The organism is Nocardiopsis sp. iso_186 (assembly GCF_056173365.1).
In genome coordinates, this window is sequence record NZ_CM149670.1 from 1,607,947 (window position 1) to 1,665,617 (window position 57,671).

Annotated in this window: 50 protein-coding genes (2 of these 50 only partly in view); 38 read left to right on the plus strand and 12 right to left on the minus strand. The window is 69.4% G+C overall.

Annotation, left to right across the window (positions count from 1 at the left end; translation table 11 throughout):
• On the minus strand, positions 1–237 hold the 5' portion of the coding sequence (locus AC0VYP_RS07280; protein WP_285760881.1) for an SCP2 sterol-binding domain-containing protein. Its footprint begins 114 nt before the window's first position; 237 of the gene's 351 nt are visible here — the first part of the coding sequence; its start codon is at positions 235–237; its stop codon lies beyond the left edge, outside the window.
• A gap of 237 nt (positions 238–474) precedes the next feature.
• Between AC0VYP_RS07280 and AC0VYP_RS07285 the strand changes: the two genes are divergently transcribed.
• The 14 genes from AC0VYP_RS07285 to AC0VYP_RS07350 all read left to right on the plus strand — a co-directional run bounded on the left by AC0VYP_RS07285 (position 475) and on the right by AC0VYP_RS07350 (position 17,012).
• On the plus strand, positions 475–1,212 hold the full coding sequence (locus tag AC0VYP_RS07285; protein WP_475473121.1) for a coiled-coil domain-containing protein: 738 nt from the start codon (positions 475–477) through the stop codon (positions 1,210–1,212).
• A gap of 21 nt (positions 1,213–1,233) precedes the next feature.
• Positions 1,234–1,449 (plus strand): hypothetical protein, encoded by a 216-nt coding sequence (locus AC0VYP_RS07290; RefSeq protein WP_285760885.1) that lies wholly within the window; start codon positions 1,234–1,236, stop codon positions 1,447–1,449.
• Positions 1,450–1,528: 79 nt separating this feature from the next.
• The gene (locus AC0VYP_RS07295; RefSeq protein WP_285760887.1) at positions 1,529–2,329 is read left to right on the plus strand and encodes a TlyA family RNA methyltransferase; all 801 of its coding nucleotides are present in this window, start codon (positions 1,529–1,531) and stop codon (positions 2,327–2,329) included.
• Positions 2,330–2,556: 227 nt separating this feature from the next.
• Entirely contained in the window at positions 2,557–3,546 is a 990-nt protein-coding gene (locus AC0VYP_RS07300) for an NAD kinase (RefSeq protein WP_285760889.1), read from the plus strand.
• A 75-nt stretch (positions 3,547–3,621) separates the two neighbouring features.
• Positions 3,622–5,319 carry a DNA repair protein RecN gene (gene recN, locus AC0VYP_RS07305; protein WP_475473123.1) on the plus strand — a complete coding sequence of 566 codons (1,698 nt, stop codon included), beginning with the start codon at positions 3,622–3,624 and terminating at the stop codon, positions 5,317–5,319.
• Positions 5,320–5,447: 128 nt separating this feature from the next.
• Positions 5,448–6,653, plus strand: a complete 1,206-nt coding sequence (gene steA / locus AC0VYP_RS07310) for a putative cytokinetic ring protein SteA (protein WP_475473125.1) — start codon at positions 5,448–5,450, stop codon at positions 6,651–6,653.
• Positions 6,650–7,681, plus strand: coding sequence for a copper transporter (locus AC0VYP_RS07315; protein WP_475473126.1), 1,032 nt, complete (start codon positions 6,650–6,652; stop codon positions 7,679–7,681). The genes steA and AC0VYP_RS07315 overlap by 4 nt, the downstream gene beginning before the upstream one ends.
• A gap of 24 nt (positions 7,682–7,705) precedes the next feature.
• Positions 7,706–8,629: a hypothetical protein gene (locus AC0VYP_RS07320; RefSeq protein ID WP_285760896.1), complete on the plus strand. Its 924-nt coding sequence runs from the start codon at positions 7,706–7,708 to the stop codon at positions 8,627–8,629.
• Positions 8,630–8,735: 106 nt separating this feature from the next.
• Positions 8,736–10,367, plus strand: coding sequence for a murein biosynthesis integral membrane protein MurJ (gene murJ / locus AC0VYP_RS07325; RefSeq protein WP_285760898.1), 1,632 nt, complete (start codon positions 8,736–8,738; stop codon positions 10,365–10,367).
• Positions 10,364–11,467 (plus strand): glycosyltransferase family 4 protein, encoded by a 1,104-nt coding sequence (locus tag AC0VYP_RS07330; RefSeq protein ID WP_285760900.1) that lies wholly within the window; start codon positions 10,364–10,366, stop codon positions 11,465–11,467. Before murJ ends, AC0VYP_RS07330 begins: the two co-directional genes overlap by 4 nt.
• 311 nt (positions 11,468–11,778) lie before the next feature.
• Positions 11,779–12,804 carry a TerC family protein gene (locus tag AC0VYP_RS07335; RefSeq protein ID WP_475473129.1) on the plus strand — a complete coding sequence of 342 codons (1,026 nt, stop codon included), beginning with the start codon at positions 11,779–11,781 and terminating at the stop codon, positions 12,802–12,804.
• A gap of 133 nt (positions 12,805–12,937) precedes the next feature.
• A complete protein-coding gene (uvrA, locus tag AC0VYP_RS07340; protein WP_475473131.1) occupies positions 12,938–15,775 on the plus strand; it encodes an excinuclease ABC subunit UvrA in 2,838 nt (945 codons plus the stop codon).
• 202 nt (positions 15,776–15,977) lie between these two features.
• Positions 15,978–16,490, plus strand: a complete 513-nt coding sequence (locus AC0VYP_RS07345; RefSeq protein WP_285760904.1) for an RDD family protein — start codon at positions 15,978–15,980, stop codon at positions 16,488–16,490.
• A 96-nt stretch (positions 16,491–16,586) separates the two neighbouring features.
• Positions 16,587–17,012 (plus strand): Rieske (2Fe-2S) protein, encoded by a 426-nt coding sequence (locus AC0VYP_RS07350; RefSeq protein WP_285760905.1) that lies wholly within the window; start codon positions 16,587–16,589, stop codon positions 17,010–17,012.
• 162 nt (positions 17,013–17,174) lie between these two features.
• Here AC0VYP_RS07350 and AC0VYP_RS07355 read toward each other — a convergent pair whose 3' ends face one another.
• Complete coding sequence (locus tag AC0VYP_RS07355) at positions 17,175–18,323, minus strand: mechanosensitive ion channel family protein (protein WP_475473133.1); 1,149 nt, start codon at positions 18,321–18,323, stop codon at positions 17,175–17,177.
• 166 nt (positions 18,324–18,489) lie between these two features.
• Between AC0VYP_RS07355 and uvrC the strand changes: the two genes are divergently transcribed.
• The 9 genes from uvrC (at position 18,490) to AC0VYP_RS07400 (ending at position 28,292) form a co-directional block, all read left to right on the plus strand.
• Positions 18,490–20,517, plus strand: coding sequence for an excinuclease ABC subunit UvrC (uvrC, locus tag AC0VYP_RS07360; protein WP_475473135.1), 2,028 nt, complete (start codon positions 18,490–18,492; stop codon positions 20,515–20,517).
• Between the two features lie 4 nt (positions 20,518–20,521).
• On the plus strand, positions 20,522–21,406 hold the full coding sequence (rapZ, locus tag AC0VYP_RS07365; RefSeq protein WP_285760911.1) for an RNase adapter RapZ: 885 nt from the start codon (positions 20,522–20,524) through the stop codon (positions 21,404–21,406).
• Positions 21,407–21,538: 132 nt separating this feature from the next.
• The gene (locus AC0VYP_RS07370) at positions 21,539–22,525 is read left to right on the plus strand and encodes a gluconeogenesis factor YvcK family protein (RefSeq protein WP_475473137.1); all 987 of its coding nucleotides are present in this window, start codon (positions 21,539–21,541) and stop codon (positions 22,523–22,525) included.
• A 224-nt stretch (positions 22,526–22,749) separates the two neighbouring features.
• Positions 22,750–23,730 (plus strand): DNA-binding protein WhiA, encoded by a 981-nt coding sequence (gene whiA / locus AC0VYP_RS07375; RefSeq protein WP_475473139.1) that lies wholly within the window; start codon positions 22,750–22,752, stop codon positions 23,728–23,730.
• A 431-nt stretch (positions 23,731–24,161) separates the two neighbouring features.
• Entirely contained in the window at positions 24,162–25,169 is a 1,008-nt protein-coding gene (gene gap, locus AC0VYP_RS07380; protein WP_285760917.1) for a type I glyceraldehyde-3-phosphate dehydrogenase, read from the plus strand.
• 101 nt (positions 25,170–25,270) lie between these two features.
• Positions 25,271–26,458, plus strand: a complete 1,188-nt coding sequence (locus AC0VYP_RS07385; RefSeq protein ID WP_475473141.1) for a phosphoglycerate kinase — start codon at positions 25,271–25,273, stop codon at positions 26,456–26,458.
• A 5-nt stretch (positions 26,459–26,463) separates the two neighbouring features.
• The gene (tpiA, locus tag AC0VYP_RS07390; RefSeq protein ID WP_285760921.1) at positions 26,464–27,252 is read left to right on the plus strand and encodes a triose-phosphate isomerase; all 789 of its coding nucleotides are present in this window, start codon (positions 26,464–26,466) and stop codon (positions 27,250–27,252) included.
• A 319-nt stretch (positions 27,253–27,571) separates the two neighbouring features.
• A complete protein-coding gene (gene secG / locus AC0VYP_RS07395; protein ID WP_475473143.1) occupies positions 27,572–27,805 on the plus strand; it encodes a preprotein translocase subunit SecG in 234 nt (77 codons plus the stop codon).
• A 115-nt stretch (positions 27,806–27,920) separates the two neighbouring features.
• On the plus strand, positions 27,921–28,292 hold the full coding sequence (locus AC0VYP_RS07400; RefSeq protein WP_285760925.1) for an RNA polymerase-binding protein RbpA: 372 nt from the start codon (positions 27,921–27,923) through the stop codon (positions 28,290–28,292).
• 60 nt (positions 28,293–28,352) lie between these two features.
• Here AC0VYP_RS07400 and AC0VYP_RS07405 read toward each other — a convergent pair whose 3' ends face one another.
• Complete coding sequence (locus tag AC0VYP_RS07405; RefSeq protein WP_475473146.1) at positions 28,353–29,114, minus strand: IclR family transcriptional regulator; 762 nt, start codon at positions 29,112–29,114, stop codon at positions 28,353–28,355.
• Between the two features lie 214 nt (positions 29,115–29,328).
• Here AC0VYP_RS07405 and AC0VYP_RS07410 point away from each other — a divergent pair, with 214 nt between their 5' ends.
• The 9 genes from AC0VYP_RS07410 to AC0VYP_RS07450 all read left to right on the plus strand — a co-directional run bounded on the left by AC0VYP_RS07410 (position 29,329) and on the right by AC0VYP_RS07450 (position 40,728).
• Positions 29,329–30,279, plus strand: coding sequence for a ring-cleaving dioxygenase (locus AC0VYP_RS07410; protein ID WP_475473148.1), 951 nt, complete (start codon positions 29,329–29,331; stop codon positions 30,277–30,279).
• Positions 30,276–30,914, plus strand: coding sequence for an alpha/beta hydrolase (locus tag AC0VYP_RS07415; RefSeq protein WP_475473150.1), 639 nt, complete (start codon positions 30,276–30,278; stop codon positions 30,912–30,914). The genes AC0VYP_RS07410 and AC0VYP_RS07415 overlap by 4 nt, the downstream gene beginning before the upstream one ends.
• 770 nt (positions 30,915–31,684) lie before the next feature.
• On the plus strand, positions 31,685–33,229 hold the full coding sequence (hutH, locus tag AC0VYP_RS07420; RefSeq protein ID WP_475473152.1) for a histidine ammonia-lyase: 1,545 nt from the start codon (positions 31,685–31,687) through the stop codon (positions 33,227–33,229).
• A gap of 39 nt (positions 33,230–33,268) precedes the next feature.
• Positions 33,269–34,930 carry a urocanate hydratase gene (gene hutU / locus AC0VYP_RS07425; protein WP_285760930.1) on the plus strand — a complete coding sequence of 554 codons (1,662 nt, stop codon included), beginning with the start codon at positions 33,269–33,271 and terminating at the stop codon, positions 34,928–34,930.
• A gap of 117 nt (positions 34,931–35,047) precedes the next feature.
• On the plus strand, positions 35,048–36,265 hold the full coding sequence (locus AC0VYP_RS07430; RefSeq protein ID WP_475473153.1) for an allantoate amidohydrolase: 1,218 nt from the start codon (positions 35,048–35,050) through the stop codon (positions 36,263–36,265).
• Positions 36,266–36,296: 31 nt separating this feature from the next.
• Complete coding sequence (locus AC0VYP_RS07435; RefSeq protein WP_285760932.1) at positions 36,297–37,670, plus strand: formimidoylglutamate deiminase; 1,374 nt, start codon at positions 36,297–36,299, stop codon at positions 37,668–37,670.
• A gap of 5 nt (positions 37,671–37,675) precedes the next feature.
• The gene (hutI, locus tag AC0VYP_RS07440) at positions 37,676–38,887 is read left to right on the plus strand and encodes an imidazolonepropionase (protein WP_475473155.1); all 1,212 of its coding nucleotides are present in this window, start codon (positions 37,676–37,678) and stop codon (positions 38,885–38,887) included.
• A 79-nt stretch (positions 38,888–38,966) separates the two neighbouring features.
• Positions 38,967–39,515: a hypothetical protein gene (locus AC0VYP_RS07445; RefSeq protein ID WP_475473157.1), complete on the plus strand. Its 549-nt coding sequence runs from the start codon at positions 38,967–38,969 to the stop codon at positions 39,513–39,515.
• A gap of 115 nt (positions 39,516–39,630) precedes the next feature.
• A complete protein-coding gene (locus tag AC0VYP_RS07450; RefSeq protein ID WP_285760935.1) occupies positions 39,631–40,728 on the plus strand; it encodes a GNAT family N-acetyltransferase in 1,098 nt (365 codons plus the stop codon).
• A 14-nt stretch (positions 40,729–40,742) separates the two neighbouring features.
• Here the strand turns inward: AC0VYP_RS07450 and AC0VYP_RS07455 are convergent, their stop codons facing one another.
• Positions 40,743–42,227 (minus strand): amino acid permease, encoded by a 1,485-nt coding sequence (locus tag AC0VYP_RS07455; protein WP_475473159.1) that lies wholly within the window; start codon positions 42,225–42,227, stop codon positions 40,743–40,745.
• Positions 42,228–42,633: 406 nt separating this feature from the next.
• Between AC0VYP_RS07455 and AC0VYP_RS07460 the strand changes: the two genes are divergently transcribed.
• Entirely contained in the window at positions 42,634–43,545 is a 912-nt protein-coding gene (locus AC0VYP_RS07460) for a MerR family transcriptional regulator (RefSeq protein WP_475473160.1), read from the plus strand.
• Positions 43,546–43,665: 120 nt separating this feature from the next.
• Here the strand turns inward: AC0VYP_RS07460 and AC0VYP_RS07465 are convergent, their stop codons facing one another.
• Positions 43,666–43,917 carry a hypothetical protein gene (locus tag AC0VYP_RS07465; RefSeq protein WP_475473162.1) on the minus strand — a complete coding sequence of 84 codons (252 nt, stop codon included), beginning with the start codon at positions 43,915–43,917 and terminating at the stop codon, positions 43,666–43,668.
• 343 nt (positions 43,918–44,260) lie between these two features.
• On the opposite strand from AC0VYP_RS07465, the gene AC0VYP_RS07470 reads away from it, so the two are divergent.
• Together AC0VYP_RS07470 and AC0VYP_RS07475 are read left to right on the plus strand one after the other, a co-directional pair.
• Positions 44,261–44,713: a DoxX family protein gene (locus AC0VYP_RS07470; protein WP_285760941.1), complete on the plus strand. Its 453-nt coding sequence runs from the start codon at positions 44,261–44,263 to the stop codon at positions 44,711–44,713.
• A 227-nt stretch (positions 44,714–44,940) separates the two neighbouring features.
• Entirely contained in the window at positions 44,941–45,402 is a 462-nt protein-coding gene (locus AC0VYP_RS07475) for a DoxX family protein (RefSeq protein WP_285760942.1), read from the plus strand.
• A gap of 96 nt (positions 45,403–45,498) precedes the next feature.
• Here AC0VYP_RS07475 and AC0VYP_RS07480 read toward each other — a convergent pair whose 3' ends face one another.
• Positions 45,499–45,789 (minus strand): TFIIB-type zinc ribbon-containing protein, encoded by a 291-nt coding sequence (locus AC0VYP_RS07480; RefSeq protein WP_285760944.1) that lies wholly within the window; start codon positions 45,787–45,789, stop codon positions 45,499–45,501.
• Positions 45,790–46,124: 335 nt separating this feature from the next.
• Here AC0VYP_RS07480 and AC0VYP_RS07485 point away from each other — a divergent pair, with 335 nt between their 5' ends.
• The 3 genes from AC0VYP_RS07485 (at position 46,125) to AC0VYP_RS07495 (ending at position 50,475) form a co-directional block, all read left to right on the plus strand.
• On the plus strand, positions 46,125–46,562 hold the full coding sequence (locus AC0VYP_RS07485) for a DUF485 domain-containing protein (protein ID WP_285760946.1): 438 nt from the start codon (positions 46,125–46,127) through the stop codon (positions 46,560–46,562).
• Complete coding sequence (locus AC0VYP_RS07490; RefSeq protein WP_475473165.1) at positions 46,559–48,220, plus strand: solute symporter family protein; 1,662 nt, start codon at positions 46,559–46,561, stop codon at positions 48,218–48,220. Before AC0VYP_RS07485 ends, AC0VYP_RS07490 begins: the two co-directional genes overlap by 4 nt.
• Positions 48,221–48,564: 344 nt before the next feature.
• Entirely contained in the window at positions 48,565–50,475 is a 1,911-nt protein-coding gene (locus AC0VYP_RS07495) for a rhamnogalacturonan lyase (RefSeq protein ID WP_475473166.1), read from the plus strand.
• Positions 50,476–50,662: 187 nt separating this feature from the next.
• Here AC0VYP_RS07495 and AC0VYP_RS07500 read toward each other — a convergent pair whose 3' ends face one another.
• From AC0VYP_RS07500 to tal, 6 genes are all read right to left on the minus strand, one after another.
• Positions 50,663–51,544 (minus strand): sulfurtransferase, encoded by an 882-nt coding sequence (locus AC0VYP_RS07500; RefSeq protein ID WP_475473168.1) that lies wholly within the window; start codon positions 51,542–51,544, stop codon positions 50,663–50,665.
• 121 nt (positions 51,545–51,665) lie between these two features.
• Entirely contained in the window at positions 51,666–52,454 is a 789-nt protein-coding gene (pgl, locus tag AC0VYP_RS07505; RefSeq protein WP_285760976.1) for a 6-phosphogluconolactonase, read from the minus strand.
• Positions 52,451–53,377 carry a glucose-6-phosphate dehydrogenase assembly protein OpcA gene (locus AC0VYP_RS07510; protein WP_285760979.1) on the minus strand — a complete coding sequence of 309 codons (927 nt, stop codon included), beginning with the start codon at positions 53,375–53,377 and terminating at the stop codon, positions 52,451–52,453. Before AC0VYP_RS07510 ends, pgl begins: the two co-directional genes overlap by 4 nt.
• 57 nt (positions 53,378–53,434) lie before the next feature.
• Positions 53,435–54,964, minus strand: coding sequence for a glucose-6-phosphate dehydrogenase (zwf, locus tag AC0VYP_RS07515; RefSeq protein WP_285761101.1), 1,530 nt, complete (start codon positions 54,962–54,964; stop codon positions 53,435–53,437).
• A gap of 84 nt (positions 54,965–55,048) precedes the next feature.
• Positions 55,049–56,683, minus strand: a complete 1,635-nt coding sequence (locus AC0VYP_RS07520) for a glucose-6-phosphate isomerase (RefSeq protein ID WP_475473170.1) — start codon at positions 56,681–56,683, stop codon at positions 55,049–55,051.
• A gap of 197 nt (positions 56,684–56,880) precedes the next feature.
• Positions 56,881–57,671: the 3' portion of a transaldolase gene (gene tal, locus AC0VYP_RS07525; RefSeq protein ID WP_475473172.1), read on the minus strand. 316 nt of this gene lie beyond the right edge of the window; the window shows 791 of its 1,107 coding nt (coding positions 317–1,107); its start codon lies off the right edge, out of view; its stop codon occupies positions 56,881–56,883.

Here is a 57,671-nt window from a genome sequence, read left to right on the forward strand (position 1 = left end):
GTCGCTGGAAACGGTGATCCGGACCTGGGCCCGTTTTGCCGCTGGATCGACGGGGCGGTCGGTGATCCCGACCAGTCCTGCCATGTCCAAACGCATATCGAAGACGGTCGCCAGGTCACTGACGGTAACGCTGACCGTGCGGTCCATGATGTGCTTGCGTCGGCGGCTCTCGTCCACCTGACTGATCCGGTCCGACACTTTGCCGATTGCGGCGCGGCATTCCTCAACACTGGCCATGGCCCCATCATGCCCTAAAACGCCACGGGGAAGGCCCCGCCGGCGTGGGCCACCACGCTCACAGCCGCGGCTGCCGCCCGACCGGGCCGTGTCGGCCCGGCCCCGTCAACGGGCAAGCGGTACACCGCACACCCCTTGAGTTGCCCACTGGGTAACATCGCCGCATCGATACAGGTAGTTTTCTTCAAGGGTCCCGATCCCGCCGATCACACCTGTGACCTTCGAGGAGTGCATGAAATGGTCGTTGACGCGGTACGCACGTATCTGGAGGCCGCCAGCGGCTTCACCGAGTTGACGCGCAAACGCGCGGTCACCGCGGCCAAGACGCTGCTCAAGGAGAGCGACGAGCGTTCTGGTGGTGCGATCACCAAAGCCACCGACACCGCCAAGAACACCATGGACAACGTCGAGAGCTCGGTGCGCGGAACCCGGGTCGGTCACAGCATCCAGGCGTTGGCCTCCGACCTGATCGAGACCAGCAAGACCAACCGGGCCGCGATCAGCAATCTGGTCGAGGGCGAGGTCGAACGCCTCCTCGACCGCCTCGACCTGGTGCGTCGGGACGAGCACGACCGGGTGGTGCGCCGCGTCGCCGAACTGGAGCGACGGATGGCCTCCCGTACGGCTGCACAGCGGCGCCGTACCACCGCTGTTCCCGAGCACACCGAGCACACGGCTCCTCCCGAGACCACGACAGTGCGCCCCGAACTCGCGGTCGTCGCCGAGCCGGCAGCGCCCGAGGCGCCCGCGCCAGAGCCCGTGGCCGAGCCGACCCCCGCTCCCGCGCCGCTTCCGGTCGAGGAGTCTGCCCCGCAGAGCGACCCCGCCCCGCAGAGCGACCCCGCCCCGGAGAAGCCCGCGCCGCGGGCAGCCAAGCCCAAGGCCACGGGTACCCGTCCCCGTGGCGCAGGCAAGGGCCAGACCAAGCGCACCGGTCCCCGGAAGAACACCGGTGGTTCCTCCAGTGGCAAGTAACCGTCGCGCCAGGAGCCGCTGATGAGCCAGGACACCCACGGGGCCGACACGGTGTCCGCCGTTCCCGTGCCGCCCGGTACGGGAGAGGCGGCGCTCGCCGAACGTACGGTGAGGGGAGTGCGCGCCCGGCTGGACACCCTCGACGCCCTGCCCACCTTCGAACACGTCGCGGTGTTCGAGGCGGTGCATCGGGAACTGTCGGAGGTTCTGACCGCTCTCGACGCCGCTCGCGGCTGATCCGGATCGTGGACCCGCGTCGGCGCGCGGGATGATGGGGGCACCTGCAAGCCCACGATCAAGATAGGCATCGCACACCATGGCCAAACGCAGCCGCCTGGACGCCGAGTTGGTCCGGCGCGGGCACGCCCGCTCACGCGGGCACGCCGCCGAACTGATCGACGCCGGACAGGTCAGGGTGGCCGGAGCAGCCGCCACCAAGCCGGCAACCCAGGTGGGGACCGACCAGGCCATCGTGGTGACGGCCGCTACCACAGAGCCCGCCTATGTGTCCCGGGGCGCGCACAAACTGATCGGTGCGCTCGACGCCTTCTCCATCGGCGTCACGGGTCGCCGTTGCCTGGACGCCGGCGCCTCCACCGGGGGATTCACCGACGTGCTGTTGCGGCGCGGTGCTGCCGGGGTGGTGGCCGTGGACGTGGGGTACGGCCAGCTCGCCTGGTCGCTGCGCAGCGATGACCGGGTCACGGTCCTGGAACGCCAGAACGTTCGCGAGCTCACCCCCGAACACGTCGGCGAGCCGTTGCCCGACCTGGTGGTGGGAGACCTCTCCTTCATCTCTCTGAACCTGGTCCTGGCGCCGCTCGCCGAGTGTGCTGCCGCAGACGCCGACTTCACGATGATGGTCAAGCCGCAGTTCGAGGTCGGCCGGGAGCGGGTGGGCGCCGGTGGCGTGGTGCGCGAGCCCGAACTGCGCGCCGACGCGGTGCGCGGTGTGGCTGCGCGCGCGCTGGCCGTGGGCCTGGGGGTCGCCGGCGTGGCGGCCAGCCCGTTGCCCGGCCCCTCCGGCAACGTCGAGTACTTCCTGTGGCTGCGCCGCGACGCCCGTCCCTTGGAGGAGGAGCAGCTGAGCAGGGCGATCGAGGAGGGGCCGCAGTGAGCGGTCGCAGCCGAGAAGGTCAGGACCCTCGGCAAGGGATCGACGGGCTGCTGTGCGCGTGTGCGGACCTGATGCGCCTCCTCGACGAGGAATGCGTCCGGATCGTTGCGTCTTGGACACGGCGCACAAAGCCCGTCAGACGCTTCGGGTAGCGTGGCCCGGCCGGGGCGGACCCGGCGGGCGGTGCTGTGCGCGGTGGACGGGCATGGCGATGAGGAGGGCGTTGGATGACCGGCTCCACCAGGGGCGAAGGCGTGGCCGCCGCAACTGCGGAGGGGGCCGGGCGCACTGTGCTCCTTCTGGCGCATACGGGGCGCACCGCTGCGATCCGCAGCGCTCAGCTGGTCCATGAGAGCCTCACCCGCGCCGGTATCTCGGTGCGGATGTTCGCTTCCGAGGCCGACGACATCAAACAGACCGGTGCGCGACTGTACCCGTTGGAGATCGTCCGTTCCGACGATGCCGACGCCGCTGCCGGAGCCGAGTTGATCATGGTGCTGGGCGGGGACGGCACGCTGCTGCGTGCCGCCGAGATCGCCCGCCCCGCAGGGGTGCCGTTGCTCGGCGTCAATCTTGGCCACGTCGGCTTCCTGGCCGAGGCCGAGCGGGAGAACCTCTCCGACACCGTGCGCGCGGTGGTCGACCGCGACTACCAGGTCGAGGAACGGATGACGTTGGACATCGCCGTCTACGACCGGGCCGGCGCGGCCTCGACGGTCCCGGAGCGGACGTGGGCCCTCAACGAGGCCACGGCCGAGAAGGCCAGTGCCCGCAGCATGCTGGAACTGGTTTTGGAGATCGACGGTCGGCCATTGTCCCGCTGGGGGTGCGACGGGGTGGTCTGTGCCACCCCCACCGGTTCCACGGCGCACGCGTTCTCCGCGGGAGGCCCCATTGTCTGGCCCGACGTGGAGGCCCTGCTGGTGGTACCGATCAGCGCGCACGCCCTGTTCGCCAGGCCCATGGTGGTGTCCCCCGACGCCGTTGTGGCCCTTGAGGTGCTCCCCGACACCACCGACGGGGTGCTCTGGTGCGATGGACGTCGTATGGTCGAATTGCCGGCCGGTGCGCGGATCGAGATTTCGCGTTCGGCCACACCGGTCCGGCTGGCCCGTTTGCAGCGGGCTCCGTTCACCGATCGGCTGGTGGCCAAGTTCGGCCTTCCCGTGGCCGGATGGCGGGGGCGGGCCGAGCTCGCCGACCCCGACGGAACATGAACGGGTCCGCACCGTCCGGGGCGGTGCGGACAATGCGCGAAACGTTTTTTCACGGTGGTTTCAGGAGAGGGTCCGGTGCTCGAAGAAGTCCGAATTCAAGGACTCGGCGTGATCGATGACGCCGTCTTGGAGTTGTCGCCGGGATTCACCGTTGTCACGGGTGAGACCGGCGCCGGCAAGACGATGGTGGTCACCGGTCTCGGCCTGCTCTTCGGCGGTCGAGCCGATCCCCAGCGGGTCAGACCTGGTGCGGACCGCGCGGCGGTGGAGGGCAGGCTGACGGTCGCTCCTGACGGCAGGGTGGCCGAGCGGGTCGCCGATGCCGGTGGCGAACTCGACGGTGACGTCCTCATCGTGGCGCGCAGCGTGTCGGCCGAGGGGCGTTCCAGGGGGACCCTCGGGGGCCGGTCTGTTCCGGTCAGCCTGCTGGCCTACCTCGCGGACGACCTCGTAGCCGTGCACGGTCAGTCCGACCAACAGCGGCTGCTGCGCACCGACCGTCAGCGCGCCGCGCTCGACCGTTACGCGGGGGAGTCCCTGGCCAAGGTCCTCAGCACCTACAGCGCCGCCTATCGGCGTCATCGTGAGGTCGCGGAGGAACTCGCCGAGCTGACCACCCAGGCCAGGGAGCGGGCCCAGGAGGCCGACATCCTCCGGTTCGGGGTGGAGGAGGTCACGGCCGCCCAGCCGCGTCAGGGAGAGGACGTCGAGCTTCTGGCGGAGGAGACCCGCCTGGCCCACGCCGATTCGCTGCGCCTGGCGGCCACCACCGCGCACGAGGCACTGGCCGGTGACCCCGCCGGCGACATCGAGGTCAACGTCGCCGCCCTGCTCGCCACCGCACGCCAGGCGCTCACCGCGGTCCGCGAACACGACGCCGAGCTCGCGGCGGTCGCCGACCGGTTGGACGAGGCCAGTTACCTACTCAGCGACGCAGCCACCGAGCTCGCCTCCTACTTCGAGTCGGTCAACGCCGATCCTGCGCGTCTTGCCGCTGTCCAGGAACGGCGTTCGGTGCTCACCCAGCTGTCGCGTAAGTACGGCGAGACGGCCGACGACGTGCTGGCCTGGGCGGAGAACGCCGTCAAGCGGCTCGCCGACCTCGACGGCGACGACGAGCACATCGAGGAGCTACGGCGTGAGGAAGACGAGCTGCGCGAACGAATGACCGGGCTCGCGGACCAGCTCACCGCGATTCGCACCGACGCCGCCGAGCGGTTCGGCGCTGCCGTCACCGAGGAACTCACCGCGCTGGCCATGCCGCATGCGCGGGTCGTCGTCCGGGTGAGCACCGGAGCGGAGTTCGGTCCGCAGGGCTGCGACGACATCGAACTTCTTCTGGCCGCCCACCCCAGTGCGCCGCCGCTGGCCCTGAACAAAGGGGCCTCCGGCGGTGAGCTGTCGCGGGTGATGCTGGCCATCGAAGTGGTCTTCGCCGGTGCCGACCCCGTGCCGACCTTCGTCTTCGACGAGGTCAACGCCGGAGTGGGCGGGAAAGCCGCTGTCGAGATCGGCCGCCGCCTTGCCCGTCTGGCCCGTCGCTCGCAGGTCATCGTGGTGACGCACCTGCCTCAGGTCGCGGCGTTCGCTGACGCGCACCTGGTGGTGGAGAAGTCCAACGACGGCATCGTCACCGAAAGCGGGGTGACCAGACTGGACCGTTCCGGGCGCGTGCGGGAACTCTCCCGTATGCTGGCGGGACTTGAGGACTCCGAGCTTGGCCGCGCCCACGCCGAGGAGCTGTTGACGATCGCGGCCGCTGATCGCGACTAGCGGCCGCCGGATCGGCCGCCGGGAAGGGTGGCCACGATTCACCCCGTTCCAGATCCGTACCAGCCCCAACACGCCGCCTGTGCACGCATTGTGACCCAAGCGCTGCGCCCTCTGGCAGGATGCAAGCGATGAAGGTCTCCAGCGTGTTCTCCTCGCGGTTTCCGCGACTCCGTCGAAGCAGGGCCGACGGTGTCCGCGGCGTGACCGCTCCGGTGCGAGCGGACCGCCGCACCAAGAACCTCACCAAACGCCTCAGACCTGGTGACATCGCCGTCATCGACCACGTCAACATCGACAAGGTGAGTGCCGAAGCCCTGGTCAGTTGCGGGGTCGCCGCGGTTCTCAACGTTGCGTCCAGCATCAGCGGCCGTTACCCCAATCTCGGCCCCCAGCTCATCCTGCAGGCGGGGATCCCGCTGGTCAACGACGTCGATCCGGAGGTGTTCTCCCGGATCGAGGAGGGCGAGCGGCTGCGGGTGGAGGACGGGGCCCTGCTGCGCGGCGACGACGTCGTGGCCAAGGGGGTCGAACAGGACACGGCCTCCATCGAGGCCGCCATGACCGAGGCGCGTGCCGGGTTGTCGGTGCAGTTGGAGGCGTTCGCCGCCAACACGATGGAGTACCTCAAACGTGAGCGCGCGCTGTTGCTGGACGGGGTCGGCGTCCCCGACATCGCCACACGGATCGAGGGCAAACACGTCCTGATCGTGGTCCGCGGTTACCACTACCGCGAGGACCTCGCCGCGCTGCGCTCCTACATCCGCGAGTACCGGCCGGTCATCATCGGTGTGGACGGCGGTGCCGACGCACTGCTGGAGGCGGGCTACCGGTCCGACATCATCGTCGGCGATTTCGACTCGGTCTCCGACGAGGCGCTGAACTGCGGTGCCGAACTCGTCGTGCACGCCTACCGGGACGGGCGTGCGCCGGGGCTGGAACGGGTGGCCGATCTCGGCCACGACGCAGTGGTGTTCCCGGCCACCGGTACCAGCGAGGATGTGGCGATGATGCTCGCCGACGATGCCGGCGCCGTCCTCATCGTCGCTGTGGGGACGCATGCCACCCTCGAAGAGTTCCTGGACAAGGGGCGTGCCGGCATGGCCAGCACCTTCCTCACCCGGTTGCGCGTGGGCGGAAAGCTCGTCAACGCCAAGGGCGTCAGTCGTCTCTACCGCAGTCGGATCTCGCCGTGGACGGTGCTGGCCCTCGTCGCGGCATCCTTGCTCACCATCGTCGTCGCGGCCTACAGCTCTCCGGCGGGTCAGGTCTACATGACCTTCCTCGCCGCGCGCTGGGACGCTTTCCTCTACTGGTTCACGGGGCTCTTCACGTGATCGATTTCCGCTATCACCTGGTCTCGATCGTCGCGGTCTTCCTGGCCCTGACCGTCGGTATCGTCCTGGGCACGACCATGCTCCAGGACCCGCTGCTCAACACCCTCAAAGCCGAGACCACCCAGTTGCGCGAGCAGAGCGAGCAGCTGCGCACCGAGAAGGACCTCGCCGACCAGCTCAACACCGGCAGTGACGCCTTGGTTGCCGCCTACGCCGACGACATGTTGGCGGACCGGCTGGCCGATCGTCGTGTGCTGGTCGTGGAGGCGCCGGGAGTCGAGCCCGAGTTGCGCGACGCCCTCATCGAGGAGATCAAACGTGCCGACGGCACGGTCAGCGGCCAACTCGCCTTCACCGCCCAGTACCTGGAGCCCGGTCAGGCCACGTTCGTCAACGAGCTCACCGATCAGCTCTCGGACGGGCTCGAACTGCCCCGTGGCAATCCCTATGAGCGGGCCGGGGCCGAACTTGCCCAGGCCGTGGTCAACGGCGACAAGGACGTGCCCGACGGTGTGGCCGTGCGTACCGGCGACTCCTTCGACGGCGAAGCGGTGCTGGCGGGGTTCACCGAGGCCGGCCTGCTCTCCGTCCAGGGGTCTCCGGCCTCTCCCGCCGATCTCGTGCTGGTGATCGCCCCCACAGAGCCGTTCCCCCTGGCCGAGGGGCAGGAGGACGACGGCGAGGCCGTCACTCCGCCGGGCAACGCCGCGATGCTCGCGCTTGCCCGTGCGTTTAGCCAGGCCGGAGGCGGTGTGGTGCTGGCCGGTCCGCCTAGTGCGGACGGACCGGACGGGATGGTGCAGCAGGCCCGGGCGGAGGACGTCCGTTTCTCCACCGTTGACAACGCCGGAGCGGCCACGGGCAACGTCGTGGCCGTGCTGGCCCTTGCGGCCGAGGCCGAGGGGCGCCGCGGCCACTACGGGGTCGGAGCGGCGAGTGACGGCTACCTCCCCGACCCGCTGCCCGAGGCGCAGCCCGAGGCAGCTCCTTCCCCCAGCCCGAGTCCCGCAGACAGAGCCGATTCCTAAGAGGTTCGAGAACCGGAGCCCCCGATGCCCCTGATCCCGTCAACCCGCGCCGCCCGCCTGATCACCGCTGTCGCCGGTGTTGCGCTGGGCGCTGTCGCAGCCCGAGGTACCTACGCGACGCTGACCAGCGCATGGGGGCCGGGCCCCGATAGCAAAACGCCGGGTCCGGCCGCGCGCTGGAACCGCACCAATTTCCGCGGCGACCGGGTCACGCTCCTGGAAGGGCCCGCGCTGGCGGTGGGGGTCTGCGCGGGGGCGGTGCTGGCCCCGGGCCTTTCACCACGCCTGCGCACGGCCACTGTCGTCGCGGGGGGAGGCGCGGGGGCGTTCGGGGCGTACGACGACCTCTCGGGGTCGGCGGGCGCGCGTGGTTTCAAGGGTCATCTGGGCGCGTTGGCGCGCGGTGAGGTGACCACCGGTGCGGTCAAAATCCTGGGGATCGGGGCCAGCGGCCTGGCCGCCGCGCTCGTCGTGAACCGCAACCCGGTGGACGTAGTGGTCAACGGTGCGTTGATCGCCGGCAGCGCCAACCTGCTCAACCTCTTCGATCTGCGCCCGGGGCGGGCAGCCAAGGTGGGGATGCTCGCGGGCCTGCCCGCCCTGGCCCATCCCGTGGCGGGACCGGTGGTCGCCCCCGCCCTGGGGGCGGCGGCCGCGCTGTTGCCGGAGGACCTGGGGGAGCGGGCAATGCTCGGCGACGCCGGGGCCAACGCCCTCGGAGCGGTGCTCGGGGTATCGGCTGCGGCGGGCCTGTCGCGTCGGGCCAGGTTGGGTCTGCTCGCCGGAGTGGTCGGGCTGACCGCGGCAAGCGAGTTCGTGAGCTTCACCAAGGTCATCGCCTCCACTCCACCGCTGCGCCATCTGGACGAGCTGGGGCGCCGGCCGGTGCAGGCAGCCGCGCACCGCCCCCTGCCCGCTGATCTGCTGGCCGCGCCCAGCGCGGAGTAGCGGTGCGCGCCCTGGGGAGGCGCGCACACCAGGACACCCCGGATCCAGGACGTCGATAGCCTCGACAACCCGAGTGGGGACAAGTCGAGGAGGGGGCGACCCGAACGTGGTCTGGGAGCGTATCCGGCGGGCCAGCGCCAGTCTTGCCGGAGCGGCGGTACTGATCGGGGTGGTCACCGCCTTCGCCCGGGTCGCCGGGTTCGGGAGGACCTTCGTGTTCGCCCAGACAGTTGGCGACCGCTGCCTGGGAACCGCCTATGTCACCGCCAACCAACTGCCCACCGTCCTGTTCGAGATCCTGATCGGCGGTGCACTGGCCGGCATGGTCGTTCCCGTGCTGGCCACCGCCGCCCGCAACGGGGACACCGAGCACGTCCGACGCACCGCTTCGGCACTCATCACCTGGGTGGTCCTGGCCGCGGTTCCGCTCAGCCTGTTGTTGGCCGTCGTGTCGGTCCCCATCACGCGGCTCCTGCTGGTGGACGCCCACGGGTGTCCACCCGACCAGCTCCTGGCCCTGACCGCCAGGTTCCTCGTGGTGTTCGCCCCGCAGATCCTGTTCTACGGCTTGGCAGCCGTTCTCTACGGGCTGCTCCAGGCGCATCGTCGGTTTCTCGCCCCTGCTCTGGCCCCGTTGCTGTCCAGCCTCGTGGTTATCTGCGCCTACCTGGCCTTCGTCCCGGTGAGCGGGTCGGGGGCCGACGACATCGCCGTTCTCCCGGTCGCCGCCGAGCTGACCCTGTCGTTGGGGACCACCCTGGGGGTGGTCGCGCTCTTCGTCACCGCTCTGCTGCCCGCGGCCAGGCTGCGCCTGAGACTGCGGCCGACGCTCCGTTTCCCGCCCGGCATCGCCCGTCGGGTACGTTCCCTGGCCGTGGCGGCGCTCCTGCCGCTCGTGGCGATGCAGCTCACCCTCCTGGTGTCCATGTGGCTCGCCAACAACGGCGGCGGGCAGGGGGCCGGGGTGCTCTACAGCTACGCGTGGGCGCTGTTCACCCTGCCCTACGGGGTGGTGGCGGTGCCGATCGCCACCAGCGCCTTCACCACCCTTTCCGTGCATCACGGCGAGAAGGACGGGGCGGCCTACGATCGGGTGCTGTCCATGAGCACCCGCGCCGTCCTGGCCACCACCGCGGCGGTCGCGGCGGCACTGGCCGCGGCAGCCGGCCCCCTGGCCGCTGTCTTCGCCACCGATTCCACCGGACCCCTGGCCGCGGCGCTGCCCGCCTACGCTCCGGGAGTGGTCGCCTTCGGGATGATCGCGTTGCTCAGCAAGGCGCTGTACGCCGCCCATCGGGGCCGATCCGCCGCAGCTGCCCAGATCGTCGGTTGGCTGACGGTGATGGCGGTCTCCGTCGCAGGGGTGGCGCTGGCCCCGTCGGATCGTGCCGTAGCCGCACTGGGTACCGCCATGTCCGCGGGGTTGACCGTGGGTGCGCTCCTGCTGGGCGCCGCCGTACTGCGGGCCCGGGGCACATCTGCCTTCGCCGGTCTGCCGCGTGCCCTGGTCGCGTCGGCCCTGGGGGCGGGCCTGGGCTACGCCGGTGGCGCAGCACTGGCCGGGGTGCTCCCCACTGCTCAAACACCGGTCGCCATCGGATCGGCCCTGGTCTCCGGCACCGTTGCGATCGTGGTGGCCGGAGCGGTCGTCGCCGCGATCGACGCCAAGGCGTTGCGGGCCGCGCTCACCCGACGGGTCCGCCCAGCGCGCCCCACCGACGAAGGGACGAAACCATGAACGGGCTGCGCATCGCGCTGACCCTGGCCACCAGCGGCGGGGGAGTGGGCAACCACGTCCGCTCACTGTGCTCCGGCCTCATCGACCGCGGCCACCGGGTCGCCGTTATCGGCCCGCCCAGTACCGAGGAGCGGTTCTCCTTCACCTCCACGGGTGCTCGCTTCGCGCCCTTGGAGGTGGGCGCGCTGCCCCGACCCGCCACTGATCTGGCCGCGCTGTCGCGGTTGCGGGGCCTGCTCGCCGGGGCCGACGTCGTCCACGCCCACGGGGTGCGCGCCGGTGCCCTGGCCGCGCTGGCCCGCCCCCGTGTTCCCCTCGCCGTCACTCTGCACAACGCACCTCCCGCCGGAAAGGGGTCCGGTCCGTTGGTGTTCGGGGTCCTTGAGAGCCTCGTCGCGCGCCGTGCCGACCTCGTCCTCGGCGTCTCGGGGGACCTGGTGCAGCGGATGCGCGATCGCCGTGCGCGCCGTGTGGACCGCGCCCTCGTTCCGGCACCGGCGATGACCGCCACCGGTATCGGGCCCGAGGAGGTGCGTGCGGCGCTCGGTGTGGAACCCGGACGCCCACTGCTGCTCACCGTGGCCAGGCTGGCCGGACAGAAGGGCTTGCCGGTCCTGTTGGACGCGGCCGCGCGCCTGGGGCGGCGGGATCACCGTCCGCTCCTGGCGGTCGCCGGGGACGGTCCGTTGGAGGCCGAGCTGGCCGCGCGGGTGGCAGCCGAAGGGCTGCCGGTCCAGTTGCTGGGCCGGCGCTCCGACATCGCCGACCTGTTGGCGGCAGCGGACATGTTCGTGTTGTCCAGCCTCTGGGAGGGCCAGCCTCTTGTGGTGCAGGAGGCGCTGCGCGCGGGGTTGCCCATCGTGGCGACCGACGTCGGAGGGGTTCCCGACCTGGTGGGCCCGGCCGCGGAGCTGGTACCCGCGGGCGATGCCGCAGCGCTCGCCGAGGCGGTGGCGCGAGTCCTGGACGACACCGCCCTGGCTGCCCGGATGCGGGCCGATTCCCGTGCCGCCGCGGACGCTCTCGCCGTTCCCGGAGACGACGCGGACCAGGTGATCGGCTTCTATCGGGAGCTGGTGGGCGTGCGCGGACCGGCGTGAGCTGCAAGGAGAGGGATATCACCTGCAAGAGGGGGAAGTGAGGCGGCGGGGCGGTTTGCAACCTGCCTGATCAGTGGCATCATAGAGCCGGATGCAGTTGCCGGTCGGGGTTTCCCGCGGCCGGTTTTTGTTTCCAATCAACGGTAGGGGAGTATCCCTTCGCAGCAGTGCCGTCATCACGGAGCGCAACGGCGCGTTCCCGGTGCTGTTGGTCAACCTGAATCTTCATGGTTGGCGGGAGAGACCTCCGGTTAGCAGTCGTGTCCGCAAAACGTAAGCGGACATCGTAACCGGAGGAGAAACCTCAAACCATGGACGTTCCCCTGTGGCTCTGGCTCGCCACCATCTTCGGCATCCTCGCCATCCTCGCCATCGACCTCGCGATCGTCGATCACCCGTGGAGCAAGAAGACCGCGCCCAAGGAATTCTCGATGAAGGCCGCCAGCTGGTGGTCGGCGTTCTACATCCTCATCGCGATCATCTTCGGTTTCGGGATCTGGTATTTCGCCGGTTCGGCCCGGGCGGGTGAGTACTTCGCCGGTTACGTCACCGAGAAAAGCCTGAGTGTCGACAACCTCTTCGTCTTCTACCTGATCCTCACCTCTTTCGCGGTCCCCAAGAAGTACCAGCACGAGGTGCTGCTGGTCGGTATCGTCATAGCGCTGGTCATGCGCGGCGCCTTCATCGCGATCGGCGCCCAGGCCATCAACGCCTGGAGCGAGGTCTTCTACCTCTTCGGCGCGTTCCTGATCTACACCGCCATCAAGATCGTCCGCGACCACCTCAAGGGCAGCGACGAAGAGGACGCCGACTACACCAACAGCTTCGCCGTGCGCATGGTGCGCAAGGTCTGGCCGGTCACCGACAAGTACCACGGTTCGCACCTGACGGTGAAGCTGGACGGACGTCGCCACGTCACCCCGATGCTCCTCGTCATCATCGCCATCGGCGTCACCGACCTGGTCTTCGCGGTCAACTCCATCCCCGCGATCTTCGGTCTCACCCAGGACGCCTACATCGTCTTCACCGCCAACGCCTTCGCGCTCCTGGGCCTGCGGGTGCTGTACTTCCTGCTCGCCGGCCTGATGGACAAGCTGGAGTACATCAGCTGGGGCCTGGCCGCCATCATGGTCTTCATCGGCATCAAGATGCTGCTGCACGCGTTGCACGAGAACGGTGTGCACGTCTTCGAGATCAGCACCAACCTCTCCCTGATCGTCATCCTCGGCGTGATGACCGTCACCGTCGTGGCCAGTGTGGTCAAGGCGCGGATCGACGGAAAGATCGGCAAGGGCGCCAAGAACGGCGAAGTCGCGCGTACCGGTGCCGACGAATAGCCGTCGATCGAACAGGCGTACGGCTATAGTGGAGTCGCTCGTTTGGAAATCCTCCGAGCCTCCCCGTGGTTACTGTTGAGAAGCCGATTGTCGTGGGGGAGCGTTTCCGCACCCCGAGAGGGCTGATCAATTCATGGCCGAGCAGCTGGTGATTCGCGGCGCCAGGGAGCACAACCTCAAAGACGTCTCGCTGGACCTGCCCCGTGACGCGATGATCGTCTTCACGGGGCTGTCCGGCTCGGGAAAGTCCTCCCTGGCCTTCGACACGGTCTTCGCCGAGGGGCAGCGGCGTTACGTGGAGTCGCTCTCGGCCTACGCCCGTCAGTTCCTCGGCCAGATGGACAAACCCGACGTCAACTTCATCGAGGGACTGTCCCCGGCGGTCTCCATCGACCAGAAGTCCACCAGTCGCAACCCGCGTTCCACGGTCGGGACCATCACCGAGGTCTACGACTACCTGCGTCTGCTCTGGGCACGCGTCGGCAAGCCGCACTGCCCCGAGTGCGGGCGGGCGATCGCCCGCCAGACCCCCCAGCAGATCGTCAACCGGGTCCTCGAACTCGACGAGGGGACCCGTTTCCAGGTGTTGGCCCCCGTGGTGCGCGGGCGCAAGGGCGAGTACACCGAACTGTTCAAGGACTTGCAGGCCAAGGGCTTCACCCGTGCCCGGGTCAACGGTGCGCTCGTCCGACTGGACGAGCCCCCCACTCTCAAGAAGTACGAGAAGCACGACATCGCCGTGGTCGTGGACCGGCTCAGCGTCAAGGACTCCGCTCGCAAGCGGCTCACCGACTCGGTCGAGACGGCGCTGCCGTTGGCCGCCGGGACGATCCTGCTGGAGTTCGTCAACCTGGCCGAGGACGACCCCGAGCGCGAGCGGATCTTCTCCGAGCACCTCTACTGCCCCTACGACGACCTCTCCTTCGAGGAGCTGGAGCCGCGTTCCTTCTCCTTCAACTCCCCCTATGGGGCCTGCCCCGAGTGCGCGGGGCTCGGGACCCGAATGGAGGTCAACCCCGACCTCCTGGTCCCCGATCCCGCCAAGACCCTCAACGAGGGCGCCATCGCACCCTGGTCGGGGGGACATTCCGCCGAGTACTTCGGCCGTCTCATGCAGGGGCTCGGCGACGCCATCGGCTTCGACCTGGACACCCCGTGGGAGAAGCTGACCAAGGAGGCCCGCAAGGCGCTGCTCAACGGGCACAGCACCCAGGTGCACGTCAGCTACAGCAATCGCTACGGGCGCAAGCGCAGCTACTACACCGATTTCGAGGGGGTCATCGGTTGGGTGCACCGCCGGCACGGTGAGAGCGAGAGCGAGTTCAGCCGCGACCGCCTCGAAGGCTACATGCGGGTGGTGAACTGCCCGATCTGCGAGGGAAGCCGGCTCAAGCCGGTGATCCTGGCGGTGACCGTGGACGGTCGCTCCATCGCCGAGGTCAGCGCCATGCCGCTGAACGAGTGCGCGGAGTTCCTGGCGGCACTGGAGTTGTCCGAACGCGACAAGGCCATCGCGGCCCAGGTACTCAAGGAGATCAACGCCCGACTCGGGTTCCTGCTCGACGTCGGCCTGGACTACCTCAGCCTGTCGCGTGCCAGCGGGACCCTGTCCGGGGGCGAGGCCCAGCGCATCCGACTGGCCACCCAGATCGGGTCGGGGCTCGTGGGCGTGCTCTACGTCCTGGACGAGCCCTCCATCGGGCTGCACCAGCGCGACAACTTCCGGTTGTTGGAGACACTCCAGCGACTGCGCGACATCGGCAACACCCTGATCGTGGTCGAACACGACGAGGACACCATCCGTGCTGCCGACTGGGTGGTCAACATCGGCCCCGGAGCGGGGGAGCACGGCGGGCACGTCGTGGTGTCGGGGTCGGTCCAGGACCTTCTCGACAGCACGGAGTCCGCCACCGGCGAGTACCTTTCGGGACGGCGCGCCATCGCGTTGCCGGCCGAGCGCCGGCCGCGCGCCAAGGGTCGCGAGCTCGTGGTCAAGGGCGCGCGGGAGAACAACCTGCGCGACCTCGACGTCGCCTTCCCGCTGGGAGTGTTCACCGCCGTCACCGGGGTCTCCGGCTCGGGTAAGTCCACCCTGGTCAACGAGATCCTCTACAAGGCGCTGGCCAAGGAGCTCAACGGCGCGCGCTCGGTTCCCGGCCGCCACACCCGGATCAACGGGATGCAGCAGCTGGACAAGATCGTGCACGTGGACCAGAGCCCGATCGGGCGCACCCCGCGGTCCAACCCGGCCACGTACACCGGTGTCTTCGACCACATCCGCAAGCTGTTCGCCCAGACCGCCGAAGCCAAGATGCGCGGTTACCAGCCAGGCCGGTTCTCCTTCAACATCAAGGGCGGCCGCTGCGAGGCGTGTGCCGGTGACGGCACGATCAAGATCGAGATGCAGTTCCTGCCCGACGTCTACGTTCCGTGCGAGATCTGCCACGGGGCCCGGTACAACCGGGAGACGCTGGACGTGCACTACAAGGGCAAGACGATCTCCGACGTGCTGAACATGCCGATCGAAGAGGCGTGCTCGTTCTTCGAACCCATCACTGCCATCCGCCGACACATGCAGACCCTCAACGACGTCGGCCTGGGGTACGTCCGGCTCGGCCAACAGGCCACCACGCTCTCGGGCGGGGAGGCACAGCGGGTCAAGCTCGCCACGGAACTGCAACGCCGTTCCACCGGGCGCACCATCTACGTTCTCGACGAGCCCACCACGGGTCTGCACTTCGCCGACATCGAGAAGCTGCTGGGGGTGCTCGGCCGGCTCGTGGACGGGGGCAACACCGTCATCGTGATCGAGCACAACCTGGACGTCATCAAGACGGCCGACTACGTCATCGACATGGGCCCCGAGGGCGGTGCGCGCGGCGGTACGGTTCTGGCAACGGGTACCCCCGAAGAGGTTGCGGAGGAGCCGGACAGCTACACCGGTCAGTTCCTGCGTAAGATCCTTCTCTGACCGGGGACCGAATGCCCGGTTCTGCCGTGGCGTTCCCGGTTCGCCCCACCCCGTGGACGGACCGTCAACCGGTCGTTGTGCTCAACGTCGCCCGTCGTCGGGTAGGGAAACGATCTGACGGGGGCGGTGCGGCAGAGTAGGAGACGGCGCCTTTTCAGGAAGCCGTTTCCCTGTCGCCCACCCCCGTGAAAGTGAGCCCCCAATGGACGACATCCGTAGACCGGAGACCGGCCCGGCGCCGCTGAGCAGTCGCATCCTCGCCAGGGTGGTCGATGTGTTCGTCCTGGCAGGGGTGAGTATCGCGCTCAACAGCCTGCTGCTCGTCGTCCTCCCGAGCGAAGACCTTCTCCAGGCGTCCTTCAGTCCCGCGAGCCTGGCGCTTTCGGTGACCACCTTCGCCGTCTACCTCGGGTACGAGGTGCTGTGCGTCCGGTTGTACGGCGCGACGCCGGGCAAGCTGCTGTTCGGTCTGCGCCTGGCCGCGGCCTCGGACGGCACGACGACGGCCGCGACCTCCAGTGTCCTCAAGCGTTCGGTGCTCCTCTACGCCTCGGTTCTCTTCACCCCGATCCTGGTCGTCAACCTGATTGCGTTGGGGCTCTCGGTGTACGCGGTGATCTCGGCGCTCCTGAACGCTCCGAGCCGCCAGGGGATCCACGACCGGTTCGGCTCCACCCTGGTGGTCCGTCCGCGGTTGGTCCCCGCGGTCCCGTAACCGGGCCGCACCCCCGACCCGGTCGGTCGGCCCTCCACATCCCTACTACGCTGTGTAGTAGAAATGTTTCGAGTCGATCACCAGGGGAGCCCCGCCATGACGAGCAAGTCGGTGCCGTGTGCCTGCGGAGTCAGTAGACGAGCGTTGCTGGCCACCGCGGGCGCTGTGGGGGCGGTTGCCGTCACCGCTACGGCCTGCACCACCGACGAGAACCGGCCCAAGCCCCAGGACACGCTGCGCGGCCGGGTAGTTGCCCAGACCACGGACGTGCCCGAGGGCGGCGGACTGCTGGTCATCGGGGCCAAGCTGGTGATCACCCAGGCCCGGCCCGGGGAGTACCGGGCTTTCGGGGCGACCTGCACGCACGGAGGATGCACCGTTCAAGAGGTCACCGAGGACATTCACTGCCTGTGTCACGGCAGTCGGTTCGACCTTGAGGGCGAGGTCGTGAAGGGGCCGGCCACCGAACCGTTGGAGCCGTTCGAGGTGAGGGTGGAGGGGACCGACATTACCCTCGTCTAACCGGAGGGGCAGGGTCGCTCGTCTAACCGGAGGGGCAGGGTCGCTCGTCTAACCGGAGGGGCAGGGTCGCTCGTCTAACCGGAGGGGCAGGGTCGCTCGTCTAACAGGGGGAAGGACCGCGGGGGAGGAGTGGGGCGTCCACCAGGGGGACGGGCGCTCCGCTCAACCTTCGTCGTTGGTGGTTCCGGTGCCGTCGGTGGGACCGGCCTGGCTGAAGCCCGCCGGACGGCGAAACGCCGACGTCGGCCACATCGCCGCGTAGTTGTCGTTGGTCTCCGGAGCGGTGAACTCGGTGCGGTTGCGCGGCAACGACTGCGGGAAACGCTCACGGATGTAGGTGACCAGGTGTTCGCGCAACTCCACCGCCAGTGTCCAGCGCGCGTCGGAGTCGGCGACGGTCGCCACCACCCTGAGTTCGATCAATCCCGACTCCAGCACGTCGGTGACCTGAAGCGACCAGTTGCGGCCGTCCCACAGCGGGTGTTTGGTGACGAATTCCCCTACCTCGGAACGCACGTCGTTGACGGGAACCTCCCAGTTGACCCGGAACATCACCGCCGAGGTCAGCGAGGTGCCCTGCTTGGTCCAGTTCTCGAACGGGTTGTTGGTGAAGTGGGAGACCGGCAGGACGAAGCGGCGCTCGTCCCACAGTCGCAAGGTGACGTTGGTCAGGGTGAGTTCTTCCACCCGGCCCCACTCACCCTCGAACACGATGATGTCGTTGATCCGCAGTGCGTCGCTGAACGCCAATTGGAGCCCGGCGAACATGTTTCCCAGGGTGGACTGGGCAGCCACGCCGGCGACGATGCCGATCAGCCCGGCAGAGGCCAGCAGCCCGGCGCCCAGAGCCTTGACTGCGGGGAAGGTGAACAGGATCGCGGCTACCGCCAACAGCCCGATGACGGTGGCGATCACCCTGCGAAGCAGCTTGACCTGTGTCTGTAGTCGGCGTGAGCGCCGGTCGGCGTCGCCGTTGTAGGCCGAGAGCTTGCTGAGCACGCTGTCGGTGACGGCGTAGGCGATGGTCAGTGCCAGCCAGGTCAGCGATGCGATCATCGCGATGCGCATGCCGTGTTGGAACAGGGGGTACCAGAACCGCGGGTTCTCGAACCCGCCGGCGTCGGGGATCGCGAGGTTGACCCCCAGTACGGCGGCGGCGGCGTAGGCGGAGTTCCGGCTGCGTGCCACCAGGGGCTGGGCCAGGACCCAGACCTTGGAGAGTTGATGGGTGAGCAGCCAGTGCATCACCGTGACGAGCAGTACTGAGATAGCGACGGCCACACCGACCGCGATCCAGTTGCCAAGTGACATCACGGGAAGAATCCCCCTTAACGTTGAGATTTCATCGGTGGTCTTCAGCAAACCTAGGTCATCCGGATACCGAATTGTGACGTTTCAAGGGTGAACTAGTGCATCCCCGGCGCCGACCGGTGCCGCTCGGATGCAAACCGTCGTCGGGTCCGACCACAATGAGTGCATGGCTGTCCGACCACACCTGCGCCCCGAACCCGGATCGATCCCGACCGACCCCGGTGTCTACCGCTTCCGTGACGAACACGGTCGGGTCATCTACGTCGGCAAGGCCAAGAATCTGCGTGCCCGGTTGTCGTCATACTTTCAGGATTTCGCCGGCCTGCACCCGCGTACCCAGTCAATGGTCTCCACCGCAACCGATCTCGACTGGACGGTGGTCGGAACCGAGGTGGAGGCGCTGCAGCTCGAGTACTCCTGGATCAAGGAGTACGACCCGCGCTTCAACGTCAAGTACCGCGACGACAAGAGCTACCCCTACCTCGCCATCACCCTCGATGAGGAGTTCCCCCGGGTGCAGGTGATGCGTGGCGCCAGGCGCAAGGGGGTGCGTTACTTCGGTCCTTACTCCCATGCCTGGGCCATCCGCGACACCGTCAACCTGATGCTGCGCGTGTTCCCCGTGCGCACCTGTTCCGCGGGTGTGTTCAAGCGGGCCCGCTCCAGTGGACGTCCCTGCCTCCTGGGCTACATCGACCGGTGCGCTGCCCCGTGCGTGGGCAGGGTGTCCCCGCAGGAGCATCGCGTCCTCGCCGAGGACTTCGCCGCCTTCATGGCCGGTGACACCGGGCGCTTCATCCGCGCGCTGGAGGGCGACATGCGCGCCGCAGCCGCCGAGCAGGAGTACGAGCGTGCGGCACGCATCCGCGACGACATCGACGCGCTGCGCACCGCCCTGGAGAAGCAAGCAGTGGTGCTGGGCGACGACACCGACTGCGATGTCATCGCTTTTGCCGAAGATCCTTTGGAAGCGGCCGTTCAGGTGTTCTACGTGCGCGGCGGCCGCATCCGGGGGCAACGCGGTTGGGTCGTGGACAAGGTCGAGGACGTTGGTACGGGCGGGCTCGTCGAGCAGTTCCTCGCCCAGACCTACGGCGAGCTCAAGCCCGGCGCAGCCGATCCCTCCAGCGCGGGGACCGCCGGGGCGATCCCGCGCGAGGTACTCGTCTCGGCCGCTCCCGCCGATCATGCAGCGGTCACCGCTTGGCTTTCCGTGCGGCGGGGAGCGGCCGTGGACGTGCGGGTGCCCCGACGCGGCGACAAGCGTTCCCTGCTGGAGACCGTTGCCAAGAACGCCGAGCAGGCGTTGGCCCGGCACAAGACCCAACGCGCGGGGGACCTCACCACGCGCTCCAAGGCGCTGGCCGAGGTCGCCGAGGCCCTGGGCCTGGACGCGGCTCCGCTGCGCATCGAGTGCTATGACATCTCCAACTTGCAGGGCGAGCACGTGGTGGCGTCCATGGTGGTGTTCGAGGACGGGATGGCACGCAAGTCCGAGTACCGGCGCTTCTCGATCAGGGGGAGCGGCAGCGGTGGCGCGGAGCAGAACGACGTCGCGGCGATGCACGAGGTCATCACCCGCCGGTTCACCCGGTACCTGGAGCAGAGCCAGCGTTCCGGCGAGCTCGACGCATTGGGACGGGGCACCGTCGAGCCCGCCGAGGAGGCCGCGCCGGCCAAGTTCGCCTATCCGCCCAATCTGGTGGTCGTGGACGGAGGACGTCCTCAAGTGCTGGCGGCCGAGCGCGCACTCCGTGAGCTCGGTATCGACGACGTCGCGGTGTGCGGCCTCGCCAAGCGCCTGGAGGAGGTGTGGCTGCCCGACGACGAGGACCCGGTGATCCTGCCGCGCGCCGGAGAGGGGCTCTACCTGCTGCAACGTGTCCGTGACGAAGCCCACCGGTTCGCCATCGCCTACCATCGCGCAAAGCGGGCCAAAGCGCTCACCGGCAGTGCCCTCGACGAGGTCCCCGGTCTCGGGCCCACCCGTAGGAACGCGTTGATCAAGCACTTCGGTTCGGTGAAGCGCCTGGCAGCGGCCACGGTCGCCGAGATCGCCGAGGTCCCGGGGATCGGCAGGCGAACTGCGGAGGTGATCCACGCGAGCGTGGGCGAGAACGGAGATACTGGTGGTACGGGCACGACTACGAGCACGCAGCCAGCGGATGAGGGCGGACGGGAAAATGGGGGATGAACAGGTGACGACCAATCTCGGAGACGCATTGCCGCCGGAGATCGTCGTGGTGACCGGTATGTCGGGGGCCGGGCGCAGTACCGCCGCGCGGGCGTTGGAGGACCTCGACTGGTTCGTCGTCGACAACCTGCCGCCCGGGCTGCTGCCCACCATGATCGATCTCGCCGGACGAACCCACGGCGCCGTCTCGCGGGTGGCCGCGGTGGTGGACGTGCGCAGCATGGCCTTCACCCAGGATCTGCTCTCCACCGTCGAGGAACTGCGCACCCGCGGAATCGGTGCGCGTGTGGTCTTCCTGGAGGCCGGCGACGATGCCCTGGTGCGCCGCTTCGAGGGGGTGCGCCGTCCGCACCCCCTCCAGGGGGACGGTCGGCTCACCGACGGGATCACCCGCGAGCGCGAGCTGCTGCGGGCCATCCGCGGCGAGGCCGACCTGGTCATCGACACCTCTCAGCTCAACGTGCACCAGCTCAAGGCCAAGATGGTCGGGTTCTTCGGGGAGGCCAAAGAGGCACGGTTGCGTGCCAACGTGGTGTCCTTCGGGTTCAAGTACGGTCTTCCCGTGGACGCCGACCTGGTCATCGACTGCCGCTTCCTGCCCAACCCGCACTGGGTCCCGGAGCTGCGTCCGATGACCGGCAAGGACGATCCCGTACGCGACTACGTGCTCGCCCAGCGCGGCGCGAAGGAGTTGCTCGACTCCTACACCGATGTCCTTCGACTGCTCATCTCCGGTTACCTGCGCGAAGGCAAGCACTACATGACGCTCGCGGTCGGTTGCACCGGTGGCAAGCACCGCAGCGTGGCCATGGCCGAGCAGTTCAGTGCTCGGCTGCGCGACGAGGGGCTGGACGTCAACGCGATCCATCGGGACCTCGGACGCGAGTAGGGTCTCGGTACCGGCCGGTGCCAGACACCGGATCGGTCCGCGCGTGCGGTCGTCCACGGGGGCGGCGTGGACCGCGTGGCACGTAGGCGCCCAGCGCGCGAGGACTTTCGATGACAGGGTACGCATACACCGATGTCGGGCATCGAGGACGCTGAGCACAAAGCAGCGGGGAGCGCCAGAACGCAGCCGCCGCGAGTGGTCGCACTGGGCGGTGGGCACGGGCTGCATGCCTCGCTTTCGGCGCTGCGCCGGGTGACCACCGATGTCACCGCTGTGGTGACGGTTGCCGACGACGGTGGCTCCAGCGGGAGACTGCGCCGGGAACTCGGGGTGCTGCCTCCCGGCGACCTGCGCATGGCGTTGGCCGCGCTGTGCGGCGACGACGAGTGGGGTCACACCTGGAGCGAAGTGGTCCAGCACCGCTTCCGGTCCGAGGGGGAGCTGCACGGTCATGCCGTGGGCAACCTCCTGATCGTGGCGTTGTGGGAGTTGCTCGGCGACTCCGTGGCCGGTCTGGACTGGGTGGGCCAGCTCCTGGGAGCACACGGCAGGGTCCTGCCGATGTCCTCCGTCCCCTTGGACATCGTGGCCGAGGTGGAAGGGGCCGATCCCGACCGGCCAACTGCCATGACCACGGTGCGCGGACAGGTTGCCTGCGCGAGTACCCGGGGCCGGGTCCGTTCGGTGTCCCTCGTCCCGCAGGAGCCCCCGGTTCCCCAACAGACCCTCAAGGCCGTGTACGAGGCCGACTGGGTGGTCTTCGGTCCCGGTTCCTGGTTCACCAGTGTGCTGCCGCACCTCCTCGTGCCGGCGTTGGCCCGCGCGCTCGTTGCGACCTCCGCGCGCCGGGTGGTCACCCTCAACCTCTCCCCGCAGCGCGGTGAGACCGACGGGTTCGCCGCACACACCTACCTGGAGGTGCTCGCGGCACACGCTCCCGACCTACGGGTCAACGTGGTGCTCGCTGAGCGGTCCGGGGTGGAGGACCCGGTGATGCTGGAGCGGACCGCTGCCTCGCTGGGGGCCCGACTGGTGCTCGCCGACGTCTCCGCCGCAGACGGTTCCCCCCGTCACGACCCCGATCGGCTGGCGGCGGCCTTCGAGCGGTTCCTGGACTAGTCGGACTGGAAGGGACCCGCGCCCGGGACTCCGACGGAAGCGGTACGGGGGCAATACCGGCCAAGATCATCCAGAGCGGAAAACACGACTCGCCGGATTGAGCAGGGATTTCGAACACGCGCGCGTGGTCTGAGGTGTTGCGGTGCCCGCCAAGTACCCTCGGTGGCAGGGCGCTGTCCGTCGGGCGGCGCAGACGCATGAGTTTCACGGGGAGGACCGCATCCATGGCGATGACCGGCGTGGTGAAGGACGAGTTGAGCCGGCTGACCGTTCTCAAACCATGCTGCCGCAAGGCCGAGGTTTCCACGATCCTGCGTTTTGCCGGTGGCTTGCATCTGGTCAGTGGTCGGATCGTGATCGAGGCCGAGCTGGACACCGGGGCTGCGGCACGCCGGCTGCGCAAGGACATTTCCGAGGTCTTCGGCCACGAGTCCGAAGTCGTGGTGCTGGCACCCAGCGGCCTGCGCAAGGGCAATCGCTACGTGGTCCGGGTGATCAAGGACGGGGAGAGCCTGGCCCGGCAGACCGGGCTCATCGACGGCAACGGCCGTCCGGTGCGCGGACTGCCCCGCCACGTCGTGGCGGGCGGCTCCTGCGACTCCGAATCGGCCTGGCGCGGTGCGTTCATCGCCCACGGCTCGCTCACCGAGCCGGGGCGATCGATGTCGCTCGAAGTCACCTGCCCCGGCCCGGAGGCCGCCCTGGCCCTCGTGGGCGCTGCCCGTCGGCTCAAGGTGCACGCCAAAGCCCGTGAGGTGCGCGGTGTCAACCGGGTGGTGGTGCGAGACGGCGACTCGATCGGTGCGCTGCTCACACTGCTGGGCGCGCACCAGAGCGTGCTGGCCTGGGAGGAGCGCCGGATGCGCCGCGAGGTGCGCGCGACCGCCAACCGGCTTGCCAACTTCGACGACGCCAACCTGCGTCGCAGCGCGCGTGCCGCAGTGGCCGCGGGTGCGAGGGTGGAGCGGGCCCTGGAGATTTTGGCCGACGACGCCCCGGATCACCTGGTCACGGCCGGGCGGCTGCGCCTGGCGCACAAGCAGGCGTCGCTGGAGGAGCTGGGGCAGCTGTCCGACCCGCCGCTGACCAAGGACGCCATCGCCGGGCGGATCCGGCGGCTGCTGGCCATGGCCGACAAGCGCGCCTCCGACCTCGGGATCCCCAACACCGAGGCCAACCTGACCCCGGACATGCTGGTTCCCTGACGGTGCCCGGCGGCGGTGTGCCGAAAATTCTCGTTTTCCGCCCCGGACATGCGAATCAACCCCTGAAGGGGGGCCGTGGCGCGACCTCGGCGGGGCCGGGGAGCCCTTCGGCCCCGTGCGACGTCTGTTAACGCGCCCGTAACGAAAGTGTGAAAGGTCGGCGTTGGGCGCCCACGCTTTCACGATCTGCGGAAACAGTGCCGGCCGGGTAGAAAAATCCGGTCTAATGGTCTATACCTCTAGCCCGCCGCGGTGCCAGTATGGGCATTACTGCGAGGGGTGTCGATCCTGCGGCCGGTCCAGCTCAGGCGTTCGCCGGCAGAGGCGATAGGCTCGATTGCGACCCCAAACGCACTGTTTCCGTGATCCGGCGCGTGTCGCGTCGGAAGTAGCGTCAACGACGCATTCAACACGTGAGGAGAATGGTTTCCGTGACCATCCGGGTAGGCGTCAACGGCTTCGGACGAATCGGTCGTAACTTCTGGCGCGCGGTTCAGGCCGCCGGGGGCAACGACGTCGAGATCGTCGCCGTCAACGACCTCACCAACAAGGCGACTCTGGCCCACCTGCTCAAGTACGACACTCTCCTGGGCACCCTCCCCGGCGAGGTCGAGGTCGGCGAGGACACCATCACGGTGGACGGCAAGAGCTTCAAGGCCCTCGCCGAGCGCGACCCGGCCAAGCTGCCCTGGGCCGAGCTGGGTGTGGACGTCGTCATCGAGTCCACCGGCTTCTTCACCAAGGCCGAGGACGCCAAGAAGCACATCGCCGCCGGCGCCAAGAAGGTCATCATCTCCGCCCCGGCCAAGGGCGAGGACCTGACCGTCGTCATGGGCGTCAACGACGACAAGTACGACCCTGCCACCCACCACGTGCTGTCCAACGCCTCCTGCACCACCAACTGCGTGGCGCCGATGGCCAAGACGCTGCTGGAGAACTTCGGCATCGTCAAGGGGCTCATGACCACGGTCCACGCCTACACCAACGACCAGGTCATCCTCGACTTCCCGCACTCGGACCTGCGCCGTGCCCGCGCCGCCGCGCAGAACATCATCCCGACCACCACGGGCGCCGCCAAGGCCACCGCGCTGGTCCTGCCCGAGCTGCAGGGCAAGCTGGACGGTATCGCCATGCGCGTGCCGGTTCCCGACGGCTCCGTCACCGACCTGGTCGTGACCCTGGACCGTGAGGTCACCAAGGACGAGGTCAACGCCGCGTTCAAGGCCGCAGCCGAGGGCCCCCTCAAGGACCTGCTGGTCTACACCGAGGACCCGATCGTCTCCTCCGACATCGTGGGCACCCCTGCCTCCTGCACCTTCGACGCCAGCCTGACGATGGCCTTCGGCAACCAGGTCAAGATCATCGGCTGGTACGACAACGAGTGGGGCTACTCCAACCGCCTCGTGGACCTGACCACCCTGGTCGGCTCCAACCTCTAGGCACGAGACGCCGCAAACGGCAACGGTGACGCCCTCCTCGCGTTGTGCAGCGGGGAGGGCGTTCCGCCCCTATACGCCACTCCCATGAAGGGGAAGCAGACATGCGGACGATCGAGGACCTCGACGTCGCAGGCAAACGCGTCTTCGTCCGGGCCGACCTGAACGTGCCGCTGGACGGTGACCGCATCACCGACGACGGCCGTATCCGGGCCAGCCTGCCCACCATCCAGAAGCTGCGCGAGCGCGGCGCACGTGTCATCGTCGGCGCGCACCTGGGCCGCCCCAAGGGGCAGGCCAAGCCGGAGTTCTCCCTGCGCCCCGTCGCGGCCCGGTTGGGCGAGCTGCTGGGCACCGAGGTGCGCTTCGCCGTCAACACCGCGGGTGAATCCGCCCGTGCCGTGACCCAGGCACTCTCCGACGGTGAGGTCGCCGTGGTCGAGAACCTGCGGTTCGAGCCCGGGGAGACCAGCAAGGACGACGCCGAGCGCGGAGAGTTCGCCGACCGCCTCGCGGCGCTGGCGCAGCTCTACGTCGGCGACGGATTCGGTGCCGTGCACCGCAAGCACGCCAGCGTCTTCGACCTCCCCCAGCGGCTGCCGCACGCCGCCGGTGGCCTGGTGTTCACCGAGGTCAACGTCCTGCGCAGGCTCACCGAGTCCCCGGAGCGGCCCTACGCGGTCGTCCTGGGCGGCTCCAAGGTCTCCGACAAGCTCGGAGTCATCGACAACCTGCTCGAAACCGCCGACCGTATCCTGATCGGCGGGGGCATGGTCTTCACCTTCCTCGCCGCCAAGGGCCTGGAGGTGGGCTCCAGCCTGCTGGAGCGCGACCAGATCGACACCGTCAACGAGTACCTGCGCCGCGCCCGCGACAAGGGCGTGGACTTCGTGCTCCCGGTCAACGTGGTCGCCGCCGAGAAGTTCGCCGCCGACGCCGCGCACGACGTCGTGGCCGTCAACGCGATCCCCGCCGACCGCATGGGCCTGGACATCGGCCCCGAGTCGGCCCTGCTGTTCGCCGCCGCGCTCGCCGACGCGCGGACGGTCTTCTGGAACGGCCCCATGGGCGTGTTCGAGATGGAACCCTACGCCGGCGGAACCCGTGCGGTCGCCCAGGCGCTGCTCGACTCCGGCGCGTTCACCGTCGTGGGTGGTGGCGACTCCGCCGCCGCCGTGCGGGCCCTGGGCTTCGACGAGACCGCGTTCGGCCACATCTCCACCGGCGGCGGCGCCAGCCTGGAGTACCTCGAAGGCAAGACCCTGCCCGGCATCGCGGCACTGGAGGACTAGAAAACATGGCAACCGCCAAGCGCAAACCGCTGATCGCGGGCAACTGGAAGCTGCACAACAACCACCTGGAGGCCATCGCCCTGGTGCAGAAGATGGCGTTCGCCCTCAACGACGCCGACTTCGACGCCGCCGAGGTCGTGGTGCTCCCGCCGTTCACGGCGCTGCGCAGTGTGCAGACCCTGGTGGACGGGGACAAACTGTCCATCGGCTACGGAGCGCAGGACATCTCCGAGCACGAGAAGGGCGCCTACACCGGCGAGATCTCCGGAGCGATGCTGGCCAAGCTCGGCTGCTCCTATGTCCTGGCCGGGCACTCCGAGCGGCGCGAGTACCACCGCGAGGACGACGCCGTCGTCAACGCCAAGGTCAAGGCTGCTTTCGCCAACGACATCACCCCCATCCTGTGCCTGGGCGAGGGCCTGGAGGTCCGCAAGGCGGGCCAGCACGTCGAGCACAGCCTCACCCAGCTCGAGGGCGCGCTCAAGGGCGTCACCGACGAGCAGGCCCAGCGCCTGGTCATCGCCTACGAGCCGGTCTGGGCAATCGGGACCGGCGAGGTCGCCACCCCCGAGGACGCCCAGGAAGTGTGCGCGGCGCTGCGGGTCCGCCTCGGTGAGCTCTACTCCCCGGAGACTTCCCGCGCCACCCGCATCCTCTACGGCGGCTCCGTCAAGAGCGACAACGTCGCCGCCATCCTCGGCAAGAGCGATGTGGACGGTGCACTGGTCGGTGGGGCGAGCCTCAAGGCCGAGGAGTTCGTCAAGCTCGCCCGCTTCCGCGAGCAGCAGGGCTGACCCGTACTCCTTCGGCGTGCTTCCAGCGGGTCCGGCGCTGCCTGGCGTCGGACCCGCGGAAACCCCTGAGCGGCGGATCTGTGCGGATCTAACCGGAAAAGAGGGCCTTCGGTCGCTCCAAAATCGGTTAGCAACGCGCTACGATGCGCGAAGGGTTCCCCCCGAACCGACCCGGGCCCTTCGGGGCGCGGGTTAAAATCAGGTACTGTCCCCGGTCCCCTACCCGCCGTTGCGAGCACCCTCTCCAGGGGCACGCGGTACGCGGTGGGACCTTAGGTCGTCAATTCCCCCTCGTTGGGGTCGAGTTACGGGTGAGCACGTGATTGTCGGTCTGTCCATTGTCCTGATGATTGTCAGCCTGCTGATGATCATGCTGGTGCTCCTCCACAAGGGCAAGGGTGGTGGCCTCTCCGACCTGTTCGGTGGCGGCGTAACCTCCTCTCTCGGTGGCTCCTCGGTCGTCGAGCGAAACCTCGACCGGCTGACCGTCATCACGGGCGTGACGTGGATCGTCTGCGTCCTCGTTCTCGGGCTGCTGCTCAACCGGGGATAGTCCGTCCCAGACATCCGGTGCCCGCACGGCCCGGGCATGCGCGCCCTCAAAGTCCGTGCGGAGCGCACCAGGTTTCCCCTCTCTCAAGCGGGGACGCACGCCGAAGGAGTTTTTCGTGGGTAGTGGCAGTGCCATCCGTGGCAGCCGCGTCGGTGCCGGCCCGATGGGTGAGGCCGAGCGCGGCGAGTCCGCGCCGCGGATCCGTATCGCGTTCTACTGTGCCAACAAGCACGAGGTGATCCCGAGCTTCTCGCACGAGGCCCAGGTCCCCGAGGAGTGGGACTGCCCGCGTTGCGGATTCCCCGCGGGCAAGGACCCCCAGAACCCGCCGGCCCCCCCGCGGACCGAGCCTTACAAGACCCACCTGGCCTACGTGAAGGAGCGGCGCAGTGACGCCGACGGTCAGGCGATCCTCCAGGAGGCGCTCACCAAGCTGCGTGCCGACCGTGCCGCAGTGGATGCGGCCATCAAGGCCATGAGCAGCTAGACGTGCCCGACGGCCGCCCGCTCCCGCTGTCGGGGAGCGGGCGGCCGTCGTTTGGGGTGTTCAGAGCGGTTGCCGGCCGCTCAGGCGACGTGTGAGCTCGGCGGCTGCGTCACGGACCCGGGCTGCCAGGGCCTCGGCGGTGACCGGACGCTGCTGCGGCACCGTCAGGCTGATGGCGGCGACGGGGACGCCGTGGTGGTCGAACGCCGCGGCGGCCACGGACGAGTAGCCCTCGGTCACTTCGCTCTCCTCCCGGGAGAAACCGCGTTTGGCCTCGGCCGACAGCACTTCGCGTAGTTGGCCGGGAGACGTGGGGCCGCGACCGGTGCGGCTGGTGAACCGGTCGGCATCGGGGTAGAGCGCGCGGACCTGGGCGCGCGGCAACCCGGCCAGCATCGCCCGCCCCGATGCGGTCAGGTGAGCGGGCAGCCGGACCCCGACACCGGTGATCAGGGGCGGTGTGTGCGGGGGTTGCTCCTTGAGCAGGTAGAGGGTGTCCGCGCCGTGCAGGACACCCAGATGCGCTGTTGCCCCGACCTGTTCGGCGAGCCTGGTCAACAGGGGGCGGGCCAGTCGCTCCAGCGGATCGTGGCGCAAGTAGGCCGATCCGATCTCGAATGCGGCCACCCCCAACCCCCACCGGTGCTCTTCCGGCAGGTGGACGACGAAGCCCTCCTCGGCCATCGCCTCCAGGAGTTGGTAGACGCTGGATCGCGGGAGTTGCAGGTCGCGGGCCAGCGTGCTGGCCGATACCGGCCCGGCCTGGGCGGCCAGGAGGCGGAGGACGCGTAGGGCACGGGTCGCGGCCGGGACAACGCTCATGATGGTAATTGTCGCTGGTAGCCGTAGTGCCGACGCGCAGATTTCCCTTTCGTGGAATATTGTTGAATATTAAACCGTTTGCTAATGTGTCCGATGCTTCGGAGATGACTAAAGACCAGCAAGGTGTCCGCACCGAAAACGGGCGACCGGAGTCAACGGTGGGACCAGGGGAACGGATCCGCCGCGGACCCGCCACAGGAAAGCGAGTACGACCATGAGCGTGCGTCCCTCGGGGATCCACCACGTCACCGCCATCGCCACCGACCCACAGGCCAACGCAGACTTCTACCGCAACGCACTGGGGATGCGCCTGGTCAAGCAGACAGTCAACTTCGACTCTCCCGACATCTACCACCTCTACTACGGCGACCGTGCGGGAAACCCGGGAACCGTTATGACCTTCTTCCCGTGGCCCGGAGCCCCCAAGGGGCGTATCGGTGCGGGCCAGGCCACGGTCACTTCCTTCTCGGTGCCGGAGGGGTCACTGGGCTGGTGGCAGAACCACCTGGCAGGGCTGGGAGTGGAGTCCAGCCGCCCGGCCGAACGCCTGGAGGAGGACGTGTTGAGTCTGCGCGACCCCGACGGACTGGTCATCGAACTGGTCGCCAGCACCGACCACCACGACACCGACCCCTGGGACGGCGGTCTTGTCCCGGTCGAGCACGCCGTTCGGGGTATCCGCGCGGTCACCCTGACCGAGCGCGAGTACGAGAAGACCGCGACCATGCTCCAGAGCCAGCTCGGATTCACCCTCGCAGCCGAGCAGGGCGACCGCTTCCGCTTCCGCACCGGTGCGGCCACCGACGGGGTCGGTACCGTTGTGGACGTCATCGCCGCGCCCAATGCACGTCAGGGCCACGTCGCGGCAGGGACCGTCCACCACGTCGCCTACCGCGCGCCCGACCAGCAGGCCCAGGCCGCCTGGCAGCGCGATCTGCTCGAACAGGGCGTCAACGTGACCGAGATCCGGGACCGCTCCTACTTCACCTCCATCTACTTCCGCGAGCCGGGCGGAGTGCTGTTGGAGATCGCCACCGACGGGCCCGGTTTCGACTACGACGAGCCGCTGCTGGCACTTGGGCGCGCACTCCAGCTCCCGCCGTGGTTGGAGCCCAACCGCAGCCAGATCGAGCGGGCGCTGCCCGGACTGAGCGTGGGGGAGTGAGTACCGTGGCCGACCTCGGTTTCGAGCACGTGTTCCATCCGGCGGCCACGCCGGGCGGCCCGACCCTGGTTCTCCTGCACGGCACCGGAGCCGACGAGCACGACCTGATCGGCCTGGGGCAGCTGCTGGCCCCGGGGGCGGCACTGCTGTCACCGCGCGGCAAAGTCAACGAGCACGGCGCCAACCGCTGGTTCCGCCGTCTGCGCGAGGGCGTCTTCGACGTCGATGACGTGATCGACCGCTCAGGCGAACTCGCGGAGTTCGTCGAAGCCGCGACGGTCGCCTACGGGATCGATCCGGCGGGCCGGGTCGCGGTCGGCTTCTCCAACGGCGCCAACATCGCCGCTGCCACGCTGCTCCTGCACCCCGGGGTCTTCGGTGCGGCCGCGCTGTTCGCGGCAGCCGCACCGTTGCAGGACCGGGAACCCCGGCAGGTGGATCTGTCGGGTACCCGGGTGTTCATGGGAGCCGGCGTGGCCGACCCGATCACCACGATCGACCAGGCCCGCCTGCTCGCCGAGCAGCTCCGGCAGCGCTCGGCGGACGTGCGGTTGCGCGAACACCCCGGTGGTCACGCCTTGCCGGCCGCTGTACTGGACGAGGCCCGGCAGTGGCTCGGTGAAACGGCGGCCTAGTTCCTCTCCCGAGCGCGCGTCCGTCCCGCGCGCACAGTGGGCGCCCCACCGAACCGGTCGGGCGCCCACTGCATGCCTGCCGCCACAGAATCCGGGCCGCCCACAACGGAAACGGGCGACAACAATCTTTTCGGCTTCGCCGGGCCGGATAGCTGCGTTCGTTAACGTTCCGGACCTCCTGCGCAAGCGCAGGAGGTCCTCGTCCAGCTGTTCCGCAGCAGGCCCGAGCTCGCGGCCCTGCTGGTGGACACCGTGTTCGGGCTCGACCTCCCCGTCTACGGCAAGGTCGGGATCGAGTCCGGTGATCTGTCCGATTGCGAGCCCGTCGAGTACCGCGCCGACGCGGACGTGACAAGAGAAAACGGCGCAGTCGGCCCGTTGGCCCGTCTGCCCGTCCATCCTGCGAGCCCGGCCGGCCTGCCCGGTCGTGACTACTCGTGCTGTGCCCTGACGATGCCATCGCCCGATGGCGCGCGATGCCGATCGGCATGACATCCCGGCCGGGTACCGTCCCCGCTCGCGCTCGGTCCCGACACCACACCGGTGCCGACCTCTGCGGAGCAGGCCGCGAAATCCCCTGAGCCGGCCGCGCCGTCGGCTCTCGCGCACAGCGGCGACACCAGGGCGCTCGACGCGCGGCCACCGGGCACGGCGCCGCCGAACTCCTCGACCGACCGGGGGCCGCCCCGGACGGAACCTGTCTGAAATCTCGGACACGACCTCTGCTCCGGCCCTGGCCCAAAACGGGTGGACCCGGGTCCAATGGACCCATGCCCACCGCAGACGAAGTCCTGGTCGGCCCCTGGCCGCCCACCGCAGCCGAGGTCGTCTCCGTCGCCCGCGCCGGCGCCACCGTTCGCCTCACCGACGACGCGCTCAAGGCCGTCCTCGCGGGTCGCCGGCGCGTCAACGCGCTCGCGGCCGCGGAGACACCCGCCTACGGGGTGAGCACGGGCTTCGGTGCCCTCGCCACCAGGCACATCGCCCCGGAACTGCGCGCGCGGCTCCAGAAGTCGTTGATCCGCTCGCACGCAGCCGGAGCCGGCCCCGAAGTGGAGCGCGAGGTCGTACGCGCGCTCATGCTGCTGCGGTTGCGCACCCTGGCCTCCGGCCACACCGGCGTCCGGGTCGAGACCGCCCAGGCTCTGGCCGCGCTGCTCAACGCGGGGATCACTCCTGTCGTCCACGAGTACGGCAGTCTCGGCTGCTCCGGCGACCTCGCCCCGTTGTCGCACGTCGCCCTGGCGCTCATGGGAGAGGGCAGCGTCCGTGACGCCGCCGGAACCCTCACAACGGCCGATTCCGCGCTTCTGGCAGCGGGAATCCGGCCGATCGACCTGGCCGCCAAGGAAGGCCTGGCTCTCATCAACGGCACCGACGGCATGTTGGGCATGCTGCTGCTCGCCTGCCACGACCTCGACGCGCTGTTGCGTACGGCCGACCTCACCGCGTCGATGAGCGTGGAGGCCCTGCTGGGGACCGACCGGGTCTTCGCAGCCGACCTTCAGCGGCTACGGCCCCACCCCGGCCAGGCCGCCGCCGCGGCGAACATGCGCGCGCTGTTGGCGGACTCGTCGATCATCGCCTCGCACCGCGGACCCGACTGCACCAGGGTCCAGGACGCCTACTCGCTGCGCTGCGCCCCGCAGGTCGCGGGCGCGGCCCGCGACACCCTTTCCCACGCGGTGACCGTCGCCGAGCGCGAACTCGCCTCCGTCATCGACAACCCGGTGGTACTCGACGACGGGCGCGTCGAGTCCAACGGCCACTTCCACGGCGCGCCGGTGGGCTACGTGCTGGACTTCCTGGCCATCGCCGTCGCCGACGTGGCCTCCATAAGCGAGCGGCGCACCGACCGCATGCTGGACGTGGCCCGCTCCCACGGACTGCCCGCTTTCCTGGCCGACGACCCCGGCGTGGACTCCGGGCACATGATCGCCCAATACACCCAGGCGGCCGTCGTCTCCGAACTCAAGCGCCTGGCCGCCCCGGCGAGTGTGGACTCCATCCCCAGTTCGGCCATGCAGGAGGACCACGTGTCCATGGGGTGGTCGGCCGCACGCAAGCTGCGCCGAGCGGTCAACGGCCTCACCACGGTTCTTGCGGTGGAGCTGCTCACCGCATCCCGTGCCCTGGAGCTGCGCGCACCGTTGCGCCCGGCACCGGCCACCGCCGCCGCGGTGGCCGTCGTGCGCGAGCGGGTCGCCGGCCCCGGTCCAGACCGTTACCTCGCCCCCGAGATCGCTGCCGCCGCCGAACTGGTCGCCGACGGCACCGTCCTGAGCGCCGTCGAGGCCGTGGCGCCACTGTCCTGAAACCGATGTCCCGCGGTAACCACCAGAGAGGCTGACGCCATGTCCAACGCAGGCCCCCGCCCAGTGCGGGCCGCGCGCGGCACCGAACTCACCGCCAAGGGCTGGCAGCAGGAGGCGGTGCTGCGAATGCTGCACAACAACCTCGACCCCGATGTCGCCGAGCACCCCGACGAGCTCGTCGTCTACGGGGGAACCGGGAAGGCGGCCCGCGACTGGGCCAGCTTCGACCGGATCACCGCCTCGCTGCGCGACCTGGAAGGCGACGAGACGCTGCTGGTGCAGTCGGGACGCCCGGTCGGGATCCTGCGCACCCACGAGTGGGCTCCCCGGGTGCTCATCGCCAACTCCAACCTGGTCCCCGACTGGGCCGACTGGGAGGAGTTCCGCCGCCTCGACGCGTTGGGCCTGACCATGTACGGCCAGATGACCGCCGGATCGTGGATCTACATCGGTACCCAGGGAATCCTGCAGGGCACCTACGAGACCTTCGCCGCGGTCGCCGCCAAGCGCTTCGGCGCGGACCTGGCCGGGACGGTCACCCTCACCGCAGGTCTGGGCGGGATGGGGGGAGCCCAGCCGCTGGCGGTCACGATGAACGGAGGGGTCGCCCTCGTCGTGGAGGCCGACGCAAGCCGGATCAAACGTCGCCTGGACACCCGCTACCTGGACGTACAGGCCACCGACCTGGACGACGCACTGCGCCTTGCGTCCGAGGCCCGCGCCGCTCGCCGCCCCCTGTCCATCGGGGTACTGGGCAACGCGGCGGAGGTCCTGCCCGAGCTGTTGCGCAGGGGGGCGCCCATCGACATCGTCACCGACCAGACCTCCGCCCACGATCCGCTCGCCTACCTGCCGGCGGGGGTGGACTTCGCGGACTGGCGCGACTACGCCGCTGCGAAGCCGGCCGAGTTCACCGAGCGTGCACGGGAGTCGATGGCCGCGCACGTGGCGGCGATGGTCGGGTTCATGGACGCCGGGGCCGAGGTCTTCGACTACGGCAACTCCATCCGAGGCGAGGCCAAGACGGCCGGTTACACCCGCGCCTTCGACTTCCCCGGTTTCGTCCCCGCCTACATCCGCCCGCTGTTCTGCGAGGGCCGGGGACCGTTCCGCTGGGCGGCACTCTCGGGGGACGCAGCCGACATCGCCCGCACCGACCGCGCCATCCTCGACCTGTTCCCCGACAACGAGCCGCTGGCGCGCTGGATCCGCCTGGCGGGGGAGAAGGTGGCCTTCCAGGGCCTGCCCGCCCGGATCTGCTGGCTCGGCCAGGGGGAGCGGGCCGCCGCGGGCCTGCGCTTCAACGAATTGGTGGCCTCCGGCGAGATCAGCGCCCCGTTGGCCATCGGCCGGGACCACCTCGACACCGGCTCGGTGGCCTCCCCCTACCGCGAGACCGAGGCGATGCGCGACGGTTCTGACGCAATCGCGGACTGGCCGCTGCTCAACGCGTTGGTCAACACCGCCTCGGGAGCGTCGTGGGTGTCCATCCACCACGGCGGCGGGGTCGGAATGGGGCGCTCTCTGCACGCCGGCCAGGTCAGTGTCGCGGATGGCACCGAACTGGCCGCGGCCAAGTTGGAGCGGGTCCTCACCAACGATCCCGGTACCGGAGTGCTGCGCCACGTCGATGCCGGGTACCCGGAGGCCGAGGCGGTCGCCGAGCGCGAAGGGCTCCGGGTACCCATGCGCGAGGGCTGACCGCCGTCGCCGGTACCCAACGAAAGGGGCCGGGTAGAGCCGACCGGAGAGCACCCGACCACCGACCGCTGCCGGGGCGACCGTCCCGGCAGCGTGACGACCTGGAGGAAGCACGTCATGAGTGACACCTTCGACGAACTGTGGGCCGACCTCGCGCCCTTGGGGCGGCACCGGTCCACCGGGGGGTACCGCCGCTACTCCTGGACCGGTGCCGACACCCAGGTGCGCGACTGGTTCGGCGCGGCGGCCACCGCGCGCGGCCTGAGCGTGGAGACCGACCGCAACGGCAACCTGTGGGCCTGGTGGGGACGGCCCGGTCCAGGAGCGGTCGTCACCGGATCGCACCTGGACTCCGTCCCCGACGGGGGAGCGTTCGACGGCCCCCTCGGCGTGGTCAGCGCCCTGGCGGCCGTCAACGAGCTCCAGCGCCGTGGCCTGCGCCCCGCAGTGCCGCTGGCGGTCACGGTCTTCGTCGAGGAGGAGGGGGCACGGTTCGGTGTCCCCTGCCTGGGGTCGCGCCTGATCACCGGAGCCATAGCCCCGGATCGGGCCCGCGAGCTCACCGACGCCGACGGCGTCACCTGGGCAGCCGCGATGACCGATGCGGGGTTGGACTCCGACCGGATCGGCCCCGACCCCGACCGGCTCGCCCAGATCGCGGTCTTCGTCGAACTGCACGTGGAGCAGGGGCGTGCACTCGTCCATCAGGACGCACCCGTCGGAGTCGCCTCCAGTATCTGGCCGCACGGACGCTGGCGCCTGGACTTCTCCGGTCAGGCCGACCATGCCGGAACGACGCTCCTGGCCGACCGCAACGACCCCATGCTGCCTTTCGCGGAGACCGTTCTGGCCGCTCGCTCGGCCGCCCGCGCCCACGACGCCGTCGCAACCATCGGCAAGGTGCACGTCGCTCCCAACGGAACCAACGCGATCCCCTCCCGGGTCCGTGCCTGGCTGGACGCCCGAGCCCCCGACGAGGCCGCGTTGCGCGCGGTCGTGGCGGGGGTGGATGCCGCAGCCCGTGACGCCTCTGCCGCCCACGGGGTGGCCCTGTCCTCCTATCAGGAGTCCTTCAGCCCCGTCGTCGATTTCTCCACCGCCCTGCGCGACCGCCTCGCAGCACTGGTGGGTGGGGACCGGCCGGTTCCCATCCTCCCCACGGGGGCCGGCCATGACGCTGGTGTCCTCGCCACGGCCGTTCCCACCGCGATGCTGTTCGTGCGCAATCCCACGGGCGTCTCCCACGCCCCCGAAGAGCACGCCGACGCCGCCGATTGCCATGCCGGGGTCGCAGCGCTCGCCGACACCCTGGCCGAACTGACCGGTGCCCGGTGACCGGTTCCCCCATCGGCCGGACGGAGGCCCAATGACCAGAGTCCACCGGTACTGGTGCGAATGGGCCCTGGTGGGCCCGCACCCGGCAGCCGCCGCCGGTGTGCTGATCGAGGTGGCCGACGGACGCATCCGCGGTGTCAGGGCAGGGGAAGCCGCACCCTCCGATGCCGAGCGCCTACAAGGCCTCACCGTTGCGGGATTCGCCAACGCCCACTCCCACGCCTTCCACCGTGCACTCCGCGGGCGCACCGGCGAACACGGCGGCAGCTTCTGGACCTGGCGGGAGAGGATGTACGCCGTCGCGGCAGCGCTGGACCCCGACTCCTATCATCGGCTGGCCCGCGCCGTCTACGCCGAGATGGCGCTCGCCGGGGTCACCTGCGTGGGGGAGTTCCACTACCTGCACCACGGTCCCGGAGGGGTTCCCTACTCCGACCCCAACGCCATGAGCGCAGCACTCGTGGCCGCGGCCGCCGACGCCGGAATCCGCATCACCCTTCTCGACGCCTGTTACCTGTCGGGCGGTCTGGACGCGGACGGCAAGCACACCCAGCTCCGCGGCACCCAGCTGCGTTTCGGTGACGCGTCGTTCGACGCCTGGGCGCACCGCGTCGCCGACTACCGGCCCGACGGCACGCACGCGCTGCTCGGCGCCGCAGTGCACTCGGTGCGCGCCGTCCCCGAGCCAGACCTGCGCGCCTTCGTACGCCACTACGACGCGTTGGCCGAGCCCTGGCCCGCCGTGCACATCCATTTGTCCGAGCAGCCGGCCGAGAACGCCTCCTGCCTGGCCGCGCACGGCCGGACGCCCACGGGGCTGCTGGCCGACACCGGTTTCCTCGACCGCACCGCCCCCACTCTCGTACACGCCACGCATCTCACCGACGACGACCTGGACCTGCTGCGAGCCGCCCGCTCACGGGCCGTGGTGTGCCTGTGCCCCACCACCGAGCGCGACCTCGCCGACGGGTTGGCGCGCACCGCCGACTTCGGTGCCGAGGTTCCGGTGTCCTTGGGGAGCGACGGGCACTCCACCATCGACATGCTCGAAGAGGCGCGCGCGGTGGAGATGCACGAACGGCTGCGCACCGGGCGTCGTGGCACCGTCGATGCGTCCCGACTGCTGGAGTCCCTGCACACAACAGGCCACGCCGGCTCCCTCGGATGGAAGGACGCGGGCGCACTCGGAGCAGGCAACCGCGCGGACCTGGTCACCATCGGCCTGGACAGTGTCCGTCTGGCCGGGTTCGACCCCGATCGGGCAAGCGATGCCGTCGTTTTCGCCGCGACCGCCGCCGACGTGCGCCACGTTATGGCCGACGGCCGCTGGATCGTGCGCGACGGCGTCCACCAGCTCATCCCCGACGCCGCCCGCGTCCTCGACCAGGCAATCAAGGAGCTGTGACCACGATGCGCGCCCCGAACGTGCCCCACACCCTGCTCATCGACCGCATCGGCGTCCTCGTCACCAACGAGCCCGGCAACGGTCCCGGCGCACTGGGCCGCGTCGAGGACGCCGCTCTCGTGGTCGCCGACGGCCGTGTCTCCTGGATCGGTCCCGCCGCCGGTGCCCCCGCCGCCGATGTCCGGGTGGACGCCGACGGGCGCTGCCTCATCCCCGGCTTCGTCGACAGCCACTCCCACATCGTCTTCGCCGGCGACCGCAGCGCGGAGTTCGCCGCCCGTATGAGCGGACGCCCCTATCAGGCGGGCGGTATCCGCACGACCGTGGCCGCCACCCGGGAGGCCACCGACGCCCAGTTGAGGGCCGGCGCCGTGCGGTTGTTCCACGAGGCCCGTGCCCAGGGCACCACCACCCTTGAGATCAAGACCGGCTACGGCCTGACCACTGCGGACGAGGAGCGCTGCGCCCGGATCGCGGCCCAGCTCACCGACGAGGTGACCTTCCTCGGCGCCCATGTGGTGCCCCCCGAGTACGCCGACGATCCGGCGGGGTACACGGCCCTGGTCACCGGGGACATGCTCACCGCGTGCGCACCGCACGCGCGCTGGATCGACGTCTTCTGCGAGAACGGTGCCTTCGACGCCGATGCCGCCCGTACGATCCTCGCCGCCGGACGCGAACACGGACTGCTGCCCCGGGTGCACGGCAACCAGTTGGGCCCCGGCCCTGGTGTCGCCCTCGCCGTCGAGGCGGGGGCGGCCTCCGTGGACCATTGCACCTACCTCAGCGCCCAGGACGTCGCCGCCCTCGCCGAGGCCGCCACCCGCAGCGATCCCACGGTGGCCACTCTGCTGCCCGGGGTGGACTTCTCCACCCGCCAGCCCTACCCCGATGCGCGGGCTCTCATCGACGCCGGGGCCACTGTCGCCCTGGCCGGCGACTGCAATCCGGGATCCTGCTTCACCTCCAGCATCGCTTTCTGTATCGCCCTGGCCGTGCGCGAGACGGGGATGACCCCCGATGAGGCCCTGTGGGCGGCTACCGCCGGCGGAGCCGCGGCCCTGCGCCGCAGCGACGTCGGCGCGCTGAGGGTCGGGGCCCGCGCGGACATGGTGCTGTTGGACGCCCCCGATCCCGTCTATCTCGCCTACCGTCCAGGGGTTCCCCAGGTCGCGGCCGTGTGGAAGGACGGGGTCCTGGCTGCCGGTCGTCCCTGAGACGGTCACGACGCTCGGACCGGCCCTTCCGGGGCCTGGCCACCGCCCGCTGAAGGCCACCACCCACTACGCTCGCCCCATGCCCGGTACATACGACTACGTCGTGCTGCTGCGTCAGGACCCCCGCCCCGACCCCCTGCGCCAGTGGGTGGACCTGATGGAGGTCGTCTCCGGGGTGCCCCGGTACCGGCTCTACGAGGTCGCGGCGCTCCTGGCCCCGATTCCCGAGCCGATCCGCGCCTGGACTCCGCTGGCGCGGGTGGTCGCGGAGTTCGAGCGCTTCGGCGTGGAGATCTCCCAGCACGCTGCGCGTCACCCCGGCGTGGCCCCCGGGGTCGACGACCGGCTCCTGGCGGCCCGAGCCGAGCTCCTGGAGCGCCGCGACCGGGAACAGGCATACGCGGCGCTGTCGCGGGCGGCGCGGGCGCTGCACCACGATCGCGCCGGACGCGCGGTGGCCGGACCGCGCGCCCTGCTGCGCCGCCGTAGCGCCGATGCCCAGTGCGCTCCCGTCCACCGGGCGGCGTCCGCGGGGTCGCGGGGGCGCGGACATCGCGGCTGCTGGACCACACCCGCTCTGATCCTGTTGGCGGCTGCTGTGAGTGCTGTTGCTTTCTGGCTCGCCTGAGCGGTCCGCGTCTACGGCCCATCCGCCGCTAACCCACCTGTAGCACCCCTGAAACACGGTCCGCGCACACTGAAAGCCAGATGCGCGACAACCCCAGTCTGTGTGGAGGTGCGGCATGGCCCTGTGGCGAATCCGAGTGGCTGTCGATGATCGGCCCGGCCAGTTGGCGGCCCTCGTAGGCGTCATGGCCGAACACGGCGCAAACGTTCTGGGGATGTCCATCCACGCCGATCCCATCGGCGTCGTGGACGAGTTCATCGTCGATCTTCCCGGCGCACACCACGCGCTGTCGGCCGCCCTCACCCCGCTCAGCAGCGACGGCGACGTGACCGCGGTCCCGGCCGTACCGCGCGACGTCGGCGACGACGTGACCAGGTCGCTCCTGCTCACCGCACGGCTCAAGTCCGCCCCCAACCGACTGCCCGAGGCCCTGCGCGACCTGCTGAGCGCGGACGAGGCCAAGTGGACCAACCTCACCCGGCCCGCGCCGGAGTTCCCGGAGGAGCCCGAGACCGCGCTGGTGGTTCCGGTCGGTCCACTGCGCGCGGTCCGGTTGCGTCGCTCGGACCGTCCTTTCACCTGGACCGAGTCGGCCCGGGCCGATGCGCTGGTGCGCTCGATCCTTCCCCCGACCGGTCCTGCGCCCACCAGCGGATCGGTCATCACCCAGCGAGGCGTCGAACTCTTCGTCTGGCAGACCGGTACCGGTGACGGGGATGCCATCCAGCAGCTGCATCGGCGCTCCTCGGTCGAGACCACGCGCAGGCGCTACTTCTCCACCGTCCGTGAACTCAGTCCGCGCATGCTCGATGTCTTCTGCGACCCGGAGCGGGGCCTCACCCTGGCAGCGCGCCCCGTCAACGGGCACGAGCCGGTGGCGCTGGCCCATTTGATGTACACGCTGGATCCGGGAGTGGGGGAGATCGCCCTGCTGGTGGAGGACACCTGGCAGGGGCAGGGGATCGGTGCCTGCCTGGCCCGGGTGCTCACCACGATCGCCGCGGATTGGGGGCTGGCCGAGATCCGCGCGGAGACGGTGGTTGACAATCAGCCCATGCAGCGCATCATGGGCCGACTCGGCGCGACCATTCGTCCACCGCGCGAAGGCATCGTCCAGGCCCGCCTGCCGGTCGCCGGAACCGTCCCCTCGCGTAGGCCGGGGCGCCTGATGACCCTGCTGGGTCAGGCAGGCGCCCCGGGAACCGCGAGGTGATCCGGCTGCTGCGGTCAGTCGGCTGAGTCGTCCTTCACGGTCGGGGTGTGCTCGGCCCGGGCCAGTCGGCTCTTGCGCATTCCGTAGCAGAAGTAGACGATCACGCCCAGGAGCATCCAGACCAGGAACCGGATCCAGGTGTCCACGGTCAGGTTGAGCATCAGCCAGCCGCAGGCCAGCGCCGCGATGACCGGGAGGACCGGCACCCACGGCGCGCGGAAGGCACGGGGCAGGTCCGGGCGGGTCCGGCGCAGCACGATCACACCGACGGAGACCACCACGAACGCGAACAGCGTGCCGATGTTGACCATTTCCTCGAGCGCGCTGATGGGCACGAGACCGGCGAGGAGAGCCACCGCGACGGTGGTGATGCCGGTCATGACATAGGGCGTGCCGAAGCGCGGATGCGTCTTTGACAGTCCGCGCGGCAGCAGGCCGTCACGCGACATCGCGAACGCCACTCGGGACTGGCCCATCATCAGGACCAGGATCACGGTGGTGATGCCGATGACACCGCCCAGCGAGATCAGTGTCGCCGCCCAGTCCGCCCCCACACCCCGGAAGGCTTCGGCCAGGGGCGCGTCGCTGTTCAGTTCGGTGTAGGGGCGCATGCCGGTGACGATGGCCGCGACCGCCATGTACAGCACGGTCACGATGATCAGTGAGCCGAAGATTCCCACCGGCATGTCGCGCTTGGGGTTCTTGGTCTCCTCGGCGGTGGTCGCGACGATGTCGAAGCCGATGAAGGCGAAGAACACCACGGACGCGGCGGCGATGACCCCCCAGATACCGAAGGAGCTGGGTTCCAGGCCGAGCAGGACCTGGGTCAGGGGCTGGTGCCCGATCGACTGGGTCTCGGCCGGGACCGGCTCGGCGGGGGGAACGAACGGCGTCCAGTTGGACGCTTTGACGTAGAACGCGCCCACGACGATGACGAACAGCACGATGGCGACCTTGATGGCCACGACCACCGCGGTTACCCGTCCCGACAGCTTGGCGCCCAGGGTGCTGACGACACCCAGGAGGATGACGATCGCCATCGCGCCGACGTTGACCCCGTAGTCGTCGGTGATCGCGATCGAGGTGGGTATGCCGAGCAGATCGCCTGCGTAGGCGGACCAGCCCACCGCGACCACGGAGGCGGCCAGGGTGAACTCCAGGACCAGGTCCCAGCCGATGATCCACGCGACGAACTCGCCGAGGCTGGCGTAACCGAAGGTGTAGGCGCTGCCCGCGACCGGAACGGTGGAGGCGAACTCCGCGTAGCACATGGCCGCCAGAGCGCATACGAGTCCGGCGATCAGGAACGACACGATGATGGCGGGGCCGGCGTTCTCCGCCGCTTGACGGCCGGTCACCACGAAGATGCCGGTTCCGATGATGACGCCGATACCGAAGACGATCAGATCGAATCCGGTCAGGTCCTTGCGAAGGGCGTGTCCTGGTTCGTCGGTGTCCTTGATGGACTGCTCGATGCTTTTTGTGCGCCAAATACTCACGAAGGGGTGCTCCAGCCTAATTACCTGGCTCTTGCGAGGTCAGGGACGGCTTCGGATGGTTCAACTGCCGCGCGAGCATACTCCCACCTGGAAGGTTTCTCGAAACTTCTTCCACGGTCCTGACTGGCGCGGTCGTCTCCGGGGCCCGCTGGTCCAGGCCGTGTTCCAGGTTCGACTTCCTGTGTGCGCCCTGCACGATGATGATCACGATGTGGGGCGAGGAGGGCTTTCTGGCGCGCGGTGGTCGGTGTTGGAGCCGTTGCTGTCCGCGGTGGGCACAAGTCGCAGGCGGTCTGGCTGTCGGTGGCTGCTGGACGGTGGGCGGTGTGCATGGGGTTGCACCTTCCGTAGCGGCATGTGGTCCGATGGATTTGCGTCCCGGTTTCTTGAGGAAAGGTCCCTTCTCATGCATTCGTCGTTCGTGCCACCCCGCCAGGTCAAGATCGGTGACGCGGCGGCCTTCGCCGGCAGCACGCCACGGGCGATTCGCCATTACCACGCGATCGGCCTGCTCCCCGAGCCCGAGCGGGGCGGCGATGACCGCCGCCGCTACGAGTACGAGGACATGATCCGCCTGCTGTGGATTCGCAAGATGGCCGACGCCGGGATCGCCCTGGACGACATCCGTGACGCCTTTGCCACCGGCACGGCTTCCGCCGGTGCAAACAGCGGAGAAGGTATCGCGGGCATCCTGGAGCGGTTGGAACAAACCCTCGTCGAGCAGGAGGCGAAATTGCGGCGGCAACGGACCGCCGTGCAGCGGATGCGCACCGAAGGCAGCCGAATGGGCCTGCTCTCCGACTTCGTCACCGACCGTCTCAAGAGCCTGCCCGAGGGCTCCCTGCGTCAGGCGGACCTGGACACTCTGCTGGTCACTGAGCGGATCTTCGGCCCGCTCGGCGCGGCCGTCCAGGCCACCCGCTTCGTCGCCCTGGCCGTGCATCCCACTCTGCGGGAGGAATCCGACCGCATCGACGACGCCGAGGAGGCACTCGATGACAGCGTCGCCGTCGATGACCCACGGGTGGCTCAAGTCGCCGTCGAGCGGCACGCCTTCGAAAGCGCCCTGCAGGCCGTCATCGAGGAGTCCGGCCTGGACAAGGACGACGATGCCCTCTTCGACGCCTGGGACGCTGTGCACCCCGCTACCGCCGATGACGGCGAGGACGGGGCCGGCCTCGGTTCCGGTAGGCGGAAGGCTGGCTCCATGAGCGCGTTCGAAGCCATCGGCAAGATGCCCTACGACTTCTCCCCAGCCCGATGGCGCTGTATGGAACTGGCCATAGAACTGTCCGCCCAAGACTCCCCCGTTACCTGAAACGCGGTCTGGCGGTCGGGGAAAGAAGAAGCGGCCGGCGCCCGAGGGGGCGCCGGCCGCCAGAAGACATGCCGGTCGTTGTCGTGCGGACCGGGGGTCCTGGTTGCCGCTATGGGCTGGTTACGCCTCGGCGGAAGTCTCGTCAGCGGAAGTCTCGTCGGACTTCTTGGTGACGCGGCGCTTCTTCACCGGGCGCGAGTAGTCCACCAGTGCCTCGAACTGGGTCTCGTACTCCTTCTTGCACTCCTCGCAAGAGTTGACCTCGCGCACGGTCCCGTCCCAGGCGAACTGGACGACCTCGGTGGCCTCGACCTTCTCGTCACGGACGGCGTGCGGGTCGCAATATTTGCGCGTGAAGACCTCGGTGACCACGATGGCGGCTCCCCATTCGGTGACTGTGTGGGTACTGGCCCCAAAATCATACACGCGTACGAACGCGGGTTCGGGGGTGCGCAAAGGGGGTGCTGGGTAGCTGCACAGGGCGCGCCACAAGGGAGAAGCCTAGCGAAGTTCGGACAGGCTCCGGCCCGTGGCGCAATGGGGTGGCCGGGGAGGCTGCGTGGAGGTGTGGCATTGGCCACGTTCCGTATCCAGGCGAATACGAATACGATCAATTTTCCTCGGAAGATGTTCCCGGGACGGTTGAAGGTCAAGGATCCCCGCCCTTATTCCGCGCCGACCGTATTCAGTCAATCGATGGAAGAAGGATCACGTCATGGCCGAGACCACTCGTCACACCAGGGCCTGGGCGGCCGACATCACCGCCCTCGTCGCCCGCGTCGCCGTGGGCCTGGTGTTCATCGCGCACGGCCTGCAGAAGCTCGGCGGGGGAGTCGGTGGCACTGCCGAGATGTTCGCCGCCATGGGCATCCCGCTTCCGCAGGTCGCCGCCGTCGTCGCAATCGTCATCGAGGTGGGGGCCGGTGCCGCCCTGCTGATCGGACTGGGGCTTCCTGTCGCAGGCATCCTGCTCGCGGCCCAAATGCTCGGCGCTTTCGTCTTCGTGCACACCAGCGACCCTTTGCTGGGCGGCTATGAACTGGTTCTGGTCCTGGGGGCCGCGGCCCTCGCGTCGGGCTTCAACGGCGGAACCCTCGCGGTGGACCGTTTTCTCCCCTGGGGGCGCTCCGCGGTCCGTGCCACCGAGCCGGTGTCGCGTTCCTCGTAGGCCCTGATCCGCTCGCCTCGGGGGTGGACGCTTTTTGCCTCCGAGGCCCTTGTGGGTAAGGGATTTGGCACCTTTTGAGTATTGTGGCGATCGCTCTTGGTGACCGACCATGTACCGCACAGCGCGCGTCCGTCACCCCGTGGATGCGCATCCCTGCACGGAGCGGGTGGTCGTCCCGCCCCTTCCGTGGTCGGTCATGCTCGAATCGACGAGAGAAGACGATCATCATGCGGCACTACACCCCCACCCTCCGCGACAGCCTGGTCGATATCACCGCCCTGGTGGCCCGTATCGCCGTGGGTGTCACCTTTATCGCCCACGGCGCCCAGAAGCTCGGCATGGGAGTCGAGGGGGCCGGGCACATGTTCGATGCCATCGGCGTCCCGTTCCCGCAGGCCGCCGCGGCGCTCGCCATCGCGGTGGAGATCGGGGGCGGTGCGGCCCTGCTCCTCGGACTGGCGCTGCCCGTGACCGGTGCGGTACTCGCCGGCTTCATGGCGGCGGCCTACTTCTTCGGTCACCTGGGCGCCCCGCTCACCGGTCCCGGCGGATTCGAATTGGCCCTGGTGCTCGGCGGCTCGGCCCTTGCGCTGGGCTTCGCCGGCGGCCGGTTGACCGTGGACCGTTTCCTTCCCTGGGGCAGGCAGGCGGTACGCACCTCGGCGACCGAGGTCAGTCCGGCGGCCTGAGTCGGTATCTCCCACGGGCCTTCGCGCGTATTTGGGAGCGCTCCCAAATACGCGCGAAGGTGGCCCCGGTCCGCCTCGGCGGTCCGGGGCCTCTGCTCAGTCGAAGATCTCGTCGAGGAAGTCGGCCTGTCGCTTACGGCGTTCGCCCTGGTAGTCGTTGCGGGTGTAGGCGTCCTCGCTGTTGTCCCCGTTGTCGCGATGGCGGCGTCCGCCGCTGTACTCGTCCTCCTGGCCGCGCCGCCAGCGGTGCTCGGCTTCCAGGAGCTGTTCCAGCTCGCCGCGGTCCAGGAAGATTCCCCGGCACTGCGAGCACTTGTCCACGGTCACGCCCACGAGGTTCTCCCGGCTGAGCGAGCCGGGGCACTTGGGGCAGGAGAGAGTGTTCATGACAATGTGGATAGCGCATCGCGGCGCCGGGTTCCACTCGGGGCGGTTCCCGAAGCGCGATCGTCGATGCCCGTTGTTCGCCCGGGTGGGCGACGCGGGCAAACCGGCAAACATCGTCGAGATTTCGGATAAGCCGAACGTGTGCCGTTGCCGCTGGATATCGTAGGTGACTGCCCCTCGCTCTCCCGGGTGTGCCCGAATTCGACCGGCATCACCCAAGAAGGGGATTCTTTGCGAAATGTCGCGGCCCCGAACGGTTGCATGAATTTCGGTGGACCACGGGGAAAGTGGCGCTCCGGCGGGGAGAGGCGGGGAGCCCGTTTTGGGAGAAAAACGTGGTGGACCGTCGTGAGAGCGCTGATCCTGGACCGGCTCCGGTTCAAGGCGGGCAGTGGTGGCACTCCGAGGAGGAGCGTCGAGGGCAGCTCGTCCAGCAGAGCATCCAGATCGTCCGAATGGGGGCCGATCCGCGTTTCGTCGCTCTGCGCAAACGGTTCATCCGTCAGTTTTCCCTCCTTGTCGTCTTTTCCCTGGGCTGGTATCTCGCTTATGTTTTCCTCACCGTCTACGCCCGTGATCTAATGGCGATCCGAGTCGCCGGATCGATCAATATCGGTCTGCTCGTTGGAACCGGACAGTTCGTCTCGACCTTCCTGCTCGCCTGGGGCTACGCCCGTTGTGCCGAGCGTTCCATCGATCCCGTCGCCGTCGAGTTGCACACCGAGATGCGAGCGGCCGATGCCGCCCGCAACGGCGAAACGGTGCGCCCGTGACCCTCGGGCAGCTCTGGACCATCGCATTCTTCGCGCTCTTCGTCGCCGTCACCGCCATCGTCACCGTCCGGGCCCGACGCGGCGCAGCGGGAATCCTCGACTTCTATGCCGGTGGACGGCGCTTCGGCAGTACCCAGAACGGCCTGGCGCTGACCGGTGACTACCTTTCGGCGGCCTCCCTCCTCGGCATCGCCGGGATCATCGCGCTCGACGGCTACGACGGCTTCCTCTACTCGGTGGGCTTCCTGGTGGCGTGGCTGCTGGTACTCCCGTTGGCGCAGCTGATACGCAACACCGGCCGCTTCACCATGGCCGACGTCCCCGCTTTCCGGATGCGTCGGATGCGGGTCCGGATGGCCTGCACCACGTCCACGGTGACCGTTTCGGTCTTCTACCTGCTCGCCCAGATGGTCGGTGCGGGAGCGCTGGTCACGCTCATGCTCGGCATCGACCAGGGGGGTTCCTTCCTCGGAATGGATGCCGTCCAGGCCAGGACGGCATCCATCGTCGCGGTCGGAGTGCTGATGGTCGGTTACGTCATGTACGGCGGGATGAAGGCCGCGACCTGGCTGCAGATCATCAAGGCCGTCGTACTGCTCACCGGAACCGGGCTGCTCACGTTCGCGGTCCTTGCGGTGTTCGGGTTCAACGTCGACGACATGCTCACGGCAGCGGCCGACACCAGCGGCCGGGGACAGGCGTTCCTCGAACCCGGGCTGCGGTTCGGCCAGGAGGTGGCCGCGGACCCCGCCCGGACCCTCATCAACAAACTCGACCTGGTCAGCCTGGCGCTGGGGCTGGTCCTGGGCACCGTCGCGCTTCCGCACATCCTGACGCGCTTCTACACCGTGCCCGACGGCAGGGCGGCGCGCGCCTCGGTCAACCGCACCATCCTGCTGGTGGGCGCGTTCTATCTCATGACCTTGGTGCTGGGGTTCGGTGCGGCGGCCCTGGTCGGCCCGGAGCGCATCGCCGCCCAGGACCCCTCCGGCAACACCGCCGTTCCCCAGCTCGCCCGGGAGGTCGGCGAGCTGCTGGGCGGACCGGTCGGCGGCGCCGTGCTGCTCGCGTTCATCTGCGCGGTCGCCCTGGCCACGATCCTCGCGGTCGTCGCCAGTCTCACCCTGGCGTCGTCGGCCTCGTTGGCACACGACCTCTTCGGCCACGTCCTGATGTGGGGGCGTTCCAAGGAGTCCCAGGAGGTGGGCGTGGCCCGTCTCGCGGCGGTGCTGGTCGGAGCCGTGGCGATCGGTCTGGCCGTCGTCGCCCAGAACCTCAACGTCGCTTTCCTGGTCGGCCTGGCCTTCGCCATTGCCGCCGCCGCCAACCTCCCGGTCATCGTGCTGTCGCTGTTCTGGCGTCGCTTCAACACCAGCGGGGTCGAGGCCGGTATCTACGGGGGACTGCTGTCCTCTGTGCTCCTGGTCTTGCTGTCGCCGGTGATGTCGGGCAAGACCGATCCGGTGACCGGAGCGAACCTCTCGCTGCTGCCCTCCTGGATCGACATCCAGCTCTTCCCCCTGGAGAACCCCGGTCTGGTCTCCATCCCGCTCGGCTTCCTCTGCGCCGTCGTCGGGACCCTGCTCTCCCGTGAACGCAACACCGCCCGCTACCAGGAGCTCCGCGTCCGGTCCCTGACCGGCACCGGGGCGCATTGAGCAGCGGCAACCCCACTCATGTGTGGTCATGCCCCGGTTCCAGCTTGAGATGTAACCCCACATAAGTCGTGAAAAACACCTTGACTTGCGCACACCTCCGCAGCCCGATGGCCGGACAGGTGCCCCTCGCGCAATCGCCTATGGCGCAGGGGTTCTCGGTGCGTATCTTTCGTGTTACGTTCTGTCCCACCCTTAGCAGGTAAGCGCTTACCTTTTGTGGGGAAAGGGGAGGCGCGTTCTGCGAGGTCGTCCGGGCTCCGCTTGTGGTGGGGCCCGGTCAAACCAGCAGGCGGTCGGGGACAGCGACCCCACCCGCCTCGAAAGTGCTCATAAGGAGTGCTCCTGTGCGATCCCCCCTACCCTCCTCACCCTCCGGTCCAGACCGGCTCCGCCGAACCGCGGCCCTCCTCAGCCTCCTCGCGCTGACCGCCGCGCCCCTGGCCGCGGCCCCCGCCCACGCGGACGTCCCCGCCGCGCCGTCCGCCGCAGCCGCCGATCCCACGGGCACCCGCCAGGCCGAGCGCCTCGACCGCGGTCTGATCAGCGTACGCAGCGGTAACGGCAACCTGGTGAGCTGGCGCCTCCTCGGCGGTGACCCGCCAAACGTCGGGTTCGACGTCTACCGCGGCTCCACCAAGGTCAACTCCTCCCCGCTCACCGGGGCCACCTCCTATCTGGACTCCGGGGCGGCGGCCAGCGCCTCCTACACGGTGCGCGCGGTCGTCAACGGCACCGAGCAGGCAGCGTCGTCCGCCTCGCTCACCTTCACCAACGGTTACCTGGACGTCCCCCTCCAGCGCCCCGCGGGCGGCACCGTCAACGGCTCCGCCTACACCTACGACGCCAACGACGCCGGCGTCGGAGACCTCGACGGCGACGGCCGCTACGAGATCATCCTCAAGTGGGAGCCCACAAACGCCCAGGACAACTCCAATTCCGGTTACACCGGCCCCGTCATCATCGACGCCTACACCCTCACCGGCACCAGGCTGTGGCGCATCGACCTCGGCCGCAACATTCGCGCCGGGGCGCACTACACCCAGTTCCAGGTGTACGACTACGACGGGGACGGGCGCGCCGAGGTCGCGATGAAGACCGCCGACGGCACGCGCGACGGCGCCGGGACGGTCATCGGTTCGGCCTCGGCCGACCACCGAAACTCCGCCGGTTACGTGTTGAGCGGTCCTGAGTTCCTCACCGTTTTCGACGGCCGCACCGGCCGGGCCCTGGACACCGTGGACTACGTGCCCGCGCGCGGCACCGTCTCCTCGTGGGGCGACAACTACGGCAACCGGGTCGACCGCTTCCTGGCCGGGACCGCCTACCTCGACGGCCGGCGTCCCAGCATGATCTTCTCGCGCGGCTACTACACGCGCACCGTCATCGCCGCCTGGGACTTCCGCAACGGCCAGCTCACCCGGCGCTGGACCTTCGACACCAACAGCTCCACCAACAGCGGCCAGGGCTATGACGGCCAGGGTTTCCACAGCCTGTCCATCGCCGACGCCGACGGCGACGGCCGCGACGAGATCATGTTCGGCGCGATGGCCGTGGACGACAACGGCTCCCGGCTCTGGACCACCCGCTACGGCCACGGCGACGCCCTGCACGTCGGGGACTTCGTGCCGGGCCGCCCCGGCCTGGAGGTCTACGGGGTGTCGGAGAGCGCGAGCCAGCCAGACGCCTGGCTGGCCGACGCGAGGACCGGGGCCACCCTGTGGCGTACCGCAACCGGCGGCGACAACGGACGCGGTGTGGCCGGCGACATCTGGGCGGGCAGCCCCGGTGCGGAGTTCTGGTCGGCACGCGTGGGCGGGCTGGCCAACACCTCCGGCCAGAACGTGGCCCGCAAGCCCGGTTCGACGAACTTCCTCGCCTGGTGGGACGGCGATCCCAGCAGGGAACTGCTTGACCAGACCCAGATCGACAAGTACGGGCCCAGCGGCGACACCCGTCTGCTCACCGGTTCCGGCGTGGCCGCGAACAACGGCACGAAGGCCACCCCCGCGCTGTCGGGGGACATCCTCGGCGACTGGCGTGAAGAGGTCGTCTGGCGCACCGGTGACAACTCGGCACTGCGCGTCTACTCCAGTCCGCACGCCACCGACCGCCGCATCCCCACCCTGATGCACGACACCCAGTACCGCACCGCGATCGCTTGGCAGAACACCGCCTACAACCAGCCGCCGCACCCTTCGTTCCACATCGGTGACGGCATGGCGACCCCGCCGTGGCCCGACATCTACCACCCCTGATCCTCCCGGGGCGAACAAGGGGGGCGGATGGTCCCGACGGGCCGCCCGCCCCCTCCGTGCGGGCCGGGGCCGGGAACTCACCAGGGCCGGATGCCCTTTCCGGCCGGGGCAGCCGGACGAACGCTTCACCGGCAACCGGGATCCCCCGATTCCCCGGCGGGTGGAGGGCCGTTCCGGGATACCGCCCCTATCGAGGGGAGGAGCCGGTGACCAGGGGCAGAGAGCTGTCGGCGCTCCACTCCGTCAACGAGCCGTCGTAGACGGCCACGTCGTCCCGGCCCACCAGGGCCAGGGCGTGCGCAACCCCGGTGGCGGCGATTCCGCCACCGCAGTAGGTGACGGGAGCGACGCCAGGGTCGAGCAGCCCCGCCCGATCGAAGATCACGCGCAGTTCCTCGACCGGCTTGAGCAGTCCGGTCGAGGGGTCGGTGATCTCGGTGACCGGCAGGTTGATACTGCCGGGGATGTGCCCGGGGCGGCTGTACGTGGTCCGTTCGCCCCGGTAGGTCTCGGGATCCAAAACGTTGACCAGCACGGTGTGCTCGTCGTCGACAGCGGCTGCGACCTCCTCCTTCGAACGCAGCAGCCCGGGGCGACGCGCGGGAGTGAACTCCGCGGGCGGCACAGTGGAAGGGGCATCGGTGACGGGCCGTCCGGAGGCCGTCCAGGCCCGCAGGCCGCCGTCGAGCACGGCCGCGTTGTCGAAACCCTCCAGGCGCAGATGCCACCACAGGCGGGTGGCCCAGAAACCGCTGCTCTGGTCGTAGAGCACGACGCGCCGTCCGTCGCCGATGCCCAGTTTCGCGGCGCTCGCCGCGAACTTCTCCGAGGGCGGGACCGTCCAGGCCCCGGAAGCCTCGGTGTCGGCGAAGTCCGTGAGCAGGTCGGCGAAGACCGCACCGGGGATGTGCTCGGCCTCGTACGTGGATCGTCCGGATTCCAGGGTGTAGGGGCCGTTCGCGGGCAGTGCCAGGTGGGTGGTGGAGTTGACCACCACGAGGCCGTCGTCGTCGAGGTGCTCGGCCAGCCAGGCCGCGCTCACCGTGGGTGCACTGTCGTGAGACGTCATCGCCACTCCTTTTTCATACTAAAACGGTCGAAAATTAATAGTATGCGACGGGAATGGAAAAGCCCTGGTGACGATGGACACCAGGGCGATTCGACACCATGGGCGGAGCCCGTGCGGACGGCTAACCGCCCGCACCCGTGCGCAACTCCTCCGGCAGGGCGCCGGCGGCCTCGGCGTCCAGGAGGAACAGTGTGCGCGAGCGCCCCCGTGCACCGGCCGCCGGGACCTCCAGAGGGCCGGCCTCCTTGGCCAGGGCCAGTCGCACCGCCTCTGCCTTGCCCGTCCCCGACGCCAGCAGCCACACCTCCCGCGAGGCGCGGATCGCAGGCAGGGTCAGCGACACCCGGGTCGGCGGCGGCTTGGGCGAGTCGTGCACCGCGACCACCGCCTGCCCCGTCTCGCGCAGGGCCGGGTGCTCCGGGAACAGCGACGCCACATGGGTGTCGGGCCCCACGCCCAGCAGGCATACGTCGAAGGAGGGCGAATCGGCGCCGTCGGCCGCCGCGCGCAACTCCTCGGCGTAACGGGCCGCCCCCGGCTCCGGCTCGGGACCGTCGGCCCCGTCCGACGCGGGCATGGCGTGCACCCGATCGGCCGGGAGCGCTATGTGGTCCAACAGCGCGGCCCGCGCCTGTGTCTCGTTGCGCTCGGGGTCGCCCGTGGGAAGGAAACGCTCGTCACCCCACCACACGTCCACCCGCTGCCAGTCCACGGCGTCGCGCGCGGGGGCCGCGGCCAACTCCTTCAGCACCGCGATGCCGATCCCACCACCGGTCAGCACGATCGAGGCACTGCCGCGCAGTGCCTGGGCGTCCACCAGGCGGGTGATGATGCGCGCCGCCGTCGCGTGCGCCAGCAGGCCGGAATCGGGATGGACGACGACGGTGGGCGGGTTGGCGATAGTGGTCACGCCGAGACTCCTGTCGTCCTGATGGCAGCCGCCATGTGGCGCACGGTCCGCTCATAGGTCTCGTCCGGGTCCAGCCGGCGCAACTCCTCGGAGAGGAACTCCGAGACCCGTCGCCGTGCCAGTGCCACCGTCTGGTCGGGCTGGTTGGGCCGTTTCAGCGTCGCTACCCGTCCGTCCAGGCGCGAGATCTGGATCTCGCCCTCATCGGTGAACAGCTTGGCGTCGGTGATGCCGGGACCGCCCGACTCCTTGCGCTCCACCTCGACCTCCAGTTGCTGCGACAACCAGGCCGCCAGCAGGTTGGCGCTGGGGTAGTGCGACTCGGCGCTCACCTCGGCCGCCGACACCCAACCGCACGGCTGGTCCATCGTGGAGGCAAGCAACGAGCGCCACGGCGTGAGCCGGGTCCAGGTGAAGTCGGTGTCGCCCGGAACGTAGTGCTCGACCCTGGCCAGCAGGTCGGCCATGGGGTCGGCGGCGCTCTGGGCGTCGGTGATGCGCCGGTGGGCCAGACGTCCCACGGGGTCCTCCGCGGGGTTGGCCGGTCCGGTGCCGGGCCACCAGGCGACGATCGGCGCGTCGGGGACCAGCAGCGGGGTGATCACCGAATCGGCGTGTTCGCCGAGAGGTCCGTAGAGCCGCAGCAGCAGTGCCTCGCCGGGACCGGCCGTGCCGGGACGGCGGATCTCGGCGTCGATCGCCGGCTCGGCGTCCGGGTCGCGTCGGATCAGCGCGATCACCCGACTGGGGTGCTCGTGGCCGGCCTCGGTCGCCGCGCGCACCGCGTCGTAGTGGTCGGCCTCGTCGGTGACGATGATCAGGGTGAGTACGAGGTTCATCGCGCCGCCTCCGACGCTACGCCGCTCGGTGGCCAGGGCCTCGGCGATCTGCGACGTCGTCGTGCGGGGAAGGTAGAGCGTCATGGGTCCTCCATGAGAAGCGGGTGCCATCCGGGTGCGCCGTCGGCGAGGACAACGGGATCAGGGCCTGCGCCACTGCCGGCCGTCGCGGGCCAGCAGTTCGTGTGCGGACTTCGGCCCCCACGCGCCCGACTCGTACTGCTCGGGCCGACCGGCCTTGACCCAGTGCTCCTCGATCGGGTCGAGGATGCGCCAGGACAGCTCGACCTCCTCCTGGCGGGGGAACAACGGCGGGTCGCCGATGAGCACGTCCAGGATGAGCCGCTCGTACGCCTCTGGGCTTGCCTCGGTGAAGGACTCGCCGTAGCTGAAGTCCATGCTCACGTCGCGCACTTCCATCGCGGCTCCCGGAACCTTGGAGCCGAACCGCAGCGTCACGCCCTCGTCGGGCTGGACCCGGATCACCAGCGAGTTGGCGCCCTGCTCCTCGGTGGCGGTATGGCTGAACACCCGGTTGGCGGTGCGCTGGAACACCAGGGCCACCTCCGTGACCCTGCGCCCCAGGCGCTTGCCGGTGCGCAGGTAGAACGGGACGCCCGCCCAGCGCCTGGTGTTCACCCCCAGCTTGATCGCGGCATAGGTCTCGGTGGTGGAGTCGGACGGGATGCCCTCCTCCTCCAGGTATCCCACGACCGACGCGCCGCCCTGCCAGCCTGCGGCGTACTGCCCGCGAGCGGTGGCCGTCTCCAGGTCTTCGGGCAGTTCCACCGCTGAGAGCGCCTTCTCCTTCTCCGCCCGGATCGCGTCGGCGGTGAAGGACAGCGGTTCTTCCATGGCCACCAGTGCCAACAGCTGCAGCAGGTGGTTCTGGATGACGTCGCGCGCCGCGCCGATGCCGTCGTAGTAGCCGGCCCGGCCGCCCACCCCGATGTCCTCGGCCATCGTGATCTGCACGTGGTCGATGTAGGAGCGGTTCCAGATCGGCTCGAACAGCGTATTGGCGAACCGCAGCGCCATCAGGTTCTGGACGGTTTCCTTGCCCAGGTAGTGGTCGATGCGAAACACCGACTGCGGCGGGAACACGTCGTCCACGACCGCGTTGAGGTCCTGGGCGCTCTTCAGGTCGTGGCCGAAGGGCTTCTCGATGACGACCCTGCGCCAGGCGTGCTCCTCGGACTCGGCCAGACCACTGCGCTTGAGCTGGGTGACCACCGTCGGGAACAGTTTCGGCGGCAACGAGAGGTAGAACGCGTAGTTGCCGCCGGTGCCCCGGTCCGCGTCCAGTTCGCGCACGGTGTCGGCCAGTTTGTCGAAGGCGTCGTCGTCGTGCAGTTCGCCGGGGACGAAACGCATCCCCTCGCTGAGCTGGCGCCACACGTCCTCCCGGAACGGGGTGCGCGCGTGTTCGCGGACGGCCTCGTGGGCGACCTGCGCGAAGTCCTGGTGGGCCCAGTCCCGGCGGGCGAAACCCACCAGTCCGAAGCCCGGCGGCAGCAGGCCCCGGTTGGCCAGGTCGTAGATGGCGGGGAGCAGTTTCTTGCGGGCCAGGTCGCCGGTCACCCCGAACAGTACGAGCACGCTGGGCCCGGCGATGCGCGGCAGGCGCCGGTCCAGCACGTCACGCAGTGGATTCGGGACCGCGCCCGGCATCACCGGTTCTTTCACGATCGTTCTCCCCAAGAGGTGGTGGGTGGTGTGCGCCGGGCGCGATCCGCGCGCCCGGCGCGACAGGGATCAGGGCTGGACGGAGCCCAGCGCGGAGGTCAGTTCGGTCAGGCCCGCGGCCCGGTCGCGCAGGTGCAGGCGCACCGCGGGCCGGCCGCGTTCGGCGATCGCACCGAAGTCGCCGAGCGCCTGGGCCAGCTGCAGCCTCCCGAACGAGTACGGCTTGCCCGGTACGGGCAGGTCGCGGACGGTCTCGCCGGTGATCTGCAAGAACACGCCGTTGGCGGGTCCGCCCTTGTGGTATTGGCCCGTGGAGTGCAGGAAGCGCGGCCCCCACCCGAAGGTGACCGGGCGCGGCGTCAGCGCGGCCAGTCCCGGGCGCAGCGTCGCCGCGGCGGTGTCGCCGTGACGGTCGAGGTAGGCCATGACGGCGAGATAGCCGTCCTCGGGAACGGCCCGCAGCAGTACCTGTAGCACCGAGGCGAGGTCCTTGGCCTCCCCGAGCAGTTCGGGGTCGGCCGTGTAGACCTCGACCGCCCCTTCGACCAGTAGCGGCGTGCCGGTCGGCAGCGGCCCGTCGTCGCCCGCCGAGTCCAGCAGCGCCTTGGTGTTGTCCTTGGACTCCTGGACGTTGGGCTGGTTGAAGGGGTCGATCCCCAGGAGGCGCCCGGCTACGGCCGTGGCGTACTCCCAGGCCAGGAACTGTGCTCCCAGCGGTCCCGACACCAGGGTGTCGGCGTGTGCGGCGTCGGGGCCGCCGTCCTCGGAATAGGCGATCAGGTGGGTGTCGGGGCCGGGAACGAATCCGGGGGCCTCCGCGCCCTCCACGACCACCGGCAGCAGCCCGGTGCCGTTCTTGCCGGTCGATTCGGCCACCAGCTGCTCGATCCAGTCGCCGAGCCCGGCCGGGGTCGCTCCGGCCAGCACGACCTTGTCGTGACCGGTGAACCCGCCCAGTGCCGCACCCAGCAGCAGCGCGGCGTTGCCCCCCTCGGCCAGTGTCTCCGACACGGCGGCCGCCTCGTCCAGGAGCGCTTCGACGTCCACCCCGGCCAGTGCACTGGGCACGAGACCGAATGCGGTCAGCGCGCTGTAGCGCCCCCCGACATCGGGGTCCGCGAGCACGGTGGGGTAGCCCTTCTCCGCGGCCAGGGCGGCCAACGGGGAACCGGGGTCGGTGACGACCACGATGCGTTCGACGGGGTCGATCCCGGCGTCGGTGAACGCCTGCTCGAAGGCGCGGCGGTGGCTGTCGGTCTCCACCGTGCCGCCGCTCTTCGAGGACACCACCACGACCGTACGCTCCAGGTCGGTGCCCAACGCGGTGCGCACCTGGCCGGCGTCGGTGGTGTCGAGGGCGACCAGGGAGGCGTTGCGGCTGGCCGTGATCACCTCGGGCGCCAGCGAGGAGCCGCCCATCCCGGCCAGGACGACGCGGTCCAGCCCCAGGGCCCGCTTGTCAGCGGCGAGCTGTGCGATCTGGCCCAGCAGTGCCCGCGAGGTCTGTGCCAGGTCCATCCAGCCCAGGCGCACGGCGGCCTCGGCCGCGGCGTCGGTGCCCCAAAGGGTGGCGTCCTTGGCGGCAAGCCTGGCTGCCACATCGTCCTGTTCGAGAACCCCGTCCACGGCCGCGCGCGCTGCGGAGTGCACAGCACCGCGCAGCGTGATCGTGAGGTTTGCGGCGCGTACCTGATCACTGCTCAAAGCGATTGGTCCTTCCTCGTCTCACACACGGACTCTGCAATTGTGTCGGGACCGCGTCGTCGGAGAGAATTCACGCAACCAGCCGTTCCGCGATTGGGGCGGCCGAAACCTCGGAGTGGGAGCGCGAGTGGCAGCGCGGGTCCGGAGCCGGCACCCGGGAGCGGCCGGGCGGGTCGCCCCGCCCGGCCGCTCGGTGCTCAGCGCTGCTTGTCCAACTCCTGCGCGACGCGTTCGAGCAGTTCCTCCCAGGACTTCTCGAACTTCACGACGCCCTCGTCCTCCAGCACCTTGACCACGTCGTCCAGGTCCACGCCCGCCGCGGCCAGCGCGTCGAGGTCGGCGCGGGCGGCCGCGTAGGCGCCGCGCACCGTGTCGCCGCTGATCTCGCCGTGGTCGGCAGTGGCCTGCAGGGTGGCCTCGGGCATCGTGTTGACCGTGTTGGGGGCGACGAGCTCGGTGACGTAGAGGGTGTCGGGCAGCGCGGGGTCCTTGACACCGGTGGACGCCCACAGGGGGCGCTGGGCCTGTGCCCCGTCTGCGACGAGCGCCTCCCAACGCCGGCCGGCGAAGACCTCCTCGTAGGCGGCGTAGGCAAGACGCGCGTTGGCCAGTGCGGCCTTGCTGCGCAGTCCCAGCGCCTGCTCGGTGCCGATGGCGTTCAGTCGCTTGTCCACCTCGGAGTCCACCCGGCTGACGAAGAACGACGCCACCGAATGGATTTCGGACAGGTCGTGACCGTTGGCCTTCGCCTGCTCCAGACCCGAGACGAACGCCTCCATGACCGCGCGGTAGCGGTCCAGGGAGAAGATCAGGGTCACGTTCACGCTGATGCCCTCGGCCAGCGCCGCCGTGATGGCGGGCAGCCCCTCGACCGTCGCCGGGATCTTGATCATCAGGTTGGGACGGTCCACCAGCCACCACAGGGCGCGCGCCTCGGCGATGGTGCGCTCGGTGTCCCGGGCCAGGCGCGGGTCCACCTCCAGGGAGA

Bases quoted from the DNA above. Each gene is read 5' to 3' on its own strand.
- whiA (WP_475473139.1), top strand. From the start codon at position 22,750: ATGGCGATGACCGGCGTGGTGAAGGACGAGTTGAGCCGGCTGACCGTT.
- uvrA (WP_475473131.1), top strand. From the start codon at position 12,938: ATGGCCGAGCAGCTGGTGATTCGCGGCGCCAGGGAGCACAACCTCAAA.
- AC0VYP_RS07295 (WP_285760887.1), top strand. From the start codon at position 1,529: ATGGCCAAACGCAGCCGCCTGGACGCCGAGTTGGTCCGGCGCGGGCAC.
- uvrC (WP_475473135.1), top strand. From the start codon at position 18,490: ATGGCTGTCCGACCACACCTGCGCCCCGAACCCGGATCGATCCCGACC.
- AC0VYP_RS07475 (WP_285760942.1), top strand. From the start codon at position 44,941: ATGCGGCACTACACCCCCACCCTCCGCGACAGCCTGGTCGATATCACC.
- zwf (WP_285761101.1), bottom strand. From the start codon at position 54,964: ATGCCGGGCGCGGTCCCGAATCCACTGCGTGACGTGCTGGACCGGCGC.
- AC0VYP_RS07290 (WP_285760885.1), top strand. From the start codon at position 1,234: ATGAGCCAGGACACCCACGGGGCCGACACGGTGTCCGCCGTTCCCGTG.
- steA (WP_475473125.1), top strand. From the start codon at position 5,448: ATGAAGGTCTCCAGCGTGTTCTCCTCGCGGTTTCCGCGACTCCGTCGA.
- AC0VYP_RS07445 (WP_475473157.1), top strand. From the start codon at position 38,967: ATGCCCGGTACATACGACTACGTCGTGCTGCTGCGTCAGGACCCCCGC.
- hutI (WP_475473155.1), top strand. From the start codon at position 37,676: ATGCGCGCCCCGAACGTGCCCCACACCCTGCTCATCGACCGCATCGGC.
- AC0VYP_RS07435 (WP_285760932.1), top strand. From the start codon at position 36,297: ATGACCAGAGTCCACCGGTACTGGTGCGAATGGGCCCTGGTGGGCCCG.
- AC0VYP_RS07405 (WP_475473146.1), bottom strand. From the start codon at position 29,114: ATGAGCGTTGTCCCGGCCGCGACCCGTGCCCTACGCGTCCTCCGCCTC.
- AC0VYP_RS07460 (WP_475473160.1), top strand. From the start codon at position 42,634: ATGCATTCGTCGTTCGTGCCACCCCGCCAGGTCAAGATCGGTGACGCG.
- AC0VYP_RS07510 (WP_285760979.1), bottom strand. From the start codon at position 53,377: ATGACGCTCTACCTTCCCCGCACGACGACGTCGCAGATCGCCGAGGCC.
- AC0VYP_RS07330 (WP_285760900.1), top strand. From the start codon at position 10,364: ATGAACGGGCTGCGCATCGCGCTGACCCTGGCCACCAGCGGCGGGGGA.
- AC0VYP_RS07410 (WP_475473148.1), top strand. From the start codon at position 29,329: ATGAGCGTGCGTCCCTCGGGGATCCACCACGTCACCGCCATCGCCACC.
- AC0VYP_RS07320 (WP_285760896.1), top strand. From the start codon at position 7,706: ATGCCCCTGATCCCGTCAACCCGCGCCGCCCGCCTGATCACCGCTGTC.
- hutU (WP_285760930.1), top strand. From the start codon at position 33,269: ATGTCCAACGCAGGCCCCCGCCCAGTGCGGGCCGCGCGCGGCACCGAA.
- AC0VYP_RS07300 (WP_285760889.1), top strand. From the start codon at position 2,557: ATGACCGGCTCCACCAGGGGCGAAGGCGTGGCCGCCGCAACTGCGGAG.
- AC0VYP_RS07355 (WP_475473133.1), bottom strand. From the start codon at position 18,323: ATGTCACTTGGCAACTGGATCGCGGTCGGTGTGGCCGTCGCTATCTCA.
- AC0VYP_RS07345 (WP_285760904.1), top strand. From the start codon at position 15,978: ATGGACGACATCCGTAGACCGGAGACCGGCCCGGCGCCGCTGAGCAGT.
- AC0VYP_RS07385 (WP_475473141.1), top strand. From the start codon at position 25,271: ATGCGGACGATCGAGGACCTCGACGTCGCAGGCAAACGCGTCTTCGTC.
- AC0VYP_RS07480 (WP_285760944.1), bottom strand. From the start codon at position 45,789: ATGAACACTCTCTCCTGCCCCAAGTGCCCCGGCTCGCTCAGCCGGGAG.
- tpiA (WP_285760921.1), top strand. From the start codon at position 26,464: ATGGCAACCGCCAAGCGCAAACCGCTGATCGCGGGCAACTGGAAGCTG.
- AC0VYP_RS07430 (WP_475473153.1), top strand. From the start codon at position 35,048: ATGAGTGACACCTTCGACGAACTGTGGGCCGACCTCGCGCCCTTGGGG.
- AC0VYP_RS07450 (WP_285760935.1), top strand. From the start codon at position 39,631: ATGGCCCTGTGGCGAATCCGAGTGGCTGTCGATGATCGGCCCGGCCAG.
- AC0VYP_RS07335 (WP_475473129.1), top strand. From the start codon at position 11,779: ATGGACGTTCCCCTGTGGCTCTGGCTCGCCACCATCTTCGGCATCCTC.
- AC0VYP_RS07500 (WP_475473168.1), bottom strand. From the start codon at position 51,544: ATGACGTCTCACGACAGTGCACCCACGGTGAGCGCGGCCTGGCTGGCC.
- AC0VYP_RS07370 (WP_475473137.1), top strand. From the start codon at position 21,539: ATGTCGGGCATCGAGGACGCTGAGCACAAAGCAGCGGGGAGCGCCAGA.
- AC0VYP_RS07350 (WP_285760905.1), top strand. From the start codon at position 16,587: ATGACGAGCAAGTCGGTGCCGTGTGCCTGCGGAGTCAGTAGACGAGCG.
- hutH (WP_475473152.1), top strand. From the start codon at position 31,685: ATGCCCACCGCAGACGAAGTCCTGGTCGGCCCCTGGCCGCCCACCGCA.
- AC0VYP_RS07470 (WP_285760941.1), top strand. From the start codon at position 44,261: ATGGCCGAGACCACTCGTCACACCAGGGCCTGGGCGGCCGACATCACC.
- AC0VYP_RS07285 (WP_475473121.1), top strand. From the start codon at position 475: ATGGTCGTTGACGCGGTACGCACGTATCTGGAGGCCGCCAGCGGCTTC.